Origin of the sequence: Clostridium frigidicarnis, assembly GCF_900111985.1 — a bacterium.
In the GTDB taxonomy this organism is placed as follows: domain Bacteria; phylum Bacillota; class Clostridia; order Clostridiales; family Clostridiaceae; genus Clostridium_Z; species Clostridium_Z frigidicarnis.
Genome location: NZ_FOKI01000013.1, coordinates 57,672 through 109,848 on the forward strand (window position 1 = coordinate 57,672; position 52,177 = coordinate 109,848).

General features: G+C 29.1%; 50 protein-coding genes and 2 riboswitches (1 of these 52 running past the window's edge). Of the genes, 10 read left to right on the plus strand and 40 right to left on the minus strand.

Going from position 1 to position 52,177, the window contains the following annotated elements; genetic code table 11:
- The 9 genes from hpdB to BM119_RS09765 all read right to left on the minus strand — a co-directional run.
- A protein-coding gene (gene hpdB, locus BM119_RS09730; RefSeq protein WP_090041024.1) for a 4-hydroxyphenylacetate decarboxylase large subunit crosses the window boundary here: on the minus strand, window positions 1-1,601 show its 5' portion. It extends 1,108 nt beyond the left edge of the window; only the first 1,601 of its 2,709 coding nucleotides appear in the window; it begins with the start codon at window positions 1,599-1,601; the stop codon falls past the left edge of the window.
- Window positions 1,602-2,047: 446 nt separating this feature from the next.
- Window positions 2,048-3,760, minus strand: a complete 1,713-nt coding sequence (locus BM119_RS09735) for a methyl-accepting chemotaxis protein (RefSeq protein ID WP_090041026.1) — start codon at window positions 3,758-3,760, stop codon at window positions 2,048-2,050.
- Between the two features lie 279 nt (window positions 3,761-4,039).
- Window positions 4,040-4,480, minus strand: a complete 441-nt coding sequence (locus BM119_RS09740; protein WP_090041028.1) for a DUF3021 domain-containing protein — start codon at window positions 4,478-4,480, stop codon at window positions 4,040-4,042.
- Window position 4,481: 1 nt separating this feature from the next.
- The gene (locus BM119_RS09745; RefSeq protein ID WP_090041030.1) at window positions 4,482-4,931 is read right to left on the minus strand and encodes a LytTR family DNA-binding domain-containing protein; all 450 of its coding nucleotides are present in this window, start codon (window positions 4,929-4,931) and stop codon (window positions 4,482-4,484) included.
- Window positions 4,932-5,150: 219 nt separating this feature from the next.
- Window positions 5,151-5,771: a tetratricopeptide repeat protein gene (locus BM119_RS20505; RefSeq protein WP_341465753.1), complete on the minus strand. Its 621-nt coding sequence runs from the start codon at window positions 5,769-5,771 to the stop codon at window positions 5,151-5,153.
- Entirely contained in the window at window positions 5,722-6,261 is a 540-nt protein-coding gene (locus tag BM119_RS20510) for a helix-turn-helix domain-containing protein (protein WP_341465754.1), read from the minus strand. The genes BM119_RS20505 and BM119_RS20510 overlap by 50 nt, the downstream gene beginning before the upstream one ends.
- 300 nt (window positions 6,262-6,561) lie before the next feature.
- Entirely contained in the window at window positions 6,562-7,092 is a 531-nt protein-coding gene (locus BM119_RS09755) for a dihydrofolate reductase family protein (RefSeq protein ID WP_090041031.1), read from the minus strand.
- Window positions 7,093-7,589: 497 nt separating this feature from the next.
- The gene (gene arsM, locus BM119_RS09760) at window positions 7,590-8,381 is read right to left on the minus strand and encodes an arsenite methyltransferase (RefSeq protein ID WP_177199382.1); all 792 of its coding nucleotides are present in this window, start codon (window positions 8,379-8,381) and stop codon (window positions 7,590-7,592) included.
- Window positions 8,382-8,393: 12 nt separating this feature from the next.
- Window positions 8,394-8,654 (minus strand): ArsR/SmtB family transcription factor, encoded by a 261-nt coding sequence (locus tag BM119_RS09765; protein WP_090041035.1) that lies wholly within the window; start codon window positions 8,652-8,654, stop codon window positions 8,394-8,396.
- A 193-nt stretch (window positions 8,655-8,847) separates the two neighbouring features.
- Here BM119_RS09765 and megL point away from each other — a divergent pair, with 193 nt between their 5' ends.
- A complete protein-coding gene (gene megL / locus BM119_RS09770) occupies window positions 8,848-10,047 on the plus strand; it encodes a methionine gamma-lyase (RefSeq protein WP_090041036.1) in 1,200 nt (399 codons plus the stop codon).
- A 407-nt stretch (window positions 10,048-10,454) separates the two neighbouring features.
- Here the strand turns inward: megL and BM119_RS09775 are convergent, their stop codons facing one another.
- From BM119_RS09775 to BM119_RS09840, 14 genes are all read right to left on the minus strand, one after another.
- A complete protein-coding gene (locus BM119_RS09775) occupies window positions 10,455-10,670 on the minus strand; it encodes a hypothetical protein (protein WP_090041037.1) in 216 nt (71 codons plus the stop codon).
- Window positions 10,671-11,086: 416 nt separating this feature from the next.
- Entirely contained in the window at window positions 11,087-13,711 is a 2,625-nt protein-coding gene (locus BM119_RS09780) for an acyl-CoA reductase (protein WP_090041039.1), read from the minus strand.
- Between the two features lie 29 nt (window positions 13,712-13,740).
- Window positions 13,741-14,892 (minus strand): LuxE/PaaK family acyltransferase, encoded by a 1,152-nt coding sequence (locus tag BM119_RS09785; RefSeq protein WP_242948395.1) that lies wholly within the window; start codon window positions 14,890-14,892, stop codon window positions 13,741-13,743.
- Window positions 14,855-15,934 carry a GNAT family N-acetyltransferase gene (locus BM119_RS09790; RefSeq protein ID WP_090041042.1) on the minus strand — a complete coding sequence of 360 codons (1,080 nt, stop codon included), beginning with the start codon at window positions 15,932-15,934 and terminating at the stop codon, window positions 14,855-14,857. Before BM119_RS09790 ends, BM119_RS09785 begins: the two co-directional genes overlap by 38 nt.
- Window positions 15,935-16,379: 445 nt before the next feature.
- Window positions 16,380-17,207 (minus strand): RnfABCDGE type electron transport complex subunit B, encoded by an 828-nt coding sequence (locus BM119_RS09795; protein ID WP_090041102.1) that lies wholly within the window; start codon window positions 17,205-17,207, stop codon window positions 16,380-16,382.
- A gap of 21 nt (window positions 17,208-17,228) precedes the next feature.
- Complete coding sequence (locus BM119_RS09800) at window positions 17,229-17,807, minus strand: electron transport complex protein RnfA (protein WP_090041044.1); 579 nt, start codon at window positions 17,805-17,807, stop codon at window positions 17,229-17,231.
- A 59-nt stretch (window positions 17,808-17,866) separates the two neighbouring features.
- Window positions 17,867-18,535 (minus strand): electron transport complex subunit RsxE, encoded by a 669-nt coding sequence (rsxE, locus tag BM119_RS09805; RefSeq protein WP_090041046.1) that lies wholly within the window; start codon window positions 18,533-18,535, stop codon window positions 17,867-17,869.
- Window positions 18,535-19,110, minus strand: coding sequence for an RnfABCDGE type electron transport complex subunit G (locus BM119_RS09810; RefSeq protein ID WP_090041047.1), 576 nt, complete (start codon window positions 19,108-19,110; stop codon window positions 18,535-18,537). Before BM119_RS09810 ends, rsxE begins: the two co-directional genes overlap by 1 nt.
- 1 nt (window position 19,111) lies before the next feature.
- Window positions 19,112-20,044, minus strand: coding sequence for an RnfABCDGE type electron transport complex subunit D (locus BM119_RS09815; RefSeq protein ID WP_090041049.1), 933 nt, complete (start codon window positions 20,042-20,044; stop codon window positions 19,112-19,114).
- Between the two features lie 36 nt (window positions 20,045-20,080).
- A complete protein-coding gene (rsxC, locus tag BM119_RS09820; protein ID WP_090041051.1) occupies window positions 20,081-21,406 on the minus strand; it encodes an electron transport complex subunit RsxC in 1,326 nt (441 codons plus the stop codon).
- 349 nt (window positions 21,407-21,755) lie between these two features.
- Window positions 21,756-22,250: a Gx transporter family protein gene (locus BM119_RS09825; RefSeq protein ID WP_090041054.1), complete on the minus strand. Its 495-nt coding sequence runs from the start codon at window positions 22,248-22,250 to the stop codon at window positions 21,756-21,758.
- A gap of 15 nt (window positions 22,251-22,265) precedes the next feature.
- Window positions 22,266-22,652, minus strand: coding sequence for a NusG domain II-containing protein (locus tag BM119_RS09830; protein WP_090041057.1), 387 nt, complete (start codon window positions 22,650-22,652; stop codon window positions 22,266-22,268).
- Window positions 22,636-23,676, minus strand: a complete 1,041-nt coding sequence (locus BM119_RS09835) for an FAD:protein FMN transferase (RefSeq protein ID WP_090041059.1) — start codon at window positions 23,674-23,676, stop codon at window positions 22,636-22,638. The genes BM119_RS09830 and BM119_RS09835 overlap by 17 nt, the downstream gene beginning before the upstream one ends.
- A gap of 347 nt (window positions 23,677-24,023) precedes the next feature.
- On the minus strand, window positions 24,024-24,839 hold the full coding sequence (locus BM119_RS09840; protein WP_090041060.1) for a MerR family transcriptional regulator: 816 nt from the start codon (window positions 24,837-24,839) through the stop codon (window positions 24,024-24,026).
- A gap of 90 nt (window positions 24,840-24,929) precedes the next feature.
- Here BM119_RS09840 and BM119_RS09845 point away from each other — a divergent pair, with 90 nt between their 5' ends.
- On the plus strand, window positions 24,930-26,261 hold the full coding sequence (locus BM119_RS09845) for an MATE family efflux transporter (protein WP_242948399.1): 1,332 nt from the start codon (window positions 24,930-24,932) through the stop codon (window positions 26,259-26,261).
- Window positions 26,262-26,413: 152 nt separating this feature from the next.
- On the opposite strand, the gene BM119_RS19855 is transcribed toward BM119_RS09845, so the two are convergent.
- From BM119_RS19855 to BM119_RS09860, 4 genes are all read right to left on the minus strand, one after another.
- Window positions 26,414-26,566, minus strand: coding sequence for a hypothetical protein (locus tag BM119_RS19855; RefSeq protein WP_177199383.1), 153 nt, complete (start codon window positions 26,564-26,566; stop codon window positions 26,414-26,416).
- Between the two features lie 266 nt (window positions 26,567-26,832).
- Window positions 26,833-27,390 carry a GNAT family N-acetyltransferase gene (locus BM119_RS09850; protein ID WP_090041061.1) on the minus strand — a complete coding sequence of 186 codons (558 nt, stop codon included), beginning with the start codon at window positions 27,388-27,390 and terminating at the stop codon, window positions 26,833-26,835.
- A 409-nt stretch (window positions 27,391-27,799) separates the two neighbouring features.
- The gene (locus BM119_RS09855) at window positions 27,800-29,263 is read right to left on the minus strand and encodes an amino acid permease (RefSeq protein WP_090041063.1); all 1,464 of its coding nucleotides are present in this window, start codon (window positions 29,261-29,263) and stop codon (window positions 27,800-27,802) included.
- A 251-nt stretch (window positions 29,264-29,514) separates the two neighbouring features.
- Window positions 29,515-29,683, minus strand: a riboswitch (Lysine riboswitch).
- Between the two features lie 219 nt (window positions 29,684-29,902).
- Entirely contained in the window at window positions 29,903-30,877 is a 975-nt protein-coding gene (locus BM119_RS09860; protein WP_090041065.1) for an alpha/beta hydrolase, read from the minus strand.
- A 141-nt stretch (window positions 30,878-31,018) separates the two neighbouring features.
- Between BM119_RS09860 and BM119_RS09865 the strand changes: the two genes are divergently transcribed.
- Together BM119_RS09865 and BM119_RS09870 are read left to right on the plus strand one after the other, a co-directional pair.
- Window positions 31,019-31,690 carry a manganese catalase family protein gene (locus tag BM119_RS09865; protein ID WP_090041067.1) on the plus strand — a complete coding sequence of 224 codons (672 nt, stop codon included), beginning with the start codon at window positions 31,019-31,021 and terminating at the stop codon, window positions 31,688-31,690.
- An 18-nt stretch (window positions 31,691-31,708) separates the two neighbouring features.
- The gene (locus BM119_RS09870; RefSeq protein ID WP_090041068.1) at window positions 31,709-32,188 is read left to right on the plus strand and encodes a spore coat protein; all 480 of its coding nucleotides are present in this window, start codon (window positions 31,709-31,711) and stop codon (window positions 32,186-32,188) included.
- 82 nt (window positions 32,189-32,270) lie between these two features.
- Here the strand turns inward: BM119_RS09870 and lysA are convergent, their stop codons facing one another.
- The 13 genes from lysA to BM119_RS09940 all read right to left on the minus strand — a co-directional run bounded on the left by lysA (window position 32,271) and on the right by BM119_RS09940 (window position 45,312).
- A complete protein-coding gene (gene lysA, locus BM119_RS09875) occupies window positions 32,271-33,575 on the minus strand; it encodes a diaminopimelate decarboxylase (RefSeq protein ID WP_090041070.1) in 1,305 nt (434 codons plus the stop codon).
- 151 nt (window positions 33,576-33,726) lie between these two features.
- Window positions 33,727-33,894: riboswitch (Lysine riboswitch) on the minus strand.
- A 113-nt stretch (window positions 33,895-34,007) separates the two neighbouring features.
- Window positions 34,008-35,171, minus strand: coding sequence for an anhydro-N-acetylmuramic acid kinase AnmK (gene anmK / locus BM119_RS09880; protein WP_207647677.1), 1,164 nt, complete (start codon window positions 35,169-35,171; stop codon window positions 34,008-34,010).
- Window positions 35,172-35,186: 15 nt separating this feature from the next.
- Entirely contained in the window at window positions 35,187-36,092 is a 906-nt protein-coding gene (locus tag BM119_RS09885) for an N-acetylglucosamine kinase (RefSeq protein WP_090041074.1), read from the minus strand.
- Window positions 36,093-36,115: 23 nt separating this feature from the next.
- Entirely contained in the window at window positions 36,116-37,429 is a 1,314-nt protein-coding gene (locus BM119_RS09890; RefSeq protein WP_090041076.1) for a 6-phospho-beta-glucosidase, read from the minus strand.
- Between the two features lie 198 nt (window positions 37,430-37,627).
- Entirely contained in the window at window positions 37,628-38,464 is an 837-nt protein-coding gene (locus BM119_RS09895; RefSeq protein WP_090041077.1) for a MurR/RpiR family transcriptional regulator, read from the minus strand.
- Between the two features lie 41 nt (window positions 38,465-38,505).
- Window positions 38,506-39,600 carry a DUF871 domain-containing protein gene (locus tag BM119_RS09900; protein WP_090041079.1) on the minus strand — a complete coding sequence of 365 codons (1,095 nt, stop codon included), beginning with the start codon at window positions 39,598-39,600 and terminating at the stop codon, window positions 38,506-38,508.
- Window positions 39,601-39,682: 82 nt separating this feature from the next.
- Window positions 39,683-40,948, minus strand: coding sequence for a PTS sugar transporter subunit IIC (locus BM119_RS09905; protein WP_090041081.1), 1,266 nt, complete (start codon window positions 40,946-40,948; stop codon window positions 39,683-39,685).
- A 213-nt stretch (window positions 40,949-41,161) separates the two neighbouring features.
- A complete protein-coding gene (locus BM119_RS09910; RefSeq protein ID WP_090041083.1) occupies window positions 41,162-41,473 on the minus strand; it encodes a PTS sugar transporter subunit IIB in 312 nt (103 codons plus the stop codon).
- Window positions 41,474-41,590: 117 nt separating this feature from the next.
- On the minus strand, window positions 41,591-41,914 hold the full coding sequence (locus BM119_RS09915; RefSeq protein WP_090041085.1) for a hypothetical protein: 324 nt from the start codon (window positions 41,912-41,914) through the stop codon (window positions 41,591-41,593).
- A gap of 41 nt (window positions 41,915-41,955) precedes the next feature.
- Entirely contained in the window at window positions 41,956-42,276 is a 321-nt protein-coding gene (locus BM119_RS09920) for a PTS lactose/cellobiose transporter subunit IIA (RefSeq protein WP_090041086.1), read from the minus strand.
- 3 nt (window positions 42,277-42,279) lie between these two features.
- On the minus strand, window positions 42,280-43,197 hold the full coding sequence (gene murQ / locus BM119_RS09925; RefSeq protein WP_090041088.1) for an N-acetylmuramic acid 6-phosphate etherase: 918 nt from the start codon (window positions 43,195-43,197) through the stop codon (window positions 42,280-42,282).
- Window positions 43,198-43,784: 587 nt separating this feature from the next.
- Window positions 43,785-44,342: a class I SAM-dependent methyltransferase gene (locus BM119_RS09930; protein ID WP_177199384.1), complete on the minus strand. Its 558-nt coding sequence runs from the start codon at window positions 44,340-44,342 to the stop codon at window positions 43,785-43,787.
- Window positions 44,343-44,850: 508 nt separating this feature from the next.
- Window positions 44,851-45,312 (minus strand): GyrI-like domain-containing protein, encoded by a 462-nt coding sequence (locus BM119_RS09940; protein ID WP_090041091.1) that lies wholly within the window; start codon window positions 45,310-45,312, stop codon window positions 44,851-44,853.
- 871 nt (window positions 45,313-46,183) lie between these two features.
- Between BM119_RS09940 and BM119_RS09945 the strand changes: the two genes are divergently transcribed.
- The 6 genes from BM119_RS09945 (at window position 46,184) to BM119_RS20405 (ending at window position 52,015) form a co-directional block, all read left to right on the plus strand.
- On the plus strand, window positions 46,184-47,104 hold the full coding sequence (locus BM119_RS09945) for an ABC transporter permease (RefSeq protein WP_090041093.1): 921 nt from the start codon (window positions 46,184-46,186) through the stop codon (window positions 47,102-47,104).
- 13 nt (window positions 47,105-47,117) lie between these two features.
- Window positions 47,118-48,032 (plus strand): ABC transporter permease, encoded by a 915-nt coding sequence (locus tag BM119_RS09950; protein ID WP_090041095.1) that lies wholly within the window; start codon window positions 47,118-47,120, stop codon window positions 48,030-48,032.
- A 13-nt stretch (window positions 48,033-48,045) separates the two neighbouring features.
- Entirely contained in the window at window positions 48,046-49,053 is a 1,008-nt protein-coding gene (locus BM119_RS09955; protein WP_090041096.1) for an ABC transporter ATP-binding protein, read from the plus strand.
- Between the two features lie 3 nt (window positions 49,054-49,056).
- Complete coding sequence (locus tag BM119_RS09960) at window positions 49,057-50,022, plus strand: ABC transporter ATP-binding protein (protein WP_090041098.1); 966 nt, start codon at window positions 49,057-49,059, stop codon at window positions 50,020-50,022.
- A gap of 28 nt (window positions 50,023-50,050) precedes the next feature.
- The gene (locus BM119_RS09965) at window positions 50,051-51,688 is read left to right on the plus strand and encodes a peptide ABC transporter substrate-binding protein (protein ID WP_090041099.1); all 1,638 of its coding nucleotides are present in this window, start codon (window positions 50,051-50,053) and stop codon (window positions 51,686-51,688) included.
- A 192-nt stretch (window positions 51,689-51,880) separates the two neighbouring features.
- Window positions 51,881-52,015, plus strand: coding sequence for a hypothetical protein (locus BM119_RS20405; RefSeq protein ID WP_278336789.1), 135 nt, complete (start codon window positions 51,881-51,883; stop codon window positions 52,013-52,015).
- Window positions 52,016-52,177: the final 162 nt, after the last annotated feature.

Below are 52,177 nucleotides of genomic sequence, written 5' to 3' on the forward strand. Positions count from 1 at the left end.
GATTGACCTGCCCCTCCAGCTATTGAATATTTTTTGCCGTTTAAAGAAAGTTTTTTCCAACATCCTGGAGAAGTTTCTAAACATCCACCTGAAGCAACTGCTCTTGATTCTTCTATTGTCATTCCTTCTTCCCCAAATTGTTTAATCATAAAATCCATTGCATTCCTATTATTAACCCATGCTGGATATCCAGTTCCAAGCTTAGTACACTCAGCAGCCTTTAATAAAAATTTCTCTGGAAGTTTTTCATCATAAAATACTGTTAATGTTGGTTGAGGAGTTTTGCAACTCATTCCTGCCTCTAACAATAACATTTCAAGTTCATTTGCCCCCGGTCTCCCATCTTCAGTAAGCCCTCCTATAGTTAAAGTATTAAAAGTATTACCTGATAATACTCCTCCATTTACTCCTGCTGATGCAAAACAATCAATACAAGTTATTTTTATTCTATAAAGCTCTAATAACTCTATAACTTCTTTTTTAGTAATTTTTTTATTTTCAATATCTTGCTCATACCAAGGATATATAATTTGTCCAAATCTCCCTATTGACATGCCTGATATAGCATCTTCATTTACAGAGGCTATATGAATTGTATAAGAAAGTTGAAGGGCTTCTCTAAATGTACGAGGTTGATTGTGGGCTATCCAATTAAGAATTTCAGCAAGTTCTCCATATTCCTTTTTATCTTTTTCATTAGTTTCTATTTTTTCTAAGTAAGTTGCATGATTAGCATAGTTTAATATCCATGTTTGTATTCCCCTTAAAATTTCAACTACAGCTTCATAAAAATAAAGCCTGTCCATTCCTAGTATTCCATCTCCATTAGCTTTTCCTGCAACATCTCTTCTACATTCTTCAGCCATTTTTATAAGTTCATCGATTCCATAATTTAATGGATAATAATAATTTATTATTTCTCTACCTTGTGGTAAAGTATATCCTGAATCAAACATGCAGATTAAACTACTCATTATCTTTTCTTTTGTTTCATAATCAGGCATCATTTTTTCATATCTAAATCCCAAATCCTCTATAGACTTACCAACCCATTCATTTGCTATTTTTAACAAAACAGGTATCTCTTCTTTCCTCATACCGAACTTACCTGCTATTGAAACTACTTCTCCAAAGCTTTTAGTAACATTTCCACCACCACTACCAAATTGAGTAAGTTCATCTGCTGTACTACTAGCTAATTTTGAAGCTTCTTTTTTTATTTCTTCTCCTTGAGATACAAAAAAACTTTCACTAACCCACGGCATTGGAAAAGCGCCTCTATAGCTCTGAGTCTTTTGCATTACTAATTTTTCACCTGGAATAATATTAGGAGTAAGATGTGAGAAAGCACATTTTAAAGCTTTTGCCCTTCTTACAACAGTTATTTCTCCATCAAATTCTCTCCATGCTCTGTTGTACCAGTATGGAAACTCCATATCTGCTGTAGATAAAGTTTTATAAAATATATCCATCAGATATTTTGTTCTAGGTGTGGATTTTTTTTCCTCTTCACTTTCTGAATTTTCATTTGTAATTCTGTCTGTATGTATCCCCTTAGCAGACAAAATACTCTTCATTTTCTCCTCTTTTATTTTATCCATATTTTATTACTACCTCCTTTTTACACACCACTAATATATTATATTTTGGACATCAAGAGATAGTGTAAAGTATACACATTTTTCTAAATTAAATTTATGTATCTATATAATAATATTGATTTTTGTATAAACTTCAATACTATAAATTATTCTAAGTTCTGCAAATCATTAAATTTTTTTAATAAATTCCCTTAAATTTTAAATATATATTTTTTATTATATTAAACCCAAAAATTTATTCTAATTGTTTCATATAATTTTTATAAAAAAGATTAGTATTTTTATTTAGGTGGTATTTTTTCCTTCATCTGATAAACGGACTTCATCTTAACATAAGAATCACCTGATTAAACTTATTTTTACTTAACTTAAAAATTAACATAAAAAATAAGGTGTTAAAAATCCCTTTAACACCTTATTTCTAAATATATATCAAATCATTTCTTTTAAATTTTAAATTTTAAAATAATTTCATTAAGTTCTTGTGCAAGTTCCGCCTGTTCTTGTGCAGTTAATGCAACCTGCTCCATAACTTTTGTAGACTCTGAAACACTTTCTTGAATTCCATTTAAATTCTCTGATGATCCTTGTGTTATTTCTGCCATATTTTGCGTTGCTTCACTAACTTGAGTCATTGTTGCTGATATTTCTTCAGTCATTGATGCTAGCTCTTCTGACATGTAATTAACAAAATTCCCATCTTCTTGATATTGTTTTCCGATTTTTACAAAACCTTGGAATTCATATAGAACTTTATCATTCATAAATTTTAAAAGCTCACTACTATTTTCAGATATACTTTTAAATGCTCCCTGTACTTTATCTATTGTTGATTTAACATTGCCAACAGCGATTGATGATTGTTCTGCTAGCTTTCTTACTTCATCTGCTACTACAGCAAATCCTTTTCCCTGCTCCCCTGCCCTTGCAGCCTCTATTGCTGCATTAAGGGCTAGTAAATTTGTTTGCTCTGCTATACCTGCAATAGTATCAGCCATTACTTTGATTTCGTCTACAACCTTACCTTGTTCTATATCATGTAAAATAGCTTTTTCCATACCAACGTAAAGCTCTTTTGTTTCTTCAGTTGCTGTTTTACTATTACTTTCAACCCTTGTTGCTCTTTCCTTTATTTTAATTGAATTACTACTTCCATCAACAGCTTTATTTGCTAAAACTGCAACACTTGAATCTACCTCTTGTACTGATGCTGATATTTCTTCAGATGTTGCACTTGTCTCCTGAACTACAGAATTTATTCCTTTTGTTGATTCATTTATTACTTCCATTTTTGAAGTCATTTCCTCGGCAGTTGCAGACAATTCTTCACTTGCTGACGTTATACCTTGAACGCTGTCTATAACTTTTTTTATTAGTAAGTTTACATTTTCTTGTGCTTTATTTAGTGCATCACCCGTTTGTCCAAATTCATCCTTTATTTCTAAAATTAAAGGTGTCGAAAAATCATAATCAGACAATCTATTAGCCAATTCTCTTATTTTTTTTAATGGTATAGTTATACATTTTATTATAAAATTAGCACATAAAATCATTAAAACTAAAGAAACAATAATAATAGTAGTATTAAATATAACAGACTTCTTATAATCACTATTATTTTTATCTAAAGTATCTTTTGCCCAGTTTTTATTTGCTTCTACTAATTTATCTAAATTGCCTCTCGTTTCATTTCTAACTTTTTCAAATTCACCTGTTTTTGTATTTATTTCTTCTATATTTTGGCTAAGTCCTGCATTTATAAGTTCTGATATAATTTTTCTATAACTGATAAGTTTTTCTTCAAACTTACTAAATAAATTTTTATCTTCTTCTGTTGTAATTTCACTCTTATATATTTTAATATCTTCGTTATTTTTAGATTCTAATTCATTTATTTCATTAATTAATTTATTTATTTCATTTTTATCCTTAATATTTCCAGCTAACTGCATTTTTAAATATATATTAGATAAATTTTTATCCATATCATTTATAGCTGTAATAGATAGTATATTATTGTTATATATGTCTTTAATAGCTATATTACTATCATATAACTTTTTTAGCCCTACACCTCCAATAATAAACATTAATATAGCAATTACTGTAAAATTAATTATTAATTTAGTACCTATTTTCAAGTTCTTAAGTTTTTCCAATTTTATGCCTCCCATTTTTCTTTTCAATTTCAAAATAAATATTTTAGTTACATCAATACATATCGTGAAATATTAAATATACCTTAAGTATTTTCATCAAATTCCATTGCATCTAGTTTTAAAAACTTTTTACGCTTTTAATATTTTAATTTTCTAATCCATTACTTCTATTGAATTTTGTAATTTTTCTTTTGGTTTTTTATTAAATAGTTTTTCTATTTTATAAGATAATTTTTAACATAAAAAAGGAACTCTGATTTTTCAGAGTTCCCTTTTATGTTAATTTTCCAAACCAGCTTTTCTATTATGTCTTTTAAGTTCTTCATTTAATTCTTTAGCTTTCTTTCTCCAATAAGCTCTGAAAGAAAACCATATTACTAAATAAACAACTATATAGTTTGCTACAAAAATTATTTTTCCAAATGAAGTTGATGGTATCCATCCTGCATATATTGCAACTGGAAAGTATGGCAATAATGCAATGAAATGTGTTATTGTTTGACGCAATACACTCCACTCTTCAACTTCAAATATAGCACTTGATCCTGCACAATAAAAACCAGTTAAACTTGATATAATAAATTGTGAAATTATAATATCTGATGAAATTTCAATTGTTCCTCCTTGAAGAGCCATAAATAAATAGCCTATCTGATTAAGGAAAACCCCTATAGTAATTCCTAATAAGCCTCTTAATATAAATTTTTTCACATATTTCATTTTATTTTCCTCCCATTCCTATAAACTCTTTTACTTTTGATACATATCTACGAGATATAACTTCTTGTTTTCCATTAATAAGATTAACTACTAAGCTGCCATTAAAAAACAATTCTATATCTTTAATTTTATTTATATTTACTATTGCAAATTTAGATATTCTAACAAAATACATTCCATTTAATTCTTCTTCCAACTCATAAAGTTTTTGTTTAATTTCATATTCTCCATTTATTGTATCTGCTATAACCTTTTGATCTTTACTATAGAATAATAGTATATCCTTTGGACTTAATATATACATTTTTTCATTGTTCTTACCTATAATATTTTTTGTTTTTGAACTTTTAAGTCTTTCAATAAGATCTGTTATTTCCCCATTCAATTCAGGTGCTCTTACTACTATTGTTGTTTCTTCATACTTATGATTTATATCCATTTCTATATTCAATTTTTAATCTCCCTCCATCAATTGGTATGTTTAAAGTATATTTAATTTTGTTATATTTTTCTACATTTTCAACGTAAGAGGTTGTTTATATTAACTCAAAGGCAAAATATCAATCTTAAAGATATATTATATCAGTTGCTAGTTAAATATTAGTAAAAACAAAAAACTATGTAATTTAGATTAATCACATAGTTTTCTAATATAAAACACTTATATAATTTAGTTTCTTTTACCCAAAGATTTTTCTTGTAACCCATTCAATTTTTCAATTAAATCTCTAAACTCAATAGTGTGTCTTATTTGATCAAACATTTTATCATCTAGCATACAAAATATGTTTTCATATAAGTTCATTTGACTACTATTCTCATTACTTAACTTAAGTTCATTAAAACACCAAAGATTATTTTTATTTTCAATGCTATTAATACCACCTTTTTCAAAATTATCCACCAATGTTTGTAATGACTCTAAAGCCTTTTCTATATCACCATGCTTTAAATATAATCTTGCCAGTCCAAAATACTCCAAAATGGATGATAATATAGCATCTCCATAAGGTGCTATGCATTTTTTTATATCTAATGATAATTTATAATATTTCTCCTTTATCTCTAATTCATCTTCACAGTTATTATACGCATTAGCTAAACTTATACATATTATTGATATATCAAAAATACATTTACTTAATTTACCCTGCAAAATTTTTCTAGCTTCATTTAATTTATTTTGTTTAATATAAATACTTGCAAGTATATCATTAGGATCACAATAACTTTTACGTATTTTATTTAAACATTCTATAGCCTTCTCCTCCTCTTCTACACTTGAATACAAAGAATAATGATGTTTCCACAAGCTCTATATCATTACTGTTTGTAACTATATCCTCTAATAGTTCTATACTTTCTCTAATCATATCTGTAACTTTTTCTTCGTCGTTTAATTTCCAAGAGTATGCACAATATAGATAAGATATCTTAGACTTGAGCTTATAACTATTAGGATATTTTAATATATATTCCTTACTTTTTTCAAATGCTAACACAAAACTATTTTTGTTATTAAAAAGAGTTTCACACTCTTCATAAATTTTTTTAATATCTTCTTCTGACAATTTAATTTTAAAATTTAGCAGTTCATCTATAGTTACATTAAAAAATGTTGCTAATTTAGGTAATAAAGTTATATCTGGATATGAACATTTACTTTCCCATTTTGATACTGCAGCTGTAGATACTCCAATAAAATTAGCTAACTGTTCTTGAGTAAGTCCCTTATTTTTTCTTAACTTATTTATAATTTCTCCAATTTGTAAATCATTCATTCTTACCCCTCCATCATTATCTTAAGTATATATTGTAATACCTAAAATACCAATGGAGTTATAGTTGAATTTTCCACCTAATACTTAACTTGTGGTTAATACTTATAACTGCTGAAAAAGTTAATATCATTTTATTTCCTGTCCACCATGCTCTGCTAATATATAATTTTTTAATTAAATATGTAATCACATCTCACTAAATCCGCCTATAGCTTGAACCTTGTCACAAAATAATACTCTCTATTCCTTTTAATCAAACTCCAGTTCAATCTTAAAATCATTGCTACACATAACATAAACTTATCTGTTAACATAATGCATCATAACAGCACCATTATAAACTGCTGTCTCTTTTAATTTTAATTTGATCTCAGAATTATTTCCCTTAAATAAACCCATTCCATTTCCAAGTATAGTTGGAATCACTGTTATTATATACTCATCTATTAAATTTTTCTTCATTAATGTATCTACTAGTTTACTTCCACCTACAATCCAAATATTTTCACCTGGTATACCCTTTAACTCTTTAATAAAATCACATACATCTTCTGTAATAAACTTAACATTCTTATCTTCATTATGTTGCTTTGTAGTAACAACATAACTATCTTTATCTTCATATACCCATTTATCTGGGCTTAAATCATTTATTATTTGATCATAGGAGGTTCTCCCCATAATAACAGTATCTACGGTTTCATAAAATTTTTCATATCCATAATCGGAACTAGGGTCACTTCCATCTCCCGAGAGCCAATCTACCTTTCCATCTTCTCTTGCTATGTATCCATCTAAACTTGTAGCAATATATAAAATAACTTTTCTCATTTTTTCTCTCCTTATTATTCTTTATTGAATAGCTGCCACCGCTAATACCTTCATATTTTTAATTAAAAGATACTCACTGCCACATCTCTTAATATATTTTGACCTTTGATATAGGGCAAAAGTGACTACGCCATTTTTAAGTGATAAGTTTGCAGTTACATGTTGATGTTTGTTTTTCTACGAAAAATCTAGAATTAAAGATTAAATTATTAGCTTTTCAAAGCAACGTGAAAAAACATCATTAACTTGCCACGTGTACTCTTAACTTATGTTTTCTATACTTCTCAAAGTTATCCACAGATTCCAAATCTGCAATACCCTTTAGCGTAAAATACTATTCTGCTTATTATTCCCATTAAGAAAATATATAATCAAATGTCATTTAATTATATATAAAAAAGATAAGAGCTTAATGTTAAACTCTTATCCTTTTCAATATATCTTTATCTGATGACTAGGTGCCCTACTATCTATAATTCTTATATCTAATACTGTCTTTATAACTTAACAGCTTTAACAGAGGCAGACATAATATACTCTCCAACCTTTAAATTATGTCCCCATTTTTCTTCATATTCCTTTGATACTTTTTGAGTTTCAATGGTAATTTCATTAAACCCAGCATTTTTTAAATAAACTTTTAACTCTTCAACTGAAGATGCACCTGTAACTCATCCACAGTAAAGTTTTTCATCTTGCTTCATTTCATTTGTAAGTTCTTTCATAAGAACTATATCAGATATAGCAACTCTTCCACCTTTTTTTAATACCCTATAAGCTTCATCATATACCCTTTGCTTATCTGGAGATAAATTGATAACACAATTAGATATAATTACATCTGCTACATTATCTGCTACAGGCAAATTTTCAATTTCTCCAAGCCTAAATTCCACATTTCTATAATGATGTTTTCTTGCCATACCTCTTGCCTTAGTAAGCATTTCAGGTGTCATATCAACTCCAATAATATGTCCATTATCTCCCACCTTCTTAGCTGCTAAAAAGCAATCAAAACCAGCACCACTTCCTAAATCTATAACTGTTTCATTTTTTTCTATATTTGCAATTAATTGAGGATTTCCACATCCCAATCCTAAATTCGCCTCTTCTGGAGCATTTGTTAATTCTTCTTCTGAATATCCTATTTTACGCGATATATCTATTGATGACTTTTTTAGACTTATGCCATTATCACAACATCCTGATTTCTTAATTTTTCCTATAGCAATATTTTTATAACTTTTACGCACGGTACTTCTAATATCTGTATCTTTTATATTATTCATATATTTATCCTCCTAATCTAAGTTACCCGCTATTTCTATTATTTCTAATACTTTTTCATTTGTAATACTGTAATGAGTCCACATACCATCTTTTCTTCCAATTAATATTCCCGCTTCTCTTAATATTTTGAGATGCTGAGATAAATTTGATTGACTAAACTCAACATCCTGATTCAATTTACAAACGCACATCTCACCCTTAGATAATTTTTTAATTATTTTTAATCTTATTGGATGAGCCAATGCTTTAAAAACCTTAACTTGTGTTTCCATATTTTATACCACCTTATTTACCAAAACCATATAAGTAAATTCTAATATACTTATATGGTTTTGTCAATTGTCATATAAATAATATTTTTTTAATAGTTTTTGTAACAACATTGAATTTTTACCTTTTAATTGAAATAGATAAGTTTTAGTTGTATACTTAAATCAAGATTATTTAACTGTGGGGGGTTATTAAATGAATAATGATTGTCTAAAGAACAAAGGGTTTGCTACTAAAGCAATTCATGGAGGTCACCAAAAAAATCAATTTGGTGCTTTAACAACTCCAATATATCAAACATCTACATTTGTGTTTGATGATGCTGAACAAGGTGGAAATAGATTTGCTTGTAAAGAAGATGGATATATTTACTCTAGACTTGGCAATCCAACAAACACAGTTCTTGAAGAAAAAGTGGCTTTACTTGAAGGTGCAGAAGCTTGTATGTCAACTGCTTCTGGTATAGGCGCTATATCTTCTGCATTTTGGACTGCTTTAAAAGCTGGAGATCATGTTGTTGCATCTGATACTCTTTATGGATGTACCTTTGCTTACTTAAACCATGGATTAACTAGGTATGGTGTTGAGGTAACATTCTGTGATGTTACTAATCCTGAAAACGTTAAGAATGCTATGAAACCAAATACTAAAGTTGTTTATCTAGAAACACCTGCTAATCCATCTTTAAAAATAAATGACATATCTGCTATTGCAAAAATAGCTCATAAAAACGAAGGTTGTTTATTATTTATAGACAATACCTTCTGTACACCTTATATTCAAAGACCTTTAGAACTTGGAGCTGATGTCATAATACATTCTGGTACTAAATACTTAAATGGACATGGAGACGTTATAGCTGGCTTTGTTTGTGGTACTAAGGATTTTATAACAAATGTTAGATTATTTGGTGTTAAAGATATGACTGGAGCATCTCTTAGTCCATTTGATGCCTTCTTAATCATAAGAGGTTTAAAAACTCTTCAAATAAGAATGGAAAAACACTGTGAGAATGCTATAAAAATAGCTGAATTCTTAGAAACCCATCCTGCTGTAGAAAAAGTTTATTACCCAGGACTTAAAAGTTTTGAACAATATGAATTAGCTAAGAAGCAAATGTCTCTTCCTGGAGGAATTATAGCATTTGAATTAAAGGGTGGATTACAAGAAGGAATTACAGTTATGAATAATGTTAATCTTTGTGCATTAGCTGTTAGCCTTGGAGATGCTGAAACACTTATAGAGCATCCTGCATCAATGACTCATTCTCCTTATAGCCCTGAGGAAAGAGATGCTGCTGGAATAAGTGATGGCCTAGTAAGACTTTCTATAGGATTAGAAAATCCTGAAGATATTATAGATGATTTAAATAATGCCCTTAACTTAGTAAGATAGTTCATCTAAACATGAAAATAGAATGATAAGTAGTACAAACAAGCATATTTCATCTATCATTCTAAAGCCAAAAGTAACGCATGTATCTAATGTTATTGGTATTAATGAAACAATTATTAAAAAATGTATACAATATAATTATGGAAGTAAAAACTATTGGCATACTAATCAATCAATATAAGGTTTAAACTTAGGTACATGAAAGAAAATAACAATTCAAAGACGCTATGTATATTTTGGGTCAAACAAGGATGTATAGCTCATAGCCAAATTTTAACTGTAAGTCTTTAAATAGAGGAGTATGCACTAGATATTACACATTCCTCTATTTAATTTTTCTATGTTTTTTTATTTATTCAGTGTTTTTTAAATTTGTGCACAGGCTTACTATGTCTTTTGAATGAAATTTATTTACACTCAAAATTAACTTTTAATCCCCATTCTACTAGTTCATAATTACCGGTAAATCCTTTGTAACCATTATTAAGGCACCATACTGACATACCAATAAACCAAGTAGTTCCTACAGCTAATAAGGCAGCCATAAACACTAATACCCATGCCTCATCCTCAGTTTTTTCGATTAAGTTACAATCAATTGTAGGACATACATAATTTTTCATATTTTTTATTCTCCTTTCTATTTATATATATTAGGAGCCCATAGCTCCCTTTATTTTAAACTTTGAAGAGTATTTTCTTATAAATTCCCCCCAAAAATTTAAACAAAGTTATAAAGCCCATAATTTAACCAATATTAACTGTTTAAACCATCTTTCATATTTATTGTATGTTATAATTACTACTAAATCTCAAATATGTAGTAAACACATGTTTTTAAATCTTAAACGCTTAAAAAGCTTATCTATTTTGTCATTAACGCTGTATATTTTGTCATTAACGCTATTTATAAATCTTTCAATTAATTATGATAACAAAAAATAGATGTTATATTTTTATGTATAACATCTATTTTTCTTACTAAAATTTATTATTAAGAACAATTCATTATTTACCTTATTCTTATATTATCTGCAAACTAAATTCTATTATCAACTATTCTTTTTAATTTTCCTGTTCTACCAACTCTTTTAATAGTATTAGGCTCTATAACCTCTATATCTATTTTTTCTAGAAGATTTAGCTTCTTATCCTCACATATACACTTACATCTATCCATTAAACTAGACAATATTTTACCCTTTAATTTTACAGCATCTATATGGGAATAATCTTCCTTTTCCACTCTAAATGTAATAGCTCTATTTTCATTTAAGTTATCAACTTTTATTTGAAAGTTAGAGGATGCGCCCTTGACATATTTTAAAGACTCATATACCTCTGATAAATGTAAGTCACTAACATTAAACCTTATTACATCATCACTTCTCCCTAATAACTTAAACTTTTTAGAGGTTCTTCCACAGGCACATTTATTTTCTAATACTTCAATCTTATCTCCCAATTTATACTTTATTATTGGATTTAAATTTCTTTCCAATGCAGTAACCAATGCTTCTCCATCTTCACTACACTCTAAATAGGCCCATTCATCACAAACATGGAATTCTTTATCTTTACAATATGGACACTGAAATCCTATAGGTCCTATTTCCACCGCTGCATATCCTAGTGATGCTATTATCTCTGCTTTAAAAGTCTTCTTTATATATTCTCTTGCCTTATCTGAAAGATGCTCTCCACCATAATATATTTTTTCAAATTTTATATTCTCTTTAATTTTATTAACTTCCTGTGCCAATAAAATTAAATTACCTGGTAAACCCATTATTACATTTGGCTTAAATATTTTTAAATATTCTATTGTCTCTTTCTCTGGCTGATTGGCTGTAAGAGATAAGATTCTACACCCTGTTTCTTCTAACCCATCATTTACTGCTGAAAAAGCCGTCCAAAGTGCTCCAGATTTCATATAATTTGCAACTACATCATTTTCATTTATTCCTAATGCCTTAAATCCACTTCCAAAAACCTTTTTTGATTTTTTAAATTCCTCATTAGAATAAGCTACATATTTCATTTTCCCAGTAGTTCCACCTGCTGAAAATATATATGCATTAGAAAGCTTGTCCGTTACCATGCTATTTCCTGAATCAATACCATTTTCGTATATATGATCCTTAGTTAATACAGGTAATTTTTTAAACTCCTCTAATGTATTTATAGGCAATTTTATATCCTTATATATTTCCTTATAAAATGGGCTTTCTAAAGACTTATATATAAGGTTATTTAACTTCCATAAAATCATTTTATCTTTGTCTTCTTCATTTAAATACTCTATTCCCAATTTACTAGAATCTAAATCTTCAATATTTATAAATCTTACAAGTAAATATGGCAAGTATAATCCATCATGTGGTTTTTCAGCATCTCCAGCTGTAGACATAGTTCCTGGTTTACAAAATCTTTTAACTCCTGTTTTAACTAAATCATCAATAACAGATTGAATACCTTTAAAAGCAATGGCTGCCGTTGACATATAATATGAAAGTTCTCTTAAGTTGCTTTTTTCTAATTCTTTATATGATCTTATTTTATTTACATATATAGTTCTGTTTAAAGGTGATGTTTTTAAATTATTACTACTAGAAACTATTATAGTATGACTCCCATTTTTGCCCTCTAGAACCTTGCCATCACCTTTAAATTCTACCCATTTTCCAAGTTCTCTTTCTTTTCTAATTTCAACTGAAGAATTTATATCCAAATTGTTTTGAGGAAATTCAATTGCCTTTTCTTCTAATGCTTCAAATAAAAACTTTATAAACTTATCTGTATTTTCATCTTCTTCAATAAATATATTTTGACAGCTTGTGCATGCTCTTTGTTCCCAAAATACTATATCTGTTGAAAAACCTTTTGCTGCTTCCCTTAATTCATTAATATTTAAATTCTTAGAGACTACACCAAAGCTTATCTTAGGACCAAATGCATATAATTCACTTCTATAAGATAAACCATCCTTATAACTTATAACTGCATCCTCACCACCAAATAATAGTATTCCATCAAAATTTTCTTTTACTATGTTGTCTATAGTCTTATTATGATGATTCCAATATGTTATGGATATATAATCAGTTATAATATTATCTTCATCAGCTTCTTTTAAGGCTTCATAAAATATTACTGGAAATATTAAATCATCACTGGATACTTTAAGCACATTAATGTTTTTAGTAATCAATCCCAAAACCAAAGAATCTATTGATCCTAAAAATATATTTCCAGCACAAACATGTAGTACACTTCCAAGTGGAACAACTTTTTTTGTATAATCTTCTTTAACAAAATTATCTAAAACCTTATAATCTCCTAGTGGTTTTAGTCTTTCTTTTAAAGTTTTAACACTGAGTATATCTGGTAACATATCAAGTGCAGTTTCTACCATTTCATAACTATAATTTAATGCTTTAGGTAGTTCATCCATAATTCTCTTGAAATATATTCCTTGTCTATCACAAATTTTAATAGCAGTTTCTTGAAGAATATAAAATATCCTATCTATAGGTGTATTTTCAAATTCCCTAGACTTTTCTTCTAAAACTTTTCTATTAAAATATTTTCTTGCTAATTCCTCATTTAATTCTTTTCCTATATTAAATTTTTCACCAAATAAATAATGAGTAAAAGTCTCCATATTTCTTTGCCCCTTTTCTATAACTAATTTTAACTACTTTTGTTTAATACATCCTGAGCGTTAATTGCACAGCCTTTATGTTTTTTTATTCCACCTCTTCTTATGGATTTTATAAAGTCTCCTTTTAGTCCACAAGTGCAATCTTTATCTATAACAACTAAATCTGTAGATAAAATTGATAAATTAGGTTGTGCCACATTGTAGGGTGTTAAAAGTTGTAATAAACCTTCTTGCCCATAATCAACTTTCTCTAGTGTAATAGGATTTCTAGCAATAATTTCACTAAAGATAGGTACATGTAGATGTCCTTCTTTGCATGAACAATATGGAATTCCATGCTCTGCCATTCCATATGTATCTCTTATATTCTCTCTTCTAATTCCTATACAATCTTCCATGTAATCTATAAATTCTTTTAACCCCATAGCCTTTCCTAAGTGATTTTTCCATCCTCCTCCTGCTATTACAAAAGATTCAGGATAAATTTTTATTTTTCCATATAACCTTTTTATATCTTCCATCATTTTATACATAAATGCTGGAAAACCTAATAATCTTACTGGTGCTTCTCTACTAAGTTCTACAAATACCCTAGCCCATTTTTCACTGTCAAAAACAAATTCTTTTTTATCTTCATCCCATTCAATCATCCAGTTAACTGATTTACTTGGAGCAAGTTTTAGAATTTGATTATCACTCCAACTTGTTCCCACATTATTTGCCTTTGATATATCATAAGAGAAAAGAAAATAATGTACTGGTATATCACTTGTGAATCCTATTTCTTTAAAAATATTATAAGATAGTGTTTCAAGTCTTTCTAAAGATTCTTTATCAAAAAAAGATTGAGTTTTTTGTCCATTTGTTCCTGAACTAGTAAACACAGCTGCTAAATCTTTTTTCTCAAAATTACAAAACTCACTGATTTTCATAGTTCCAACAAATAGTGTAGGTATGTTTTCAACTTCATCTAAAATATTCAACTTATCTATATTGAAATTGTTTCTATTAGCTAAATACTTAATGTAATTTTGATTGTTATATTGGAATTTATAATTTTCAATCATTGCTTTTTTAAATAAAGTTTTATTTTCTTCTGAAAAATCAAAAGCTTTTTCAACTTCACACAACTTTTTTATGCTTTTAAAATTCATTAGCCTCTTTCCTTTCACTCTCTTCATAAAATTCATTTTTTATATATTTAAGTAGATTTTTTCCTTGAGGTGATGATAATTTTACACAATTAAAATCTACATTTTCTACCACATACTGTAGTATAATTAAATCCTCATCTAAATATCTAGGCTCTACCCCACAAAAGATAAATCCATTATCCTCAAATTTTTCACATATATAAACTGTTGACATATTATTAAGTCCCATAGTTAGTAATATTGACTTTGTTCCATTTTTTATTAATTCTTTTAATTTACTTGTTACTACTTTACAAATATCAACACCAACCTGAATTATACCTATTGTTGCACTTCCTCCTTGAGTATGTTCTACATGAATTACAGATTTCAAACTGTAAATCTTACTTTTTTCATAATTGTCATTAAAGGTTACTTGAACTCCTAAACTGTTATAAATTTCTTCAATAATTTCTCTATGCTTTTTTCCCAAGAAAAATTGTTTTTCTTTAGGTTCTTTAGAATATATAAAACATTTAACTAATGTTTCTCTATCATTTTTTTCTTCATTTAAAGTTTTAAAATTTAATGGTTCAACCTTACTTAACATAATTGCACATTCATTTAAGCCTAACTTCTTAGCACCTTTTTGAGAATATGTATGAGTACAAACTGCTTCAACATAGGCAACATTAAATCCATGAGTTTTGCATTTATTTAAAGCTCTATTTGATAAATCATTAAGTATACCCTGTCCTCTAAATTTAGGGTTTACAAAAGCTGTACATATCTCACATATATCCTGTGAATTTTTATCAGTATTAAGAGCTACATGCCCTACTATCTTTCCTTTATTTTTTGCTATGAAAGATATAATTCTTTTTTCTTTGTTAAATAATTTTATTTTTTCTGTATCATAAATATAAGTATATGGGTAAGACTTTCCATATACCTCATAAGCACATTGTGAAATTCCTTTAAAGTCTTTATATTTTTTTGCTGTCCTTATTGTGTATATCTTATTATTATTAAGACTCTTTCTTACAATAATTACTATAAATAAAGTTATAAATAAAATCTTAAGTGTCATATTTACCTCCTTAAAATGTCTTTTATATAAATTTTACTTATGCTGAATTTTTTCTAAAAGCTTAAAATTTAAGCTTCTAGACACCTATACTTAATAAAATCAATCACCCTACTGACCTATTATAGGAAAAAGTAAAATTAAGTTCAATTTTACTTTTATATCAATAATGTAATTTAAACTACATTTAAATGTTATTGATTCAATTTTAATATGGTGATTTTAATATATTTTTTATTTCTTTTGTAATATTTTAGAAATTTATGAAAATCACCATATTTGTTAAATGATGTATGATTGACATAAATGCTTAAAACTGCATATAATATTTCATTGCTTAATTATAAATGTATTATATAAATCAAAATAAAAAAAGTGTATTAAACTACTTCCACCTAAATGGAATGTTTAATACACTTTCAATCTTAATTAACTTATCCTAATATTATTATTTTTCTATAGCTATAGTTTGTTTTTGCATCTTTCCAAAAGCTTTTATTACTTTTGTAGGACACTTCTCTACACAAGTCATACAAAGAGTACATTTTTCTTTGTCTACTACAGGAAGGTTGTTTTCAATTACTATAGCACCATTTGGGCATACTCTTGAACACACTCCACATCCCATACATCCTGAAGAACATGCTTCTTTAACTTCTTTAAGCTTATCTTTAGAATTACATTTTACTCTTATTATTTCTGATGCAGGTTTTAAATCTATAACTTGTTTAGGACAAGTCTTTTTACAAGCTCCACAGCCTGTACAATTTTCTTCATCTATAACAGCTATTCCATCAACTATATGAATAGCATCAAATTGACACGCCTTAACACAAGATCCTAATCCTAAACAACCATATGAACAGACTTTATCTCCAGCACCTGGGATTACAGCTGCTTCATTACAGTCTCTTAATCCATAGTACTCTCCTGTTTTCTTTGCTGATTCACAAGTTCCTGCACATTTTACAAAAGCTTTTATTGGTTCAGAAGAACCAACTTCTATTCCAAGAACTTTTCCTATTTTTTCACTAGCTTCAGCATTAGCAACTACACAACCATTAGCAGGAGCTTTTCCTTCTACAACAGCTTGTGCAAAAGCTTCACATCCAGCGTAACCACAACCACCACAGTTAGCACCTGGTAAACAATCTTTAACTAGTGGTATTCTTTCATCAACTTCAACATGGAATTTTTTAGAAGCATAGCCTAAACCAACTCCAAATAGTAATCCAAGTCCACCTAAACTTAGGACTGGATAAATAATAGATGTTATATCCATTTATAATATACCTCCTTAGTGTATTAAGCCTTGAAAACCTAAGAACGCTATTGCCATTAAGCTAGCAGTAACTAAAGAAATTGGCAATCCCTTCATAGACTCAGGCATATTATGACACTCTTCTAATCTCTCTCTTATACCAGCTAATAATACTATAGCTAACATATATCCAAGTCCTGAACTTAATCCATAAACAAGAGAAGCCATAAGTGAATAGTTTTCATTCATGCTTATTATAACGCAACCTAGAATTGCACAGTTAGTTGTTATAAGTGGTAAGAAGATACCTAAAGATTTATATAATGCAGGACTCTTCTTTTTTAAGAACATTTCAACTAACTGAACTAAAGCAGCTATAACTAGTATAAAAGCTAAAGTATACATATAAGTTAAGTTTAAAGGTATTAATATAAAATGATAAACTATATATGACATAAATGAAGCAATTACCATAACAAAGCTAACAGCTCCACCCATACCAATTGCAGTTTCTATTTTTTTAGATACTCCTAGGAACGAACAAATTCCTAAGAATTTTGATAATACAACATTATTCACAAGCAAAGCACTTACGAATATTACGAAAAATTCCATTTCTTCACCCTTCTTTCTATATTAAATGCTATTTTATTAAACAAAGATTTTTTCTTTTGCTAGTTTTTATGCTTTGAACAACTTCCACACTTACCATCACAACCTGCAAATTCAGTAATTCTTTTATTCTCTTTCTTCTTTTTAGCATTTCTATAGTTTATTAAAGCCATTAATATACCAAGAGTAAGGAATGCTCCTGGAGCTAATATCATAATAATAGCTGGTTGGAAAGATTGAGGCATTAATTGAAATCCAAAAATCATACCAGTTCCTAATATTTCTCTTATTGAACCTATAACTCCAAGAGAAACAGCAAATCCTAAACCTTGTCCTAATCCATCAAATATTGATATTATAGGGCCATTTTTAGAAGCAAATGCTTCTGCTCTACCAAGGATTAAACAGTTAACAACTATAAGAGGTATAAATATACCTAGTGAGCTGTACAGTGACGGTATAAAACCTTGTAATAAGAATTGTAACATAGTAACAAATGTTGCAATTACAACTATAAATGCAGGTATACGAATCTTATCTGGTATAAATTTTCTTAATAAAGATATAACAAAGTTTGAACCCATTAATACTACAGTTGTTGCAAGTCCCATACCTAAACCATTTTCTGCACTTGTAGTAACAGCTAGTGTTGGACACATTGCAAGTACTTGAACAAATATAACATTTTCATTTATAACACCATTTTTTATACGTTCTAAAGGAGAATTCATTATTTGCTACCTCCTTCTAAATTTTCTTGATAAAACTTAATTGCTTCATTAACACCAGTAGTTACTGCCTTTGAAGTAATAGTAGCTCCTGTTAAAGCTTGTATTTGATTGTCTTCAGATGTACCTGATTTAACAACCTCTAGATCTTTACTAATTGGTTTTTCTTTATATTGCTCATAAAATGAAGGTAGTGTAGCATTTGCTCCAAGTCCTGGAGTTTCAGATTGTGAAAGAATTTTTATTCCAGCTAACTTTCCTTCTTTAGATATACCAACCATAAGCTGAATTTGTCCACCATATCCTTTAGTAGACATTTTTAAAGTATATCCAACAACATCATTTCCCTTTTTACCTTCATTAACTTCTAGTACGCCATCAGTTAAAGTAATATCTTTCTTTTCAAATTTATCTGCCGTTACTATTAATTCCTTCATAGCAGCTTCATTATTTGATTTTTCCTGGTCAGCAATAGGAGCCTTGGTTACATTAAAAACAAAACCTAAAATTAATCCTGCAACAGCTGTTATAATAAGAAGTTTTATTCCTAATTTTAAAATACTTTCCTTCTTTTCCATATTACTTCACCTCCCCAAATATCTTAGGAGTTACGTACTTATCAATTATAGGAACAACTAAGTTCATTATTAATATTGAATAAGAAACTCCTTCTGGGTATCCACCAAAGACACGTATTAAAGTAGCAACTACACCACAACCTATAGCGAATATAATTCTACCCTTTTGCGTAATTGGAGAAGTAGTATAATCTGTTGCCATAAAGAAGGCCCCTAGCATTAAACCACCTGTAAATATTTCATATAATCCATTTCCAGTCATAAATCCACTTCTACCAAGAATAGTAGTTAATATAGCTACTGTACCTATGTAGAACACTGGAACATGCCACGAAATTACTCTTCTATATATTAAGTAAGCTCCTCCAATTAATAAAGCAAGAGCTGAAGTCTCTCCTATACATCCTCCTACATTACCAATAAATGCATTAAAAAGTGAAGGAAGATTAGTTTCTCCTGCTTTTAATAAAGCTAAAGGAGTTGCTGTAGTTACTCCATCTAAAGTCCATGTAGTCATAGCTACTGGCCACGAAGCAAGTAAAGCTGCTCTAGCTGCTAAAGCTGGGTTTACTATGTTTTGTCCTAGACCACCAAAAAATTGTTTTACAACTATAATTGCAAACATACTACCTAATGCAACCATCCAAAGTGGAAGTGTAGGTGGCACGTTGAATGCTACTAGTACTCCTGTAACTATAGCACTATAATCTGATATTGTTATTTCATTTTTAGTACATTTCTGCCATACATATTCTGATAATATAGCTGCAATTACTGCAACAGCAATAACTACAACAGCTCTCCATTTGAAGAAATATGCACCAGCAATAGCTGCCGGTACTAATGCTATTAAGACATCCCTCATAATGCTCTGAACAGAGTCATTAGATCTAATATGAGGGGATGAAGACAATGTTAACATTGGTTCACTCATTATATAAGACACCCCTTTAGTTCTATAATTTTCAAATTACTTTTTTCTCTTATTAGCTAAAACTGTACGCTTAGCCACACGAATTGATTGTACTATATTAATTTTTGCAGGACATATAAATGTACAACATCCACATTCTATACAATCTAAACCATGCCAAGTCTCAAAATCTTCAAGTTCTTTATTTTGAGATAAATTTTTAAGTTTAGATGGAACAAGGTTCATAGGACACGCCTCTACACATTTTCCACATCTAAGACAATTTGCTGTCTTAGGTAATACTGCCATATCTTTTGTAAGTGCAAGTATTCCTGAAGTTCCCTTTGTAACAGGGATATCTAATGTGCTTATTGTCATTCCCATCATTGGTCCACCTGAAATTATCTTTACAGGGTTGTCCTTAAAGTTACCACAGGCTTCTTCAACAAGTTCTCTTACTGAAGTTCCTATCTTAACTTTTAAGTTTTTAGGTTCCTTTATAGCTTCTCCAGTAACTGTTACTATTCTTTCTATAAGAGGTTCTCCTAAAACAACACTTCTGTATACTTGATAAATAGTTCCTACATTTTGAACTATACATCCTACATCTGCTGGAAGTTTTCCTGAAGGAACTTCTCTTTTAGTTACTGAATATATTAATTGTTTTTCAGCACCCTGAGGATATTTAGTTTTTAAAGATGAAACTTCTATATTACTTTCATTTTTAACTAAATCACTCATAATACTTATAGCATCTGGTTTATTATTTTCTATTCCTATGTAACCTTTTGCTTTAGGAAAAAGCTTTAATATTATCTTTAGACCTTGTACTATTTTTTCTCCTTCTTCAACCATAAGTCTATGGTCACAAGTAAGATAAGGTTCACATTCAGCAGCATTTACTATAATACTATCGATTTCCTTATCCTTTGGAGGATTTAATTTTACATGAGTTGGGAATGTAGCCCCTCCCATACCAACTACACCTGCTTCTTGGATTATAGCTATAATCTCTTCATTTGAAAGCTCAGTATAGTTTTTTTCGTTTAGTTTTTCTGAACATTTTTCATAAGCATTGTCATTTTCAATTATTATTGACATTGCTTTAGTTCCCATAGCTGTTGCCATAGGTGTAACATTTTTTACTGTTCCAGATACACTACTGTAAATTGGAGCTGAAACAAATCCTGTAGCTTCTCCAATCTTTTGACCTACTAAAACTTTATCTCCTTTTTTTACAAGAGCGTTACATGGAGCTCCTATATGTTGAGATAAAGGAAATATTAGGTCACCCTTTGGAAGATATTCTTCTATAGGTTTTTTTTCTGTTAAATGCTTTCCATGAGGTGGATGTACACCTTTTTTAAAAGTTAACAGTTTCATGCCATTACATCCTTTCTTAATTTAGTTTTACATATGTTTATTTACTATTTTACTTAATATATAAAATAGTAAGATTAACCACACTAAATATATCCTATTTAATTATAGAATAATATTGATTTTTTTTATACATGTTTCAACAAAAAGAGTGATTTTTTCATAAATATATTGCTAAAGACCATAATAAAAATATATTTTCAATTAAAATCCTTATGTTTTTTCAATATTCTATAGTTAATTATTGATTTTAAAGTTAAAACTTGTAAAATAATTATCAAATTATTATTAATTTTATATTAAAACTTTTTAAAATTAACATTGTTTTAATTAATTACTAAAAACATTCACATTATAATTTGAGTACTTTTCTCTTATTTAAATTTTCTGCAACAACCCCTGTAAAATATCCAGTAATTATTGCAGCAATCATAAGTATTGGTAAATAAAAATATATTTTGAAATCACCAATTACTATGGCTGCTACTAAAAGTTGACCTATATTATGAAATATAGCTCCACCCATACTTAGCCATGGAATACTAATGTCATCTTTAAAGTATTTATATAAACAAATCATTGCTAAATTGCTTAGTAATCCTCCACCTAGGCTAAAGAAAAACCCAAACAGATTTCCTCCAAAAACAGCTCCTAAAAACGTTCTAAGAACCATTATTGTTATTGCCTCTTTTCCACCAAAAGAAATAAGGACAAATAAAGACACCGCATTTGCAAGACCTAATTTAATCCCAGGAAATATTACCGGGATTTGCGCCTCTACTACATAAATAACTAGCGCTATACACAATATCATACTTAAATATAATAATCTATTTAATTTTTTCATATTTTGTCACCCCTCTTAAAAACTTACTCCATCTAGTTCTTTACTCTCACCTACAATTTTTATATAAGTTTTATGAGGAATGCAAACAGCCATTTCTCCTTTTCTTGAAAGCCATCCTGTTTTTACACAAACATCATCTTTACAATTGCTTTCTTTAAATCTAATTTTACCATTTTCAAATTCTATTATATTAAAATCACCATCAGAATCTTCTACTTTAAACTCATCTGGTTTTTCTACCTTCTCTAAATCTATACTACGCAAAAGTTCTCCATCCCTATAAACCTCTGCTACTAATCCATTACTATTGGATCCACCAATAAAATAGTACCCAATAGAAAGTATACATAAGAAAAATATAAATATAACCATTCCTAAGACAAACTTATCTCCCTTTTTCATATGTATACTCCTTGTTAGTTATATCAAAGTTGCTTTCATTAATACCTTTAGACGTATACACTTTATTATCATCTGTAACAAAAATAGCATCTACATCTTCTATGCTATTAATAAGTTCCATACCTTTTTCTACCCCTAGTACATATGTTGATGTTGATAATGCATCACCATCAATGGATTTATCGGAAATTATAGTAGTACTTATTAATCCATTTTCTGAAGGATATCCTGTTTTAGGGTCCATTATATGATGATATCTTTTTCCATCCTTTATGAAATATCTTTCATAATTTCCTGATGTTACAACTGATTTATCTTCAACTTTTAGGACGCCGAAATATTCGCCTTTCTCTCCTTTTGGGTCTTGAATTCCTATGTTTAAAGGCTGATTATTTTCTTTTCCTCCATGGACATAAAGATTTCCACCTAAATTTATAAAAGCTCTATCTACATAGTACTTTTTCAGTATATTTACTAGTTCATCTGCTGTATATCCTTTAGCTATTGATCCTAAATCTATAGCCATACTTTTATTTTTTAAAAATACAGTATTATTATCTGAATCTAATTCAATATTTTTATAGTCAACAGACTGTAAAGCTTTTTTAATTTCTTTATTTTCTGGTACTCTTTCATTGTCGCTTCCTATAGACCAAAGTGCATCTACTGGTCTTATACTTATATCTAGTGCACCTCCACTTAGTTCTCCATAATAAAGAGACTTTTCTACAACTTTAAAAACATCATCGCTGACCTTAATAGGCTTAACTCCTGCATTTTCGTTTACATCACAAATTTCACTATCTTCTATATTTAAAGACATTTCTTTTTCTATTTCACTAATTCTATTTATAGATTCTTCTATTGCCTTTTCTCCATTTTTTCCATAATACTTAAGATTAATTACTGTTCCCATCATAAAAACATCTTTTGAATAAACTTGTTCTTTTTTATCACAAGAAGCCAACATTAAGCTAATCATTAATATTAAAACACTACTTAATACTACTCTAAATTTTTTCATCGTAAAGTACTCCATTCTCACATTTAAATATTCGATATTTTTATATATTTTTTAACCAATATAATTTTTGAAATTCTATTGTATTAAAAACTTCATTCTCCTACTATTAATATATATTACATAGGAATATTATACCTATAATCTCACATATATAAGTATTTTTAAATGTATTCTATACTACATTATATCACATATTATATTAATCTTGTTATTTGTATAATTCTTAACATATTGACTCTATTTAAACTATTCTGGTTTTTCTCTGTAAACCTTTAAATTTGATATATAAATCCGTTAAGGTACATGAAAGAAAATATCAAGTCAAAGATACCATGTATATCATCAAATTACATATTCTTTTCTATAGGAATTTGAATTTGAGTAATGAATTCCTCTACTATTCCAGTTTCATGGATATCTATCATATACATTTCAATGGGGTCACCTAATACTTTGTAATTATTGTTATCTATAAAATTAAGGAGAGTAGGTATATAATTTTTGCTATTCCTATAAGCTCCTCTATAAGAATATGTAATATACTTGCCTTTTTCTAAAATTAAATCATAGTCTTCCTCATCCTCTTTTAAAAGACAAAACACTGATTTATATTCATTAAATATCCCTTCTCTTATTTTATTCATAGGATATACAGCACCGATGTTATAATTGCCTAAAAAATAAAATTTATCTTCATGTTTTTTTTGAAGTTTTTTTACTAAAAAGTCTACTTGTTCATCTCTAGTTATATTACCATTTAGCGTTATTCCTCTTCTCTCACTCATATAAACTGTATCTATCTTATATAATTCTATGTTCGACATAACTTCTTCTATACCATTTAATCTTTGCATAACATTTTTCTTTAATCTATTAAGTTCCTCAATTTGTTTTTCTATTAATACTACCTCTTCGTTTAACATATCTTTGGTTTTTTTTATTGTTCTTTCATCTAAATAATTTTTAATTTTTTCCATAGAAAAATCAAATGTTCTTAATTCTTTTATTAAATTAAGCTTCCATATATCATTCATACTGTACATTCTATAACCATTTTTTCCTCTAAAAGGCTTTAAAATTCCTAGTTCTTCATAGTACATTAAAGAATCTCTTCCTATGCCATATATTTTTGATATTTCACCTATTTTATAATAATCTTTCATAACTTACCTCTTTTTAACACCAAGTTTAGTATTTTTCTTGACCTTAGTATTATACCAAGGTTTATACTTTCATTGAAGAGGTGATTGTAAGTGGAAAGAAAACTAGAAAAGAAAAACTTAAGAAAAAAGTTCTTAAAATATACTATACCTTCGGTATGTGCAATGTGGGTCTATTCACTATATACCATTATAGATGGTATATTCGTTGGTAGATTCGTTGGTCCTACAGCTTTAGCTTCTGTAAATTTATCCATGCCCTTTGTAAATTTCATTTTTGCAAGTTCAATGTTATTTTCAACAGGCGCTTCTACTATTATAGCTATATATTTAGGAAAGAAAGATTATAAAAAAGCAAATGAAACTTTTACTTTAAATTTAATCTCTATAATCATCTTCTCCTTAATAATTCTCATATTTAGTTTATTAAATCTTGAAAAACTTGCATTATTTTTAGGTGCTACACCTACTACCCTTGAAATGGTAAAAGAATATCTTAAAATAATCATATCTTTCAATGGATTTTTTATAGTTTCATATTGCCTTGAGGTAATTGTTAAAACTGATGGGTTTCCTTACTTTGCAATAATAGGTGTGTGTCTATCCGCTTTAACTAATATATTTTTAGATTATATTTTCGTTGTGAAATTAAATTTAGGAGTTGCTGGAGCTGCTTATGCTACTGGTATATCTCAGGTCATTGCCTGCATATTCTTTTTAGTACATTTCCTTCGAAAAAACTCTACTCTAAGTTTTGTAAAAGTAACATTTGATTTTGGTATTCTTAAAAGAATTTTATCTATAGGAGTGCCTGATTGTATAACTGAAGCATCTACAGGTGTTGTTTTATTTATGTTTAACCAAATAATCCTTAGACATCTAGGTGAAAATGGAATTGTAACCTATAGCATAATCTCTTATGTTAATACCTTAGTTTTAATGACTATGATAGGCATAACTCAAGGTATGCAGCCATTATCTAGTTATTACTATGGTAAAGAGGATACAGATACAATAAAAAAATTATTAAAGATGAGTTTTAAAACTGTTGCAGTTGTTTCTGCATTTGTGTTTATTGTGGTAATTGGATTTTCTGAAAATATAGTTAATGTCTTTATAAAAGGTGCTGATGCTGAACTATTTAATTACTCTGTATGGTCATTTAAGATATTTTCCACATCATTTTTGGTAGTTGGATATAATATACTTATATCTGGGTTCTTTGCTTCTATTGAAAAACCTACTAAAGCTATAATAATATCTATATCTAGAGGTTTAGTAACTATTGTCTTATCTTTATTTACAATGACAGCTTTATTTAATGATACTGGCATATGGATGGCTACTTTAGTTTCTGAACTGCTATGTATAATAATATCTTTTGGCATATTAAAGTTAAATCCACTAAAAGAACTATTAAATTAAAATATTCGTATATGTTAAAATTCATTCTATATAAATGTCACTTTAAAATTAAAAGCCATGAAACCAAAGTATTTTAAGCTAAGTTTCATGACTTTTAATTATTTCTATAATTTTAATATAAACCATTTGCATTTTTATTTATATGTACATATTTATTTATCAAATACTCCACCAGTTTTTTTATTTCTAACTGCCTTAGCAGCTGAACCAATAGTCTTTTCAGCTTTTCTATTATTCTTTGAATTTGATCCCTTTTGTTTCTTTTCTTCAATTAATTTTTTCATCATCTCAATATTTTTATTCATAAGTTAAAATTCCTCTCTTTAATTGCTAGATTCATTATACATTTAGATTTATATACAATCAATTTATTTTCACATAATAGTTATCCTTTATTAAATTGTAAGCTTATCTTCTAGAATTAATTTTTTTATATCCTTATTCATGATAACCTTCTAACCCAATAATATATTTTAAAGTTATATCTTTTACTTTGTAATTTATACCACAATTTAGAAAAAGCCATAGATTTAATCTATGACTTTTTAAATTAAGTTCTTAATTATGTTCTTTACAACAAATTAAGCTTCTCTATAGTCTCTTTTAGTCCTAAACATTCCTCTTTTAATAAAGAAAATATTTCCAGATCATTATAAAGTCCTTTGCAAAACACAGCTTTACGTTTAGTCCCTTCATGCTGATAACCACATTTTTCAACCACCCTACGACTAGCATAATTTCCTTTAGATATTTCTATCTCTAATCGCTTAATTGGTTTTATATCAAATAAATATGCAGAAAAAAGTGTTAGTGCCTCTGTCATATATCCATTTCCCCTATCCCCTTGTCTATATATTTCATAACCAATTTCATAACCTGTTAAGTACCATATTCCTGGAAAATATGAAATGGTTCCTACAATATTTTCATTTTTATCTGTAATAACCATAGTACCCGAGTTGTCATCTAATAATCCATTTTCCTTAAATTTATGTTTAAAATTAATCTCAGAGCATAAGTCTACAGGCCAAAAATCTCCCTTTTCCTCAAATTTATTTTTAAAATAAATTAGTGTATCAAGGTCTTGCTCCTTTATGGTTCTAAGGTTTATTTTTCTACCCCTTATCATAGATACTCCCCCTTATATGTTGGCTATTTATCAAGTTATTCTAAGGTTTAGATGGTATTTTCTTATGAGTGCCCCCTTGGACCTTAGAAGAACTTATCTAGAATAACTAGCTAGGTATTTAATCTACTTATCTACTCATTTTGTTGATATAATTTTCTTTGTAATATTAATCACAAAACTTTTTGTATGATTCAGAAATTCATTCTCATCCATATGTATATTATTATCCTTAAATTTTCTTCTAAGTATTTTATTGTACATGAATAAGTATTACATACCCTTATATCAAATACTCTTTTTATCCTTGTAAAGTTTTACAAAATAAATATATATTGTTAATATTTTCATAATAATTATATTATATCTTCAAACAAAAAGCTATAGGTTAAACCTATAGCTTTTTAATATATTATTTACTTCTAGCATATTTTTTTAAATCAACATGATTTAACTTAACAATTTTTGTTTTATATTTAACTTTATAAAATAACCATAAACCTAAAAATATTGGTATTCCAATATATGAAGAAGAAAGTCCCATCCAGTCTATGCCACTTGGTGATATGTATGAAAATCCCTGTCCTAATATTATAACCGAACATAATATTAATGCTGAGATTGGACCAAAAGGGAAAAACTTTGATTTATAAGGTAAATCATTTAAGTCATAACCTTGAAGTACATAAGCTTTTCTAAATCTATAATGACATAAAGCTATTCCCATCCAAGCTATAAATCCAGCTAAACCTGAAGCTGCCACTAGCCATACATAAACTGTACTTTCTGCATATAAACCAGTTAAAAAACATGCTGATGCTACTACCGTAGTAGCAATTATAGCATTTGATGGAACGCCTTTTGAATTAACTCTTCCAAATATTTTTGGAGCCATTCCTTCTTTAGCCATTGAATATAACATTCTACTTGAAGCATACATTCCAGAATTGCCAGCTGATAATACAGCACTAAGTATTACTGCATTCATTACTGATGCTGCTCCTGCAATACCTGCTTTTTCAAATACTAAAGTAAATGCACTTTCATTTACACCTGCTTCTGTAAGTGGAATTAATGCACCTATTACTATTATAGTTCCTATGTAGAAAAGTAATATTCGCCAAAAAACACTATTTACAGCTTTAGGTATAGACTTTTCAGGATTTTCACTCTCTCCAGCAGCTATACCAATTAATTCAGTTCCTTGGAATGAGAATCCAGCTAATAAAAATATCATAAATATTGATTTTGTACCACCTACAAATGGACCTCCATTTGATGTGAAATTTGAAAATCCTACAGCCTCTCCCCCTATTATTCCAACTATAGTTAATACACCAATTATAAGAAATACTATAACAGTTGCAACTTTAATGCTAGCAAACCAAAATTCTGATTCACCGTAGGCTTTGCTTGACAATAAGTTTAACATTACTATTATTGATAATAAAATTACACTCCATATTATTCCTGGTATATTTGGAAACCAAAACTTCATGATTAAAGATGATGCTACAAGCTCAGCTGCTATAGTTATTGCCCAGTTAAACCAATAATTCCAACCTAGTGCAAATCCCACAGCTGGGTCCACAAATTCAGTTGCATAGGTACCAAAAGAACCTGATACAGGCATATATGTTGCTATTTCTCCTAAACTACTAATCAAAAAATATACCATTATACCAATTAACCCATAAGCTACTAATGCTCCTCCTGGCCCTGCTTGACGTATTGTATCACCCATTGCTAAAAATATTCCAGTTCCTATAGAACCACCAATAGCAATCATACTAAGATGCCTTGCTTTTAATCCCTTCTTTAATTCATTGGTTTCTACATTACGTTCTGTTTTTCTTTGTTCATTTGCAATTTGCATTTTAACTCCTCCATATCATTGAAAATGTTAAATGCTTTAACTAAGATGACGACTAAATTCAAATAAAAAAACCCTGAGACTACACTCAGGGTATACCGAAAATAATATTAATAAAATTCTAAATTTAAATATTAAAAATTCTTAATATATTAACCTAAAATTTATTTATATAGTTACAATATATTATTTATAATCCTTATGGATTTTAATCATATATCGAATATATAATATGTAAATATTATTCTTATACTTAGAATGATAGCGCTCCACAAAATGTGACAGTATTATATATGTTATATACAATCCCAGTCTATAGATTTAAAGCATTATCTATAAACTTCGGCAAAACATCCTTTCACATTACTTCATTGTGCTTAGCTCCATAATGTTACTTTTAAGTTTTGCTCCTCTACCTCAGTTATTCATTTAATATATTTATTATCAACCAATAAACAAAATTAGTCAATTCCAATGAAAAGGTATCCATTTATGTAATTTTACTAATTTAATGTGTTTAAGCTACTTAATTCTCTTATTTTCTTTAAAATTCTTTTGTTTATCCTAAGTACCTGTTGAATTATATTGTATTTAATTTTTCCGTATCAATTTTTAAATAATCAAGCAATACGTATTAACACTTTAACAATCTTTAGAAAATTGATTTTTAAGATATAAGCTTATTTCTTTTATTGCATCATCAGCCTCACTAAACATTTGATCCATTGTTATAAATCCATGTATTACTCCTTTATACCTCTTCAAACTTACCTCAACTCCAGATTCTTTTAGTTTATGAGCATATAGTTCTCCATCATCTCTAAGTGGATCAAATTCTCCTGTTATAATAAAAGTAGGTGGTAACTTTTTAAAATTACTTTCTAATAATGGTGACCCATATATACATTTTCTATTTTTTTTGTCCTTTATATATAGTGATATAAATTTATTTTGATTTTCTTCAGTTAATATATATCCATTCCCAAATTCTAACCATGATCCCGTATTTAACTCAAATATGTTAGTTGCCGGATATATTAGCACTTGACATTTTATATATTTATCACCTTTCTCTCTAGCCATACATGATGCTGCAGCACATAAATTACCGCCCGAGCTATCTCCTACAAGTGCTATACAATCTGGTCTACCATTAATATTATTTGAATTATTGTACGCCCACCTTATTACTGTATATACATCATTTAATCCATGTGGAAATGGTCTTTCAGGTGCAAGAGAATAATCTACTGATACTACAATTGCTTTTGAAGTCATTGATATCTTCCTGCAGACATTATCATGAGTATCTAGATTTCCTCCAATCCAACTTCCTCCATGTACGTAAATAATAATTGGAAGTCCTTTTTTACTAAACGGTGTATATATTCTTACCGGTATTTTATTACGAGAAATTTGTATATCTCTTATATCTGTAAAATTTATAGGTTTAGAACTCATTTTCTTACTTAATTTATTTATTTCATCCCGTAATTTAATTATAGATTTTTCTTTAATTAAGTTTGGCCTAATATATTTTTGTATCTTTAAAAAAATAATAACCTTCAATTTTAAATTTCCTTGTGATTTTTTCTTTCCTATTAATACTTTTCTCATTGTATTACCTCCAAACTTAATCTTAGTTTTACCTTAAACAAAAATAATATAAGAATTTTATTACAGTATATATTTTTTTATTTAACTAATAATAATTATATATCTTAATAATAATTTTAATTTAAGGAGGTGAATATTCATATGTTTAAGCACGATAAATCATTATTGCATGAAGTAAAAGTAGAAAAACCTAACCCTCAGTATGCTGTGCTAATGCAAGAGCAACTTGGAGGAGGAAATGGTGAATTAAAAGCCGCTCTACAATATATTTCTCAAAGCTTTAGAATTAAAGATCCAGCTATAAAAGACCTATTTTTAGATATAGGTGCTGAAGAATTAAGTCATATGGAAATGGTTGCAGCTACTATTAATTTATTAAATGGTCATGATGTAGATTTTAACGCTGTAAAATCTGGTGAAATCCAAACTCACGTAATGTTTGGTTTGACACCAGGTCTAGTTAATTCATCTGGCGCTCCTTGGACAGGTAATTATGTTACAGTTACTGGGGATTTAGTTGCAGATTTACTTTCAAATATTGCATCTGAACAAAGAGCAAAAGTTGTCTATGAATACTTATATAGACAAATAGATGATAAATATGTGAAGGAAACCATAGACTTTCTTTTAAACAGAGAAGAAGCTCATAATGCTTTATTTAGAGAAGCTTTAAATAAAGTTAAAAATACTGGATCAAACAAAGACTTTGGGGTAACTGAAGATTCAAAATTATACTTCGATTTATCTTCACCTGGAAATTTTTTTGATAGCCCTAATCCTACTCCCCCTAGTTTTGAAAATCCAAAAAAATAAATGTAGAGGTGATATTATATGACAACTTTAACACAAAAAGAAACTATGTTATTAAAAGATGAAAAAGCTCAAGAGGATATTTGTGTAAAAAAATATACTAAATATTCAAATGAAGCACAAGATCCAGCATTAAAACAATTATTTACTTCAATCCGTGATCATGAACAACAACATGTTAACACATTAAACAGTATATTAAATGGTGAAGTTCCTAATATGAACCAACAAAATCAGCAAGGTCAAGGACAACAAGCAAGTCAAAATCAACAACCAAATATGCAAAATAGTACTACACCATTCAATCAAAATGATGCAGATTTATGCCATGATGCTTTATCAACTGAAAAATATGTATCTTCAACATATAATACAACAATATTTGAATGTACTCAGGCTAATATACGTCAAGTATTAAATCATATTCAAAAAGAGGAACAAGAGCATGGAGAACAAATATTTAACTATATGAATCAAAAAGGTTACTATAAAGTTCAATAATTTTATTACCCATAATAAAAGCTATGAATTTAGAAAAATAAAATTTCTAAATTCATAGCTTTGTATTTTTATTTATCAGTAATTAGGCAAGTGCCATATCATTTCTTACAATATCCTCAAAAGTTTCTCTTTTTACTACCAATTTACATTGACCCTTATTAACAAATATAACAGCTGGTTTTGGGATTCTATTATAATTACTAGACATGCTATAATTATAAGCTCCTGTACTAAATACAGCTAATATATCATCAGTTTCTACTATTGGTAACCCAATATCTTTTATTATAATATCTCCTGACTCACAACATTTTCCTGCTATTGTATATGTGTTTGTGTTATTAAAATTTAGTTTATTAGCAATTACCCCCTCATATTTTGCATCATACAATGCAGTTCTTGGGTTATCAGTCATACCACCATCTATAAAAACAAAATGTTTTCCTCCAAATGTTTTTTTAGTTCCACCTACTGTATAAAGTGTTGTTCCTGCATTTGCAACTATTGATCTTCCTGGTTCTATCATTATTTTAGGAATCTTTATATCAATTTCATTACATTTATTTTTTATTATTGAAAGCATACTTTGAAGACAATCCTGAAGTTCAATTGGTGCATCACCATGATAATAATATACTCCAAAACCTCCCCCTAAATTTAATTCTTGTGTGATAAATCCATAATCAACTTTTATTTCATTTAAAAATTCTAACATTTCCAGGGTCAGTGAGTAGAATGAATTTTCTTCAAATATTTGTGACCCAATATGACAATGGAATCCCTTTAAACATATATTTTCACTTTCCTTAAGTAAATTTATTGCCTCATAAATTTCATTCTGAAATATTGATATTCCAAACTTCGAATCATTTTTTGAGGTTTGAATATATTCATGAGTATGAGCTTCTATCCCTGGATTTACTCTTAATAATATGTCTATTTTTTTACCTAAGGTTGTACATAAATTTTCAATTTTAATTATCTCTTGAATATTATCAACTATTATTCTTCTAACCCCATTATTAATTGCCAAAATAAGTTCATCTCTTGTTTTATTATTTCCATGCATATATATTTTATTTGGTGGAAAGTTTGCCTTTAATACTGTATATAATTCACCACCTGATACCACATCTATAGATAAATTTTCCTCTTCAATTAATTTACACATAGATAAATTTAAAAATGCCTTAGAGGCATATATAACTTCTGTTTCTATATCTTCCATAATAAAATTTTCTTTAAACATCTTGCAATTTTTTCTAATCATTTCTTCATCCATTACATATAGTGGAGTTCCAAACTCATTTGCTAATTCCAATGTGTCGCAATTTCCTATTTCTAAATTTCCATTATTATTTCCTCTTGAAGTTCCAAATAATTTCATGCTATCCTTCATCTCCCGTAAAAATTTATTTTCAAATTTAAGCGCTTAAACTTTTATCATGAATTTATAAGTTAATAGATTTTAAGCAAAATAAAACAGTCATGAGCAAAAGGATTCTCATGACTGTTTTAATAACATCACCTTTTGCCCCAATGTAGTAAGCACGCCTTTAGAAGTTTGGGCAAACTTCTAAACACAGTACTATACCTATTAAGTATAATCCCAATGCATAAATATTAAATTTATACACTTCGGCAATTGACCCTTTCACATATTCTTAGTATGCTACTGATGACAATTGCAACCTCTATACTACACTGTATATTTATTCACTTTTTAAAATTTTCAATTAATTAATATGATTAGTATCATACCAAAATTAAATTTCATAGTCAATAACAAATATAAAAATATTTTTAAAATTAATAGATATTAAAAGTTATTTTTTCCTCTTGGTGGTAAAGTAATATTTCCCAAAACAACATTTTCTTTGGCCCCTGTAGCAGTTGGAACATTAGAACAACTACAATTCAATGTCTCATTTCCCAAAATAGCAAAAGCAATTGCTTCTTTTGCATCTGATGAAAATCCTAGTTCATCTTGAGTAAATACCTTAACATTTTCTAAGCCCTTTTGGATTAAACTTACTAAGGTTTTATTATGGGCTCCTCCTCCACCAATGATAACTTTATTTAATTTAATATTGGGAAGTATAAATTTCCTATAATTTTCAACTATTGTATAAGCTGTATACTCTGTAAATGTTGTTATAATATCTTCAGATGGAATATTTTTATATTTCTCTAATATATCATTAACAAACTGCTCACCAAAATCTTCTCTTCCTGTAGTTTTTGGTGGTTTAAGATCTATATATGGATGACTCTTAAGTTCCTCCATAAGAGTCTCACATAACTTTCCACTCTTAGCTATATCACCGTTTTCATCATATGAAACACCAAACAACTTACTACATGCTTCATCAATCATCATATTGCCTGGTCCTGTATCAAAAGCATATATTTCTCTCATATCTTTAACTGCTGGTATAACTGTTACATTGCCAATTCCCCCTATATTTTGGAGTGCTATGTTTTCTCCCCTTACTCCATAAAGTATAAATTCGCTATATGGAACCAATGGTGCTCCTTCTCCTCCAGCTGCCATATCCATTGTTCTAAAGTTAGAAATTACTTTAACATTGTTCTCATAAGCTATTATACTTGGTTCACCAATTTGTAGCGTAGAAGATATATAGTTTTCTATTGACTTTGGAATATGATAAATAGTCTGCCCATGGGTAGCAACAAATTCAAGTTCATCTGTAGATATATTAGTTTTTTTACATATATTTTTTACTGCATCACTAAATAAATATCCAAGTTTAAAATTAAGACTACATATTAAGGCTGTTGATGGAGAATTATTTAAACAAGCCTTCTTTATTTCATCCTTTATTTCCAAGGGAATCTTATAAGTATCAAATTCAATTAATTCTACATGGGTATCAAGTCCATAACCTGATATTTTTACTAAGGCTGCATCTATTCCATCTAGTGATGTACCAGACATTAATCCTACACAATACATATTCATTCAACCTCTATTTCATTATTTATTCCACTGTTTAGCTATTAAACATGCTCCTATTTCTGGTGGAAATTTTGGAGACATAAGGTGTACTTTTTTGTCTATGTTATCTTTTATTGGTTCTAATATAAGATCTTTTGACTTAAAAACTCCACCGATATATGAAACATCAACTTTATCTTCTGAAAAATCCAGTGCTAAGGTATTAATTAATCCACTTAACTCTTCTCCTGCTTTTTTAAATATATCTATTGCATATTTATCTCCATCTTTTGCTGCCTTTGAGCATAGTGTGGCAAATTTAGCAATTTCTCTTCTATCAGCTTTGATTTCTTCATTTACATATTTGATAATGTCATAGTCATTGTTCAAAGAAAGCTGCTCTTTAAATATATGATAAAGATTTCCCTTTTTGAATCTTCCATCAGCCTGTTTTGAAAAACATTCTATTGCTTTTCTTCCTATCCAATATGCTGAACCCTCATCACCTATAGTATATCCCCATCCACCAACTCTTTTATATTCGCCATTATTACTTGAATATCCAATTGATCCTGTTCCTGCAATAATAACTATTCCGTCCTTTCCAGCCAAAGCACCAGCATGTGCAATATGAACATCATTAAAAAGTAAAAAATCAATATTCTTAAATACTCTTTTTACAACTTCTTCTATTTTAATAGCTATAGTTTTTACATTTCCGTAACCAGCCAAACCAACACATGCTCTTTTAACTTCTTTATAAGTTATATTCGCCATTGAAAGAAGATCATTAACCCCATCATTTAGAATCCTCTCCATTTTCTCAAATCCAACTTGATTAAAGTGGCACGTTCCCTTTTCAACTGTTGCTACTAAATTCTCTTCTTTGTCTACTAGTGAAAATTTTGTTTTCGTCCCTCCACCGTCTATTCCTATATAAAACATTTAAAAGCACCTCATTTTTAGAATTAGTTAAATTGTGGCAAATAAGGCTTATTAATTTCTAAAAGTTCCTCTAATAGTTTTTTTGATATATCTATAGATGGAATTAAAGGATTATTTACAAGAGCTACTAACGCCTTTTCCTTATCTCCATTTGCAGCAGCATCAACCGTTGCTATTTCATATGATTTAACTGAATGTATTAATCCCACCGCTTCTTCATCTAATGGACTCTTCAACAATACTGGTGTTGCTCCTGTATTATCAACAATTGCATTTGTTTCTATTATGCAATTATCAGGTAATGCTTTTATTATTCCATTATTTAATACGTTTACTGTATGAATCTCTTTTTTATCATTAAATATTGCGCTAATTAATGAAACTGCTGCATCTGAATAATATGCTCCACCTCTATTTTCAAGCTCCTTTGGCTTAACATCAACATTTTCATCTTTATATATATCAAATAATTTTGCCTCTACTCCTTGGACAATTTCTGCTCTAGTTCCTTTTCCACCTTCACTTGCTGCTTCTTTTTCTTCTTCTACCATGTCTGCAGTCATTAAGTAGTATCTATGATATGGAGACGGTATCATCCCAACTGCCTTTAAATAATCTCTATCCCATGGTATAGCTGGTATGTTTTTCATTGATAAACTTTCTTTATCTGTCATAGCTTCAATTGCATCTTGTGTAATATCTTTGCCTTTTAACCATACACTCTTTGCCCACACCAAATGATTTAGTCCTATAAACTCTACAAATAACTCTTCTGAGGACACTCCTAATGCTTTTGCAAAATCCATTTTCATATGAATTGGAACATTACATAATCCTATACATTTTACATTTGAATACTTATTAACAGCCTCTGTTACCATTCCTGATGGATTTGTAAAATTAATTAGCCAAGCTTCTGGGCATACCTCTTCTATATCTCTACAAATGTCCAAAATCACTGGTATTGTTCTTAAAGCTTTTGCAAAGCCTCCTGGCCCACATGTTTCTTGTCCGATAACATTATATTTCAAAGGAAATCTTTCATCCTTAGCTCTGGCTTCTAATCCACCAACCCTAAACTGAGTTACTACAAAATCTGAATTTTTCAAAGCTTCTTTTCTATTAAATGAAACGGTTATCTTTGTCTTTAAACCTGCTTTCTTCACCATTCTTTCTGCAAGTTTTGATACTGTGTTAACCTTTTCTTTTCCATCCTCTATATCTACTAAAACAACTTCTTTTACTGGTAGTTCGTTTTTCCTCATTAAAAAACCATTAATTAGTTCTGGTGTATAACTACTTCCTCCACCAATTACTGTAACCTTTAATTCCTTCATATATAAACCCTCCTACCTAAAATATTTTCTTATAAAGATTATACCCTTTTTGAAATATTATTTCAATATATCATTATGATTATTGTAATAATATTTCTTTTAATATTTTTATGTTTTCTAAATATTTATATAAAAATATAAAAGCCTTCTATAGTAAAAAGTGTACTGCTCCTAATTATAAGGAGTCAATACACGATTTTATTTAAACGCTTTTATTATTTCTCTTGTTTTTAATATATATTCCTCTGTCTTATCCACATCATTTTTTGCAATTCCTAAATATAACAAATCTGTTATTAGCAAAGCTGTCATTCTAGATGTTATAGCTCCAATTCTTATTTCTTTTTCCTCACTAGGAATATATAAAGGAAAGTCAGCTATCTTAGCTAATGAATTATTATTGAACTTAGTTATACCAATAGTTTTGGCCCCAAGTTCCTTAGCTTTCCTTAATGCCACATTTATCTCTCTAGTTTCTCCACTATAGCTTATTCCTATTGCTATATCTCCTGGACCAATATGGGCCGCTGAAGCTAATTGAATATGAGAATCTTGTTGATAAATTGCAATTCTCTTTATTCTTGATAATTTATACTGAAAATCCTGGGCTACAAGACCTGATGCTCCTACTCCAAAAATATATATATTTTTACAGTTATTCAACGAATCTATTGCCTTTTGTAAAATATCTTTATTAATTAATTTATAAGTCTGGGTTACAGCTTTAGTATTTATAGCCTCAGATTTTTTTATTAATGTTTCTATTGAATCATTTTCTTTTATAATAGTATTAAAATCCTCAGCTTCATCATAACTCTCTTTTGCCATTTCAACCTTTAAAGCTGTAAAACCTTTATATCCTACTTTTTTTGAAAACCTAACAACTGCTGCTGCTGAAGTTTTAACTCTATCAGCTAATTCTTGGGCACTTAACATTATAATCTCTTGCCTATTATCCAATATATAGTTTGCTAGTTTTTCTTCAGTTTCTGTAAAACTACCCATTCCTTCTTTTATCTTACATATACAACTCATTCATTCACCCCTTTCTTTTATTTTTCATTTTGTCATAATAATTAATTATGATGTCTAAAACTAAACTTTTGCCATGGTTTTATGTAGTCTATTAAGAAGATTTCTTCTTCTCTTATTCTTCCTACAACATTTGATTTTCCACTATTTTTCATATCTTTTACTGCTATTTGTACTTCTCCTGCATAATGTCCATATTCACTACTTTCTATAATAACATCGCCTTTTTTAATGATTTCTGGAGCATTAAATAATTTAAAGTCATGACCTTTATATTTTACTCTACTTTGAGTGGATCTAATTAGATTATCTGAAAAATCTCCTCTATTAAAATGCATTTCTTCAAATAATATTTTTTTCTCAATATGAGGAATCTTTTCATTTACTATTATATCAAATGTTACCATATCTTTTCTCATAGTTGATAAACTATTCAGTTCTTCATCTGATGGATAGCAGTTGGATATTATTATGTCGTCAATATTTCCTAAAGCAATTAGATGCTTTGCTTGAACATCTATTGGCAATTCTCTGTGAATTTCTAATGTTGGTAATCCATCTGTAACTGGCCATGGTCCAAATGTGCCATCCTTTGTGCTAGTTATAAAGGCTGCTGTTCTTAACCCATGTTTTTTAAATCTATCTGTACATTTTATAAAATGCTCAAAATTTAATCCACTATATCTATGAGGATAAAAATTATGACATGCTATTAAATTTTCTTTATTAGGCATATAATCTATTATTGTATCTATATAATTAGTGTTATTACTCATATTTATTTCTATTTTAAGTCCTTGAGGATTAAATGTCATAAGTGATTCTTCTAACCCACTGTAACCAGCATCTAATCTTAATCCATCTGCCCCTATTTCTTTGAAAAATGTTAAATCCTTATAACTTATCCCTAGTTCATCAAATACTCTAGGGCTTACATCAACAATCACTTCAAATCCTTTTCCATGAGCATAATCATTTATTTTCTTAAATTTATTTACTATATTATCTTTTGTCTCTGTTACAGACAATAAACATGAGAATATTCTACTAAACCCTGCTTCTTGAGCTTTATCAATATAATCATAAATTTCCTTCTCTGTAGTTTTTTCTTCATAAATTGATATACCTAATTTACCCATTTAATATTCCTCCTATAATTTAAAACAATGGACAATTAACAACTGTTCTTACTATCATTGTTAATTGCCCATTGTAAATAGTTTAAGCTTCTGCTCTCTCGTCTTGTAATAATTTGTTATCGTACATCTTTACAAACGGATAGTACACAACAATTGATATTATAATACATACAACATTTAATACTGATGCTCTCCAGTCACCACCTGTAGCTAAGAATGCTCCTATTGGTCCTGGAAGTGTCCATGGTGCAGTTACTGTAACTGCATTAACTAGTCCCATAGTAGTTGCAAACCATGCTAATGTTGCTGTAATCATAGGTGTTAATATGAAGGGTACTATTAATACTGGATTCAATACTATTGGAGCACCAAATATTATTGGCTCATTTATATTAAATATTCCTGGTATTAATGTACTTTTTCCTAGAGTTTTTCCATAAGATGACTTAGCAATTGTAGCTAATAAAATTACTAGACCTATTGTACATCCTGAACCACCTATCCATATAAACCATTGATAAAAAGGTTCAGCAGCAATACCTGGTAAAGCCTGACCTGCTGCTTGTGCTGAGGTATTTCCATCTAATATTTGTAACCATAAAGGTCTTGCTATTGATCCAACAATTGATACCCCATGTATACCAAATGACCAGAAGAATGTAACTAATAATACTAATATAAGAACTGACGGTAATGTATCTGTAGCTGATACTAATGGTGATACAACTTTTGAAACAGCCGCATGCCAATCAAATCCTAAAAAATATGTTATAGTTGCCATTACAAGAATAACTATAGTTGTCGGTGTCAATGCCTCAAAGGATCTTGCAACTGATGCTGGAACTTGTTCTGGCATCTTGATTCTAAAATTCTTTACTGTAGTAAATCTTAAAACTTCTACTGCAAAAATTGATACTATAATGCCAACAAACAATCCACCTCCACCCATATTTGCCATAGGTAATGCAAAACCTAATCCATCAACCACCTGTGGAACTAACGTAAGCATGAAAGCCATGGAAGCAAGAACTCCACCTGTAACTCCATCCAACTTATAGGATTTAGCTAAACTATACCCTATACCCCAGGTTGCATACATGGTCATGATATACATTGTCATACGATATGGCAAAAGAATTGTAGCTGCGTTTGCCTTTAAGTAAGCTGTTATTCCCCAAGTAGCTGGTAATGGTGGAAATGCGACGATTAAGAAAAATGATCCTACAATAATAAGTGGTAGTGTTGCGATTATACCGTCACGTACTGCTCGTAAGTGTCTTTGCTCGGCCATCTTAGCCATTGGAGTGGAAAGCTTTTCATCTAAAAACTTCGTTAACTTCTCTAACATATTTATCCCCCTTGCCTATAATAATTTTAAAATTCTAGTATACATTCGTCATATTTTTCTCTATATTAAGTTTAATATAACGAATGTTTTGCTACTTCTTCTTACTACTCATCTTTTGTAAGCTAAATATAGATTAATTCAAGATTAAAGCTCTAAAAATCCTAATATAAATTTCATATAAAATAATCTTTTTTAATTTTGAGGTTATATATTTTACTTATTACCAGCAGTTTCTTGAACTTGCTTTAGAAGTTTAGGACCCCCTAATGGGCTGTATGCTTGTGGCTGAATTAATGAACATGGTACATTAGCCACATCTGCAAATTCTTTTAAATGATCAAAACGATGTCTAATTTGTGGAGCAACCATTGCTGCATCATATCCATTTTTAACTTCTTCCTCAAATTCTTGAGTGCTTACAGCTAACACTTCCATTTCAACTCCGTTTTTTTCTGCTTCTTTTTTAAGTGCATTTACCGCTATTGCACTTGACATACCTTGTGAACAAACAAATAATACTTTCATAAATTCTCCTCCTAATAACGTTTTCTTTAAACTGTTTAATTTAGTATTATATTACACCAAATTCATGTTTTTTGCAATAATATTTCATTTATTAAATTTATTTTTTGAAATATTATTTTATATATAAGTTTGTAAATACATCCAGAAAAATGATATTACTAAAAATGCACTTCCAAATCCAGCATATGTGTACCAAAACCTCTTACAAAAACCTTTTTTAGTTTCAACAAAGAATCTACTATAAGCTAAAGCAAAACCTAAAATAAAAGTATTACCTATAACTACTGATATCTTCTTATCAACTCCAATTAGAGAAAATATAGACGGTATAATTAACGTTGATGCTACACCTGCTAATATAAGAATTAGAGAACTTTTAATGCTAAACCTTGGAATATCATAATCCGTTTTGGCAACTACTTTCTCTCTTGCTTTTGCCATAAATGCATACCTCCTTTAAGATTTGCTATATTTTCACACATTTATTTTTCATCAAGTCTTTTATATAATCTGATCATACATTCTATTAAGCTTTTTGCCTCAATTGCAGTCATTAAATGATCTTGAGCATGAACAAATAATACCGATACTTCTGTCTTATCCCCTGCTGCTTCTGCCTGAATAATACTGGTTTGAATATGATGCGCTTCTAAAAGTTCTTTATCTGATTCCTTTAAAAGTTTATCTGCTTCTTCAAAATCCCCCTTTTCAGCCGCTTGTAATGCTTCATAAGCCAGTCCTTTTGCCGTTCCTCCATGATTTATAATCTCAAAAACAATTACATCCATATCTAATTTAGCCATTTTTTATTCTCCTTTACTCACAGCCTCTAAGGCCTTAGTTATTATTCCTTTATTTTCATTTAATATTATAATGCTTTCTTCTCTACTTTTTTCTGTTAAAATCATAAAAATAGCTATTTTAACATCTCTATTACTTTTTTCAAAGTATTCTTCAGCAACCATTCTCGAACATCTTGTACAAGATTGTATAATACCCTTTGCCCTTTCAACAAGTTTTTCATTTGTTGGTTTTACGTCAACCATAAGATTCCCATAAACCTTGCCCAACTTTATCATAGTTCCAGTTGACAACATATTAAGAACTAGCTTCTGAGCTGTCCCTGACTTTAGTCTTGTTGATCCCGTTACAACCTCAGGTCCTACAACTGGGGCTATAGAAATTTTAGCCACCTTTGATAAATCCGACTCTCCATTACATGTAACTGCTATAGTGAAAGCATCTATACTATTTGCATACTCTAACCCACCTATAACATATGGAGTTCTTCCAGAAGCGGCTAATCCTACAACTACATCTTTTGAATTTATATTTTTCTCTTTTAAATCATCTATACCTAATTCTTTTGAGTCCTCTGCTCCTTCTTTTGCCCTAAAGATTGCTTCATGTCCTCCTGCTATTATTCCTTGAACTAATTCTTCTGAGACTCCATAGGTTGGTGGACATTCAGATGCATCTAAAATACCAAGTCTTCCAGATGTACCTGCACCAATATAAATTAATCGCCCCCCCATTTGTAGTCTCTCAACAATTCTATCTATAGCACATGCTATATTATGGAGCTCTTTCTCCACAGCTAATGGTACTATCTTATCTTCTTCATTTATCATTTTCACCATATCTATGGTATTTACTTCATCTATATTTAGAGTTTTAGTGTTTCTGCTTTCAGTAATTAAACTATCTAAATCTATGCTTGCCATACTTCCAACTCCTTAATGTGTGTTTCTCTTGTCTACGATTTCATAATATCATGCCTGAAATTATATTTCAAGCATTATTTTAATATTTTAAAATAATATTTCATAATTTATGAATATTATTCTCACCACTTATACTTTTTTAATTTATCTTATGTCCACCAACTGTAATATCACCTTAATGAATATTCATTCTACACGATGTCTATCATCAATAGTATTCCCCATGTCTTAATCGATGGTTTAATCACTATTACACTGCAAGATAAATTATTTAAACTTCATCTTTAGTAACTTGTTTCTTTAAGTAAGTGCCATATTAAGTTAAAAATTATATCAAAGTACAAGGCGCCTACGTCACGTTATAATTGAGAATTGGCAGTTGTTGTTGAAAATCTTCTATAAAATATTTCATCCAATATTGTCAATTGTAAATTCTCAATTTTCAATTCAAAAGCCCTTTAACCCTAGATTTTATCAGCATTTTTCAATCAAAATTTTTTATACTTTTCTTTACATAAAAAAAGGCTATCAACTCTTATATTTAAGAATTGAAGCCTTTTTATTCATATAATTTTTGATACTTTTAATTAGTACTGAAATACAATTCCATAAAAATTCTCTCCTAGTGAAAATTTATCTATGGTTCTAAGATCATTTTTCTTACATAAACTTTTTACTTCTTCCTCTGAAATTCTATGCTCAACTGGTGGCCCCATAGGGGTTTTTCTTTTATGAAATTCTATTATCATAAGTTTTCCATTTCTCTTTAAAACCCTGCTTATTTCATTTAACATCTTAGCTTTATTTTCTATTTCATGTAATACTGTTACCATTATAGCCATATCACAAATATTGTCTTCTAATGGAAGCTTTTCTGAAACAACTTTTTTAATATTAAGATTTTCAATGTTTTTTTCTCTAACTCTAGATGTTAGTAATTCAATCATATCTTCTGATATATCAAGAGCAAAAATCTCATTTCTACTTATTTCTGTAGCTGGAAAAGAAAATATCCCAGTGCCAGCTCCTATATCACAAAGGATCATCCCTTCTTTAAACCCTACTTTTTCTAAAGTATTCTTTGGGTTTAGTTCCTCAAGTCTTTCTGAACTTTCAAACTTTAATATTTTTTTATTATCATCCAATTTATTTTTCCTCCTCAATTTGTTTTTTATATCATCCATTCTTTTTTCCCAATTATAGAGCATATCTAAATTTAGCTTCATAACCCAAATGCCATAGTATTACAACTTTCCACTTACCACTTATAATTTATAATGTAAGTTCTTTTTCACAATTATATTCTCCATTTTTAATTTTAGTTTTTATGTCCTGTCTTAACGTATCGTTCCTTAATATAGCCTCCATAACCATAACTGAAACAATTAATTTTACCTTAATACTCTTTACTACATAGGACTATACTAATATATTAATTTATGTAAATCAAATAAGTTTTTCATTCTAACTTATGTTTACCTTTACACGTTAATTAATTCTCCTATAGTATATAATTTCTTTTCTAATTTTATTATCTAAATAAAATAAAGCAACTTAGGTAATATCCTTTAACAAAAATAACTTAAAGCTCTATTACAATTTATTAATAGAACTTAAAGTTATTTTATTCTGTGCTTATATACTTTTTAAAGACTATTTTAAAGAAATGTAAATGTGGATTTCTTGATTACTCATATCCTCTGTATTGTTTTGATATTCTTCAAAATCACAGGTATATGCCCTATCTAAATCCATATTCCAAAGTTCATTCCAAAACTTTCCTACAGCCTTTATCACATCTCCATTTATAACAAATTTTGCATATCTTCCTTCTCGTATAATTTTTTCAACAAAGTTATCACTAAGATTACTAGAATTAAGAATTTCACAACAAGCCATGAAATTATAAGGTTTTGTAAAATCTCCTTGATAATCCGTATATAATCCTATGGTTTTATTGTTTTTCCTAGGATTAATATTTTCATATACTTCTTCAGTGCAAAACTTTTGCCATACCTCTCCAATATCTTTAGTACATTGCCCATTAATATTAGTAGTTTCTTTTAATATTCCCCTAACAATCTTTTTCTCTAAATTTATTATTTCATATTTCATAATTAATCACCTCATGCTTTTTTACTTATCTAACATTCAGAGAATGTAAAGAACACCACCTAAATGAATGTTAATTCTATTCTACACAAAGTAATATGACATCTGTATGTCTATTTCTTGAAATAAAATATCACTTTTCTATTTTAAATTAGTTTGTCCAACTTCTATTGACTCTGATACTCCAATATAACTATAAGTATATTTAGTTGCTTTTCCAATCAACACTATCAAAATTCACCTCATTAATTATATACCTTGTAATCATTTTTCATATTATATTGTGTATTTAAAAATATATACCTTGTTTTTTGAATTTACTAGTATACTTCACATCAATTATATTCCTCAAATTATTGGTTTTAATTTTGCATATTTAAAATATAGTGCAAGAAATTATTCTTTTATTTTATTAATAATCTGAATTTAGTGTTTTTAATGACATTAAAAAAATCTAAGCATTGGTTATTTTCTACTATTTTCATTATATGCTAATAGTTCTATAAAGGAATTTTCACACTCCAACATATAAATAAATTATATTCTCAAAATTCAAATAAATGCATATTTATGTGCCATTTTATTCTTTTAATATATTTTATCACTTATTTCTTATTTATTTCATCGTATTTGTATTATCAAAATTATATTTTTTCTATATTTTTTTTAATAAAAACAACTTTTTTATGTTGACTTATAGTATTAATCCATGATATCATCTTCAAAAGTTGTTATTTTGTCAAACTAAAAAGAATTTTGTTGTAATTGAAATGAAATATCATTTTTCATTCATTGCAATAATCCCATTGTATATTTATTTATAGCAAAAGATTATTTATTCATTATTCCTTAATCAATGAATGGAGGGAGACAATTGTTAAAGTTTATTTTAAAGAGACTTGGAATTAGCATTTTAACTATCTGGATAGTTATCAGTGTAACTTTTGTACTAATGCACAAAATACCTGGTGGACCTTTTGATAGTGATAAAAAATTACCACCTCAAGTTGAGGCAAATTTAAATGAAAAATTTGGACTTGATAAACCTTTATTTGAACAATATACAACTTATATGAGAAATATTTTACATGGAGATTTAGGTCCATCTATGAGGTACGAAGGAAGAAGTGTTAATGATGTTATTGCTTATTCATTTCCTAACTCTGCAAAACTTGGAATTTCTGCTATAGCCTTTGCCTTAATAGTAGGTACTTATATGGGTATAAGAGCAGCTCTTGACCAAGGTAAGTGGCAAGACAAGTTGGCAATGCTTATAGCCACACTTGGAGTTACTGTTCCAAGTTTCGTTTTAGCTAGTCTATTCATATACTATTTCGCTGTAAAATTAGGTTGGTTCCCGGCTGTGGGTTTTGATGGTCCTATATATTATGTACTTCCATCTATAGCTCTTGGAGGTTATTCAATGGCATTTATCTCTAGACTTTCAAGATCAACTTTAATAGATGTAGTTAAACAAGACTATATAAAGGTTGCAAAAGCAAAGGGACTTTCAAGAACAAAAATTATTTACAAACATGCTTTAAAAAACTGTTTAATTCCTCTTATAACTTATATAGGACCTCTATTTGCTGGAGTTTTAACAGGTAGTTTTGTTATTGAAACTTTATTTGGTATTCCTGGTCTTGGTCGTGAATTTGTTCAAAGTATATATAACAGAGATTACACTACTATTTTAGGTATTACTATTTTCTACAGTACTTTCTTAATAGCATGTAACTTAATCGTAGATATACTTTATGCAGTTATAGATCCAAGAATAAAACTTGATTCTTAGGAGGTGTATATTTATGGAATTATCTAATGATATGTTTGAAAAATTGCCAAAAGATGAAAAAACATCTGATGAAATAGTTAGACCTAATTTAACCTATTGGCAGGATGTATGGAAAAGACTTAAACAAAATAAATTAGCTTTATCAGGATTAATTTTTATAATAATAATATCTTTAGCTGCCATATTGGGTCCAATATTTTCACAGTATAACTATTATACTCAAGACTTAAGTATAGCAAATCAAGGTCCAAGCTCTATGCATTGGCTTGGTACTGATAAATTTGGTAGAGATTTGCTTGTTAGAATACTTTATGGAGCTAGAATCTCATTAACTGTAGGTTTTGTAGCTAGTATTTTAAATATAATAATTGGAGTTTTGTATGGCGGTATAGCCGGTTACTGCGGTGGAAAAGTTGATCTTGTTATGATGAGAATAGTTGATGTTTTATACTCAATACCAATGACTATCTATGTAATATTACTTATGGTCACTTTTGGTGCTAGCTTAAAAACCATAGTAATCGCATTAGCTATATCATTTTGGCTTACCATGGCTAGAATAGTTAGAGGACAAATTATGACTTTAAAAGAACAAGAATTTATTCTAGCAGCTAAAACTCTAGGAGCTTCCCCTACTAGAATTCTTTTAAGACACCTTATCCCTAACTGTATGGGACCTATAATCGTAACTCTAACTTTATCTATACCAGAAGCTATTTTTACTGAATCATTTTTAAGCTTCATAGGACTTGGAATTTCCGCACCTCAAGCTTCATGGGGAACATTAGCATCTGATGCAGTAGAAAGTTTTCAGCTCTACCCTACACAGCTTCTGTTTCCTGCATTAGCTATATGTTTAACTATTTTAGCATTTAACCTTCTTGGTGACGGCTTAAGAGATTCACTTGATCCTAAAATGAGAAAATAATAGGAGGTTTCTTATGGAAAAATTACTTGAAATAAATAACTTATACACATCCTTTTATACACATTTAGGGGAGGTGCAAGCTGTAAGAGGTGTATCTATAGATGTATTTAAAGGTGAAGCAATAGGTATTGTTGGAGAATCCGGTAGCGGAAAAAGTATTACTATGATGTCTTCAATGCGTCTTCTTGCTGATAATGGGAAAATTAAAGATGGAACTATATGTTTTGAAAATAGTGATTTAGCTAAGATTTCCGAAAAAGAAATGGAATCTATTAGAGGTAACAGTATGGGAATGATATTTCAAGATCCTATGACTTCCCTAAATCCTGTTTTTACAATAGGTGAACAATTAATTGAGCCTTTAATAAAACATAAAAAAATCAATAAATCAGAGGCTAATAAAATAGCTATAAACATGCTCAAGTTGGTAGGTATTCCTAGTCCTGAAAAAAGACTTAGCCAATATCCTCATGAATTTTCTGGTGGTATGAGACAAAGGGCAATGATTGCTATGTCTCTTATATGTAACCCTAAACTTATAATTGCAGATGAACCTACTACTGCATTGGATGTTACTATACAAGCTCAAATATTAGAACTTATGAAAGATTTAAAATCAAAATTTGATATGTCTATAATTCTTATAACTCATGATTTAGGAGTAGTTGCAGATTTATGTGACAGGATTTATGTAATGTATGGAGGAACTATTGTTGAAAGTGGAAATGTAGAAGATATCTTTTATAATGCTAGACATCCATATACTTGGGGACTTCTTAGGAGTATACCTAATCCCAAGGATGATGTTAAAGAAAAATTAAAGCCTATAGAAGGAACTCCTCCTGATCTTTTAAAACCACCTACTGGATGTCCATTTGCTCCACGTTGTGAGTACGCTATGAAAATATGTGTTGAAAATCCACCTGAGAAATTTTATACATCTGATAAACACTTCTCAGCTTGTTGGTTAAATCATTCTAAGGCACCTAAAGTTGAAGGCTTTAGTGTAAGGGAGGTATAAATAATGCCTATTTTAGAAGTAAAAAATTTAAAAAAATATTTTCCTATAAAAAAAGGACTGTTAGGTAATAAACTTAGTTTGGTTAAAGCAGTTGATGATGTTTCATTCTCTATAGAAAAAGGAGAAACTTTAGGTCTTGTTGGAGAATCTGGTTGTGGTAAGACTACTACTGGAAGAACCCTAATTAAACTATATGAGCCTACTTCTGGTGAAATATTATTTAATGGCAAAAATATAGCTAATTTATCCTCAAAGGAAATGCTACCTTATAGAAGAAAAATGCAAATGATTTTCCAAGATCCATATGCATCCCTGGATTCAAGAATGACCGTTGGAGATATTGTTGGTGAAGCCATAGATATTCATAAATTAATGGGACCTAAAGATAAAGAAGAACGAGTTAATTATCTTTTAAATAAGGTTGGTTTAAATAAAGATCATGCAAGTAGATATCCTCATGAATTTTCTGGAGGTCAAAGGCAAAGAATAGGTATTGCAAGATCTTTAGCAGTGGAACCCGAATTCATAGTATGTGATGAACCTATTTCTGCATTAGATGTGTCTATTCAAGCCCAAGTTGTTAATATGCTTGAAGAACTTCAATCTGATTTAGGGTTAACTTACTTATTTATAGCCCATGATTTATCGATGGTTAAACATATTTCTAATAAAATAGGAGTTATGTACTTAGGAAAAATGGTTGAACTCTCTCCTAGCAGAGAACTTTATAAAACTCCTCTTCACCCATATACCCAAGCATTGCTATCTTCAATACCTATTCCTGATCCTAAGATGGCAGCTAAAAATAAGAGGATAATGTTAGAAGGTGAAACGCCTTCACCTATAGATCCTGCGCCTGGATGTAGATTTAAAAACAGATGTAAATTTGCTAAACCTATCTGTGGTGATATAGAACCTATACTTAAAGACATGGGAAATGGTCACTGCGTAGCTTGTCATCTGTATTAAATAAATTTAATTAATAGGAGGTTCAATAATGATAAAAAGAAAACGTGCTTTAGCTACACTGCTTGCTGCTGTTGTAGTAGGTTCAGTATTTGTTGGATGTGGTAAAGGTAGTTCTAGTGGAAATTCGGATCAAAAAGTAACAATAAATTTAGGAGCAGATCCTAAAACAATAGATCCAGGTCTAAATAGTACTGTTGAAGGTTCAAGAGTTATAAATAATGTATTTGAAGGATTGACTAACTTAGATAAAGATGGTAAATCAGTTCCTGGTGTTGCTGAAAAATGGGATATTTCAGAAGATGGTTTAACTTATACATTTCACTTAAGAGATAATGCTAAGTGGTCAGATGATAAGCCTGTTACAGCTAATGATTTTGAATACGCTTGGAAAAGAGTTTTAGAACCTAACACTGCATCTGAATATGCAAATCAAATGTTTTATTTAAAAAATGGTGAAGCATTTAACAGTGGAAAAGCTACTATTGAAGATGTTGGCGTTAAAGCTACTGATGATCATACTTTAGTGGTTACTTTAGAAAGTCCTACTCCTTATTTCCTAAGTCTTACATCTCAAGCAACATATGCTCCTGTAAGAAAAGATATTGTAGAGGGAAATACATCTTGGACATTAAAACCTGAAACATATGTATCAAATGGACCTTTTAAAATGTCACAATATAAACCTAAAGATACATTAGAAATAGTTAAAAATCCTAGCTATTGGGATAATTCAAATGTTAAGTTAGACACTGTAGCATTTAAATTTCTTGAAAATGAATCTAGTGCTTTATCCGCATTTAAGAGTGGACAATTAGATGTATTACCGTCTCCACCTGCTGCTGAAACTCCTAAACTTCTTGAAGATGGATCAGCAAAAGCTTATCCATACATCGGAACTTATTATTATAACTTAAATGTATCACCAAAGACAGCTGAAAATAATCCTGAAGCTGCTAAAGCTTTAAATAATCCAAAAGTTAGAAAAGCTTTATCTCTTGCTATAGATAGAGACGCTTTAGTTAATCAGGTAGTTCAAGGAGGTCAAAAACCTGCTACATCGTTTGTACCTAGTAGTGTATCAGATTCTGAAGGTAACACTTTCAAATCTAAAGATTATTATACTTCTTCAGCAAATACAGAAGAAGCTAAAAAGCTATTGGCTGAAGCTGGATACCCTGAAGGTCAAGGGTTCCCAAGCTTAGAAATACTTTATAACACTGGACAGGGACATCAAAATGTTGCTCAAGCAGTTCAAGATATGTGGAATAAAAATTTAGGTGTAAATATAACTTTAAGAAATGTTGAAAGAAAAGTTCACTTAGATGAAATGAAGAATGAATCTTACTTAATTGCTAGAGATGGTTGGATAGCTGACTTTAATGACCCAGTAACATTCCTTGATATTTTAGTTACTGGCAATGGACAAAACCGTCCTGGTTATAGCAATCCTGAATATGATAAATTAATGGATGATGCTAAAAAAGAATCAGATCCGTCTAAAAGATTTGAATTAATGCATAAAGCTGAAGATATATTAATGAACGACATGCCTGTTATTCCTATATATGAATACTCAAATGTTGTTTGTGTTAATCCAAAAGTTAAAGATATTTATTTGTCTCCTCTTGGAAGCATCATATGTAAGGATGCTCACGTAGAAAAATAAATTCTTTAAAATTATAAAAAACATAAGAAGACATAAGATAAAGTCTTCTTATGTTTTTTTATTCTTGCCCATTTTCATCTAAAAAAGATTTATTAAGTATCCTAATTTATTGGTATATTATATCGAATTAATGCTATAATTTAGATATAGACTTATAAGAAATTACGAGTTGATTTTGGAGGTGTATTATATATGAAAGCTAAAGCAATTCAAATAAAAAAGGAATCCTTAATTTGGTTTATTCCATTATTTGCTGTTTATATGATAATAACTGGTAATTCAAGACAGATTCCTGGATTCGTAAGAACATTTTTAAACAAAAGATAAAAGTATATTAAAATTTTATTATTTTTAATATTATAGTTTTAGCCTATTAATTAAGGGAAGTCAAAAATGAAATGAACCCAAAAAGTTAGACAAAGTATAATTACGCTACTTCCAGGGACTGGATCCTGTACTGGACAGGACTCAGTCCTTTCAATTTGCTCT

Excerpts from the sequence above, each read along its gene's own strand:
- BM119_RS09740 (WP_090041028.1), bottom strand. The coding sequence starts at position 4,480 with ATGAAATATGTGAAAAAATTTATATTAAGAGGCTTATTAGGAATTACT.
- BM119_RS20510 (WP_341465754.1), bottom strand. The coding sequence starts at position 6,261 with ATGAATGATTTACAAATTGGAGAAATTATAAATAAGTTAAGAAAAAAT.
- BM119_RS09755 (WP_090041031.1), bottom strand. The coding sequence starts at position 7,092 with ATGAGAAAAGTTATTTTATATATTGCTACAAGTTTAGATGGATACATA.
- BM119_RS09765 (WP_090041035.1), bottom strand. The coding sequence starts at position 8,654 with ATGGAAACACAAGTTAAGGTTTTTAAAGCATTGGCTCATCCAATAAGA.
- megL (WP_090041036.1), top strand. The coding sequence starts at position 8,848 with ATGAATAATGATTGTCTAAAGAACAAAGGGTTTGCTACTAAAGCAATT.
- BM119_RS09775 (WP_090041037.1), bottom strand. The coding sequence starts at position 10,670 with ATGAAAAATTATGTATGTCCTACAATTGATTGTAACTTAATCGAAAAA.
- BM119_RS09780 (WP_090041039.1), bottom strand. The coding sequence starts at position 13,711 with ATGGAGACTTTTACTCATTATTTATTTGGTGAAAAATTTAATATAGGA.
- BM119_RS09785 (WP_242948395.1), bottom strand. The coding sequence starts at position 14,892 with ATGAAGAGAGTGAAAGGAAAGAGGCTAATGAATTTTAAAAGCATAAAA.
- BM119_RS09790 (WP_090041042.1), bottom strand. The coding sequence starts at position 15,934 with ATGACACTTAAGATTTTATTTATAACTTTATTTATAGTAATTATTGTA.
- BM119_RS09800 (WP_090041044.1), bottom strand. The coding sequence starts at position 17,807 with ATGGAATTTTTCGTAATATTCGTAAGTGCTTTGCTTGTGAATAATGTT.
- rsxE (WP_090041046.1), bottom strand. The coding sequence starts at position 18,535 with ATGAATTCTCCTTTAGAACGTATAAAAAATGGTGTTATAAATGAAAAT.
- BM119_RS09810 (WP_090041047.1), bottom strand. The coding sequence starts at position 19,110 with ATGGAAAAGAAGGAAAGTATTTTAAAATTAGGAATAAAACTTCTTATT.
- BM119_RS09815 (WP_090041049.1), bottom strand. The coding sequence starts at position 20,044 with ATGAGTGAACCAATGTTAACATTGTCTTCATCCCCTCATATTAGATCT.
- rsxC (WP_090041051.1), bottom strand. The coding sequence starts at position 21,406 with ATGAAACTGTTAACTTTTAAAAAAGGTGTACATCCACCTCATGGAAAG.
- BM119_RS09825 (WP_090041054.1), bottom strand. The coding sequence starts at position 22,250 with ATGAAAAAATTAAATAGATTATTATATTTAAGTATGATATTGTGTATA.
- BM119_RS09830 (WP_090041057.1), bottom strand. The coding sequence starts at position 22,652 with ATGAAAAAGGGAGATAAGTTTGTCTTAGGAATGGTTATATTTATATTT.
- BM119_RS09835 (WP_090041059.1), bottom strand. The coding sequence starts at position 23,676 with ATGAAAAAATTTAGAGTAGTATTAAGTAGTGTTTTAATATTAATGATT.
- BM119_RS09840 (WP_090041060.1), bottom strand. The coding sequence starts at position 24,839 with ATGAAAGATTATTATAAAATAGGTGAAATATCAAAAATATATGGCATA.
- BM119_RS19855 (WP_177199383.1), bottom strand. The coding sequence starts at position 26,566 with ATGAATAAAAATATTGAGATGATGAAAAAATTAATTGAAGAAAAGAAA.
- BM119_RS09850 (WP_090041061.1), bottom strand. The coding sequence starts at position 27,390 with ATGATAAGGGGTAGAAAAATAAACCTTAGAACCATAAAGGAGCAAGAC.
- BM119_RS09855 (WP_090041063.1), bottom strand. The coding sequence starts at position 29,263 with ATGCAAATTGCAAATGAACAAAGAAAAACAGAACGTAATGTAGAAACC.
- BM119_RS09860 (WP_090041065.1), bottom strand. The coding sequence starts at position 30,877 with ATGAGAAAAGTATTAATAGGAAAGAAAAAATCACAAGGAAATTTAAAA.
- BM119_RS09865 (WP_090041067.1), top strand. The coding sequence starts at position 31,019 with ATGTTTAAGCACGATAAATCATTATTGCATGAAGTAAAAGTAGAAAAA.
- BM119_RS09870 (WP_090041068.1), top strand. The coding sequence starts at position 31,709 with ATGACAACTTTAACACAAAAAGAAACTATGTTATTAAAAGATGAAAAA.
- lysA (WP_090041070.1), bottom strand. The coding sequence starts at position 33,575 with ATGAAATTATTTGGAACTTCAAGAGGAAATAATAATGGAAATTTAGAA.
- anmK (WP_207647677.1), bottom strand. The coding sequence starts at position 35,171 with ATGAATATGTATTGTGTAGGATTAATGTCTGGTACATCACTAGATGGA.
- BM119_RS09885 (WP_090041074.1), bottom strand. The coding sequence starts at position 36,092 with ATGTTTTATATAGGAATAGACGGTGGAGGGACGAAAACAAAATTTTCA.
- BM119_RS09890 (WP_090041076.1), bottom strand. The coding sequence starts at position 37,429 with ATGAAGGAATTAAAGGTTACAGTAATTGGTGGAGGAAGTAGTTATACA.
- BM119_RS09895 (WP_090041077.1), bottom strand. The coding sequence starts at position 38,464 with ATGAGTTGTATATGTAAGATAAAAGAAGGAATGGGTAGTTTTACAGAA.
- BM119_RS09900 (WP_090041079.1), bottom strand. The coding sequence starts at position 39,600 with ATGGGTAAATTAGGTATATCAATTTATGAAGAAAAAACTACAGAGAAG.
- BM119_RS09905 (WP_090041081.1), bottom strand. The coding sequence starts at position 40,948 with ATGTTAGAGAAGTTAACGAAGTTTTTAGATGAAAAGCTTTCCACTCCA.
- BM119_RS09910 (WP_090041083.1), bottom strand. The coding sequence starts at position 41,473 with ATGAAAGTATTATTTGTTTGTTCACAAGGTATGTCAAGTGCAATAGCG.
- BM119_RS09915 (WP_090041085.1), bottom strand. The coding sequence starts at position 41,914 with ATGGCAAAAGCAAGAGAGAAAGTAGTTGCCAAAACGGATTATGATATT.
- BM119_RS09920 (WP_090041086.1), bottom strand. The coding sequence starts at position 42,276 with ATGGCTAAATTAGATATGGATGTAATTGTTTTTGAGATTATAAATCAT.
- murQ (WP_090041088.1), bottom strand. The coding sequence starts at position 43,197 with ATGGCAAGCATAGATTTAGATAGTTTAATTACTGAAAGCAGAAACACT.
- BM119_RS09940 (WP_090041091.1), bottom strand. The coding sequence starts at position 45,312 with ATGAAATATGAAATAATAAATTTAGAGAAAAAGATTGTTAGGGGAATA.
- BM119_RS09950 (WP_090041095.1), top strand. The coding sequence starts at position 47,118 with ATGGAATTATCTAATGATATGTTTGAAAAATTGCCAAAAGATGAAAAA.
- BM119_RS09955 (WP_090041096.1), top strand. The coding sequence starts at position 48,046 with ATGGAAAAATTACTTGAAATAAATAACTTATACACATCCTTTTATACA.
- BM119_RS09960 (WP_090041098.1), top strand. The coding sequence starts at position 49,057 with ATGCCTATTTTAGAAGTAAAAAATTTAAAAAAATATTTTCCTATAAAA.
- BM119_RS09965 (WP_090041099.1), top strand. The coding sequence starts at position 50,051 with ATGATAAAAAGAAAACGTGCTTTAGCTACACTGCTTGCTGCTGTTGTA.
- BM119_RS20405 (WP_278336789.1), top strand. The coding sequence starts at position 51,881 with ATGAAAGCTAAAGCAATTCAAATAAAAAAGGAATCCTTAATTTGGTTT.